Raw genomic sequence first — 57,671 nt, forward strand, 5'->3', positions numbered from 1 at the left:
CCTATAAACTAGACACTTTTTTTATATGTGTCCGGTCTATAGGTACCATTTTATTGGTGAAATAAGGTTACCAACTGCTTTTTTTATTTGTAATTTTTAAATATAAATATGATTTAAAATTCATATCTATATTTAAAAGTTTAACGTTTTTTCAGAAAAATGAACTTAATATAATAATTATTATATTAATATCAAATAATATATTGAAAATTATGGTATAATTGCAATAAAAACTATGAGGATTTTATTATATAAACAATACGTACATTAAGTAGCGTGTAGGTACGGAAAATTTGATGATAATGTAAAATTTATTATATTGTTAATGTTAACAAATTTTAAAAACCTATATATGACATTTAAAGAACTTTCAAAACAGATAAGGAATTAATTCTAGAAAAATGGATTTCTATTATAGAAGGAGGTTTTTGTGTTGAAAAAAAATTACAAGAAAAAGAGGAAAGTATTAAAGATAAACAAAAAAAGGTTAATAATTTCTAGTTTTATAGTAATATTTATTGGTTTTAAATTATTTAATATCATATTTTCAAATGAAGATGTAAATGTACGAATGTTATCACCTAAAGATGAGACAAACTTAATACAAAAGGATAAAAAGGATGATAAAAAAAGGGTTGTTATAGATATAGGTCATGGTGGAAACGATGATGGTGCATCAAATCTTGTAAGTGGTAGTGTAGAAAAAGATGTAACTTTAGAGATTGGGAAAATGGTAATTTATAAATTAAAAAGGGACAAGTCCATAGAGGTTATAGCCACTAGAACAAAGGATGAATTTATATCTTTAGAAAATATAAACAGAATTGAACGGGAAAATAATGCTGACATTCTCGTATCATTGCATTGCAATGCTACGGAACCGGAGTTATCAGATATAAAAGGCATTGAAACTTTTTACTGGAGAGATGATGATGGGAAATCAATGAAGCTTGCAGAGAAAATCCAAGGGGGGATAATGTCAACAGTAGAAGCAGAGGACAGAGGTGTAAAACGTGAAGAGTATAAGATATTGAGAGAGTCTGAATGCCCTTCTGTGTTGATAGAAACTGGATTTCTTACAAATGATGAGGAGGAAAAGAATTTATTAAGTAATAGTTATCAGGATAAATTAGCAGAAGGAATAGTTAAGGGAATACAAGAATATTTTAAACCTTAGATTAAACTAAATAAATAGTTTTTTTATTTAATAATATGATAAAATTAAAAATACATAAATTTAAACCCATAAAATAGAATTTTAAATTTATGTATAAAATTTATAGATTAAATGTGTATATACACATATTAAAAGCATTATTAAGTTGGAGGAATTATATGAAAAATAATTTTGAGAGTTGGCTAAATAGTAAAATATTAAAGGATAGCATAGAAAATCCTAACATAGAAGTCGGTGAATTTACATATTACTCAGGATATTATCACAAAGAGAATTTTGAAGATATTTGTGTAAGATATCTATTAGGAGATGGAAGTACTAAAAGCTATAAAGAGATTTTTGGCCAGGACTTTCAGTGTGATAAATTAAAAATTGGCAAGTTCTGTTCAATAGCTTCAGGAGCTAGATTTATGTTGGCTGGGAATCAGGGCCATAACCATAAATGGATTTCAGCATATCCCTTTAATCCAAGTGTGTTTTCAAATGCGAAAGATGGGTTTCAAAGAAAAGGTTATACAGTTATAGGAAATGACGTTTGGATTGGGACAGAAGCAATGATTATGTCAGGAGTGAAAATTGGTGATGGTGCGGTAATTGGAACAAGGGCAGTGGTAACAAAGGACGTAGCTCCATATACAGTTGTAGTTGGTAACCCAGGAAAACTTGTGAAGAAAAGATTTTCCGAAGAACATATTAATAAGTTGCTAGAAATTAAATGGTGGGATTGGGAAATAGATACGATAAATGAAGCTTTGAGGTATATTTGCAGTGAAGATATAGATGGATTATATAATTTTCACATAAATAACAAATAATAAATAAGCATGATTTTAAAATTCTAGTAGTTAATACTAGAATGCAAAGTGAGAAATAGAAAGATATGCAAAGTGAGAAATAGAAAGACATCAGAAATGATGTCTTTTTGTATTTTAAATTATAAGTAAGTATAAAATAGTGTAGTTCTATGTAACAATAATTTGAGGATTGTAGACAATATGTAATTATTACTGTAAAATTGTAATTAATTAGAAAAATATAGAATACTTAGCACTTTAAATCAGAGGGGTAAAATATGGATGAAATATTTAGGATTTTAATTCAGAATTCAAGTATTCCAGTATGGATAAAAGACTTAGAACTAAATTATATATTTGTAAATAATAAATATAAAGAGATAACGAATAAAGTAAATGTAGACTTCATTGGTCTTAAAAATGAAGATATATTTGATGAGAATACATGCAATACATATAATGAAAGCTGCAGATTGGTAATGGATACATTAAAGGCTAAATCATTTTTTTATACTTAGATAGTGAATACAGAGAATGCAATATAGTACCAATAATAAATGATAATAAGGAGCTAGTTGCTATAGCAGGTATGGTTTATACAATCACATAAGCATACAAGGTAAAAGAAAAAGATATGGAATTGGAGAAACAAAGAAATCTAACGAATCAAATAATGGATATATTACCAGGGGTGATTTTCTATAAAGATGAAGATGGAAGATATATTTATGCAAATAAAGAATGTAGAGATTTCAATAAGTTAAGAGGAATAGATAATATAATTGGAAAAACTGATATTGAAATAAATCCAAACAAAAAGTTAGTAGAGAAGTTTTTACATGATGATGCAATAATATCAGGGACTAAAACAAGTATATTTAATGAAGTTATATTTGAAAATCCAGATGGAACAAAGAACTATAGAGAAGTTGTAAAGATGCCACTTATAGATGGTATAGGAAATATATTAGGAATAGTTGGGCGTTCTATAGATATTACTGAAAAAGTGATAGCTCAAGAAAGACTTAAATATCTCAGTTATACGGATATATTAACGGAAGTAAACAACAAAACTAGCTTTGAAGAGAGAGCCGAAGAGCTGAGTAAGGAGAGTTATTTACCATTAGGACTAATAATGGGAGATACTAATGGTTTTAATAGGATAATAAGAGCATCTAGCGAACTTCAAAATGTAGCACAAGGAGTTTTACACCATCATGAAAGAGGGGATGGAAAGGGATATCCAATGGGATTAAAGGGAGAGGAAATACCAATAATATCAAGGATTGTAAGTGTATCAGACGCCTATGACGTTGTGACAAATGATAGAATTTATAAGAAAGCAGTAAACAGTGAAGAATCTATTGAAGAGATTAAAAGATGTTCAGGTACTCAGTTTGATCCAAGAGTAGTGGAAGCATTTTTAGAATTTTTAAAGAGGTTGTAAGCAACATTGTTTTATCTTTAATCATTTAATACACTCCTTATAAAATATTAATTATATATTAGGTTATGAATAATTAGGAGTAGATAGTAAAAGTTTATTCCATTTCTAACAAAAGAAAAAATGGCTTAAACTATATGTTTAAGCCATTTTAAATGGTTGCGGGAGCAGGACTTGAACCTACGACCTTCGGGTTATGAGCCCGACGAGCTGCCAACTGCTCCATCCCGCGATATTAAGTTCTTAAGAAATCTCCTTAAGCTACTTCGTAAGTATAGTGTTATTATCCAAAGAAGTCAATGATATTAGTGAAAATAAATTTATATTTATTTTTAATTAAAATAAGCAACAATACTTTATTGGTAAATATATAAAATATTTATCAATAAGGTATTGCTGTTTGAATAATCATATTTTACACTTATTATATTATGTGGATATTTTTTCATGAGGAATGTGGATAAATATTGTTGCATATAAAAATAATTTTACCGTTGCAGTTGAAATTTTGAATTATAATTTCCAAATGAAGTGTACAAAATAAATTAACGGAGGTCTAATTTATGAATAAAGTCTTAGTGTTAGGTGGAAGTGGACTTGTAGGTAAGGCAATAATTAATGAATTAAATGGATGTAATGAATTTCAAGTATATGGAACATATTATAAACATCCTAAACTGATAGAGGGAAATATGAGCTTCAAATTAGATTTAGAGGATTTAGATAATGCTTACGATATGATAAGCACTTTAAAACCTGAAATTATAATATCATGCCTGAGAGGGGATTTTGACAAACAGTTAGTTTTCCATGAAAAAATTGCTGAATATCTTAAAGCTATTGATGGAAGACTATATTTTTTCTCGACTACAAATGTTTTTGATAATAATTTAATAAAACCACACTATGAGGATGAGTTTACAAATTCTTGTACTGACTATGGAAAATATAAAATAAAATGTGAAAAAATAATTTTAAAAATACTACAGAATAATGCTTGTATATTAAGGCTTCCACAGGTTTGGGGAAAAGATTGTGTACGAATGAAACAATTGAGAGAATCATTAATTAATAATGAAAAAATAGTTGTTTATCCTAAATTATTTTTAAATGTTGTTACAGATGTAATCATAGCAAAAAAAATAAGTTATATAATGGAAAATAAGATGAATGGTATTTTTCATATAGCAACAGAGGATATTCTTAACCATAAAGATTTTTTTGAAGACTTAGTAAGCGAGTTAGAATTCAACAATTCTAGAATTGAAGAGGATTTTGGTGAGGAAGGATACTTTGCAATCTTATCGAATAGAAGTAATGAATTTCCAAAGGAGTTAAGCATAACAACTAAGTCTGTAATTAAGGAATTAATTAGATAAGCATATGGAGGTGGCAATGTGATTAGAAAATACTATGGATACTATAATTCGCCTATTGGAATGGTAGAAATAATTGCTTCAGATAGAGCAATAATATCGGTTATGTTTGTAGATGAAGCAAAAGAAAATTTAGAAGAGACAGAGATTTTAAAGGAATGTATTAAACAACTTGATGAATATTTTAATGGTACACGAAGAGAGTTTGACATTGAGTGTGAAGTACAAGGAACGGAATTTCAAAAAAATGCTTGGAAGGCTTTGATGAAAATACCCTATGGGGAAACTTGGTCATATAAACAACAAGCGATACAAATAGGCAATGAAAAAGCAACAAGAGCAGTAGGCAATGCTAATAGTAAAAATTTAATAAGTATAATAATCCCCTGTCATAGGGTTATAGGAGCTAATAAGAGTTTAACAGGATATGCTGGTGGACTTAATAGAAAGCAGTGGCTTTTGCAGCATGAAAAAGGGAATACTTATTTTTAAAACTTCAGCACTAAAATTTCTAATATGATTGTAAAAGAGTTATTAACAATAAGGGTTTAATTTTATCATAGGGGGAAATATGAATAACCAAAGTGAAGTAAATAAAAGAGCATGGGAATATAGAGCATATGAATTTTGGGTGAAGAGTGATGGGTTGCCACAGGAACTGGCTAAAAAGATAATTGAGAATCCGATTTCTAGGCTTAAGAAACATGGAAAATATTTTTCTGATGTTAAGGATTTGAAAATTGCGAATCCATGTGGTTCAAATGGGAGGCGAGCTGTGGCATTAGCACTTTTAGGTGCAAATGTAACGGTATTTGATATATCAGAAGATAATAAAAAATATGCTATGGAATTAGCAGCTTGTTCTAATGTGAAGCTGGATTATATTGTTGGGGATTTATATGATATAGATATGAATAAGTATAAAAATTATTTTGATATGTTATATCTAGAAGGTGGAATACTTCATTATTTTCATGATATTGATAAATTTATGCAGATTTTATTCTCAGTGTTGAAACCAGGTGGACAAGTAGTATTAAATGACTTTCATCCATTTAGAAAAGTAATGCCAATTAACTTCTTTGAATCATCAGTTGATGATTATTTTGATACGGATATACACCAGGGAGATGTTGCATATAAAAGTATGTTAAATAAAGAAGAAGGTGAAGAGTTCCCAGATTGCTCAGTTAGATTATATAGTATTAGTGAAATTCTAAATTCAATGATAAGAAATGGATTTATAATTAAAGAATTTAATGAAGAGCCAAGTTGGACAAATAAAAGACTTCCAGGGGAAATTACAATTTATGCTATAAAATAATAAGGGATATGGAGGTGTTGATTTTATGAAATCTAGTGAATTATATAGTCATTTAGAAAAAGATTTTATCACGAAAGGTATGCGAGATGATTGGTCAAGATTCATGGGTCAAGTAGAAGAATATATTTCTATGAATTTCAAAGAAAGAAGTATGGGGATAGTATGCGATTTTTCGGATGAAATTAATAAAGTTTACTCTGCAGTGTTTCCTACTAAAGAAATACTGCAGAGTATTGTTGATGACGGAATAACAGATGCTATGCTATTTCTACACCATCCTTCTATTTGGGATATTAGAAGAAAAAAACCGTTCTATCAGATGGATAGAGCATTATTAGAAAAGTTTAGAGAAAATAGAATATCTATATACAATTTGCATGTGCCATTAGATAATTTTGGTGAATATTCGACAAGTAAAACTTTAGCAGATGCTTTAGATATAGAAATTGAAAAACCATTTAAGGCTTATTGTGGAGCTTTAAGTGGTGTGATTGGGAAAAGTAAGTATAAAACAATGGAGGGATTGCATAATAAGTTTTCAAAGGTATTGGGACATGATACAAGTCTTTACTTATATGGAGATAGTAATATAAAGGATGGAAGAATAGCTATTGTAGCAGGTGGAGGAAATAATAAAGATACTATTTATGAAATGATTGAAAATGATGTAAATATACTAATTACAGGTATTACCACTAATAATGAAAGCTATTCGGAAGTGCATAAACTTGAACAAAAGGAATGTATTAATGTTTTGGGAGGTACACACTATTCTACAGAAAAATTTGCATGTAAGAAGATGTGCGCTTACTTTGAAAAACTTGGACTTGTAGCTACATTTATTGAGGGCGAACCGGTATATGAGGATATGTAATGAGTAGTGAATAAATTTTTATTTTTAAATTATCTAAATAATTTATGTGCCATATTGCAAATAATATATAGTATAACCTAAGTATTTTAGGAAATAAAATAACTATATATTAATATGCAAGGATGGTGAACTAATGAAAAGTAATTGTAATACAGATTGGAAGTTTATAGCCGTAATGATGATTATATTAATAATTTTTATACCAATAGTATCTTTCTTAATGGTAATGTCTAGGGAAAATAATATTGTACAGTCAACTTTTATGGTGGATAGCATGGCTAATAATATTATTCCAAAGCCTTTAAATTATGAAGGTAGTGAAGGGAAATTTATACTTACAAAAGATACTTCAATTTATGTGAAAGGCAATAGTAAGGAGGAAACCAAGGAAATTAGTAAAATTGCAGAATTTATAAGAGGCAAACTGAAGACTTCAACGGGTTTCAAATTGAAAGTTATCGAAGGAGGAAATCCAGCACCAGGTAGTATTTACATGACGACTATAGGGGGGACAGAGGATCAAGGTAATGAAGGTTATAATATTATAACCACACCTGAAAGTGTGAAAATTACTGCATATAAGCCAGAAGGGCTTTCAAGGGGTGTTCAAACATTAAGACAGTTAATGCCACCGGCCGTTGATAAAACAACTGTGAGTAAAGGTGTAGAATGGAGTATCCCAGCTTCAACAATAAAGGATAAACCGGAATATAGCTACAGAGGATTAATGATTGATGTAGCTAGACACTTTTTTTCAGTAGATGAAGTTAAACGTCAAATTGATCTTGCGGCTCAGTATAAGATAAACAAGGTTCACTTACATCTTAGCGATGATCAAGGCTGGCGTTTGGAAATAAAAAAATATCCAGACTTAACTAAAATAGGCGGAAGTACAGAAGTCGGGGGAGGTCCTGGAGGATATTATACCCAAGATCAATTTAAAGATATGGTTGCATATGCTGCGGAGAGATATGTAGAAATAGTTCCTGAATTTGATATGCCAGGTCATACTAATGCTGCATTAGCTTCTTATGGATTTTTAAATCCAGATGGTAAAAAGAAACCTTTATATACTGGTACAAAAGTAGGATTTAGCACTTTTATGACTCATGATGAAAAAACCTATGAATTTATTGATGATGTAATTAAGGAAGTTTCTGCCATATCGCCTTCAAAATATTTTCAAATTGGAGGGGATGAAGCAGATGCTACTAAAAAGGAAGATTATGATTATTTTGTAGGTAGGGTAACTAAAATAGCTGAGAAATATGGAAAAATTCCAATAGGGTGGGACCCAATTGATACATCACCGGAGATAAATTCAAGTGTAATATTACAGAATTGGAAGGATTCTAATAAATCGGCAGTTGAGAAAGGAATGAAAATACTTGTTTCAATTGCATCAAAAACTTATTTAGATATGAAATACAACGAAAATACACCATATGGGCTAAACTGGGCAGGCTATATACCGATAGAAACTGCATATAATTGGGACCCTACTGACTATGCTCCAAAGGATTTAGTTTTAGGTGTAGAAGCACCACTTTGGACAGAAACTATTTCAACTCAAAATCAGATGGACTATATGATATATCCAAGGCTATTAGCTATGCTGAAATAGGTTGGACACCTAAAGTAGATAGAAATTGGGATGAATATAAAATAAGACTGGAAAGTCAAGGAGAAAGAATGAAGAATGAAGGAATAAATTACTATAGAGACGGTGCTTTATGGGAAATGGCTCAATAAATTGGTAACAATAATAATTTCTAAGGGTTTCATCAAGTATGGTGATTATGACTGTAAAATAAAGCGTATTTTCTAAGTGTTAGCAATTCAAAGTAATGGAATATAAGCTAAGAATCTTTTTATCAGCGAAATGGTAAAAAGATTTTTTAATACACTGCAATATTTTAGGAGGGTCATTCGTGTTAGTTATGAAAGGAGGTTGAAAATATGAATTATACATCTAATTTAAGTCCTTCAGATATTGAATATTTTGTAGAAGAGTATTCAAATATGATATTACGTATTGCAATGCATTATGTAAATAATAAGGTAGATGCAGAGGATATTACGCAATATGTATTTTTAAAACTTATAGAAAAAAAACCGAAATTTAAAGATGAAAATCATGAAAAGTCTTGGATAATAAGAGTTACAATTAACTTATGTAAGGACAATTTCAAGACAGCGTGGTATAGAAAAATTATACCTATAAATGATTCAATGATTTTTTCATCAATTGATCAAGAGGATAGCATCCTTGCTTATGTAAAAAAACTTCCAACAAATCAGCGGAATGCTATTTACCTATATTACTATGAAGAACTATCAGTCAGCGAAATTGCTAAAATTTTATCCGTAAAGGAGAACACTATAATGTCATGGCTCCATAGGGGGAGAGGTAAACTTAAAACTTTATTGAAAGGAGAGGTTCAATGGATATGAATATGAATAAATACAAGTCAGAACTAGATAATTTAACAGTGAGTGAAGCATTTAAGAATAGTACAAAGAAAATGCTAGTAGAAAATATGAATGAAATAGTTGCAAAAAGGACTATGAAGTCTAAAATAGTTAGAAGTCTAGCAACGGTAGCTGCAATACTAACTATTCTTATTAGTGGAACCTTTCTAATTAAATACCGTGAGTATACATCCGATATATCAAAACAGCCAACTAAACAAGAAGATTCAAATCCTAATTATATAATAGATAATGAGGTAAATAACGGACAACAGGAAGATAGTTTACCTTCAGAATTTGTACCAAAAGATAATCTTCCGATACTAGCAATGAATTATGGGGTGAAGGATGGAATGGGCTATGAAGCCTTAATGGCCTTTAATATTTCGGAATTGGAAAATGGAAATCCATGGACGAAAGATGCTAACATTGCATCCTTACCTGTTTTCAATAATGTTTCAAAAACAGATAAAAATGGTAAATATTTAGGGGGGATATCAAAGGATGAAATGAGGAAAATTGCTCAGACTAATGCAGAAGCACTAGGTATTTCTATAAATAATATTGAAGAAGATAACAACTATATAATAGCTAAATCTTCAGATGTTGAAATTACAGTAAATAAATCTGGTACTACTAAGATTTATTTTGTAACAGCGCCTAATATTTCAGCGGATGTATCCTTTGATAATGGGAATACAGTGAATGGTATAGATAGTGTAAAGAAAACTACAAGTATTTTACTGAATAAATTTAGCAATCTTACCAAGTTTCAAGCTCCAGTTTTAGCGGTTAGTGGGAGTTATACCTATGGGGAAAATTTTCTATGGGATTATAGTGGCTATGAAGGTAAAGGTGATTTAACCAATCAGATACTAAATTATAATTTTAAGAAAATAAGATTTTGTAGTAATGATTTTGGTAAGTTATTCATTATATGGATTGACAATGTAGATATATCCAGTAGTATTGGGGATTATCCGATAATTTCAAAAGAGGAAGCTAAGCAGTTATTATTAAAAGGTAATTATTCTACTTCAGTGCCAGAGAGGTTTCCAGGTGAAAACTATATTAGAAAGGTTGAGATAACTTACAATAAAGATAATTACAATGACGTATTTATTCCATTTTATAGATTTTATATTGAAATGCCTACCATGGAACAGAGTAATGGTCTTAAAACCTACGGGATCTACTATGTTCCAGCAGTTAAAGCAGAGTATCTAGATGAACTACCAAAGGCAGAAGTCCATTTTAATTAGCTGTAGTAGTTATATATTTTAGTTTGGTTGGATTTTAGTGTTATTTTGAAAAGATGAGACTAAATAATATATTTATCCCATATATATTAAGTATGGGGGGAATAATATGAAAAATAAGCAACCATTATTTATAATTAATTTATTAAGTTTCATATTTTTATTAATGTCATCTTTTATATTTGCTAAAAGTGGCAGTATGTTTAATACAAATGAAGTTATGGCTTTATTTATGCCTGCACCTTATGCATTTAGCATATGGATTTTGATTTACTCTTTACTTGGCACATGGGTAATAAAAGAATTCTTTGCAAATGCAATTGAAGAGGATATGTATGAATCGGTAGGATATTGGTTTGCAGCATGTATGGTTCTTACAGGACTAACTATATTGGTACCAATAAAATTATCGCCTATATTTATCATAGGAGCATTAATTACAGCTTTGATTATTTATAAGATTATAAGTGAAAGTGGTTTAAGTAAATACTTCAATGTTCCATTTTCTTTTTTGACAGCATGGCTATCTGTAGCAACTATTGCTAACATAAGCTTGGTGCTTAAAATCATGGGGGTAACAAAAATATTCGGAATAGGTGAAGTAGGGTGGGCTATCATATTGATTATAGTTGGAAGTGTGATTGCTATTTTATTTTCGATTATAAATCAAGATAACATATTCCCTTTAGTTTTCATTTGGGGATATGTAGCAATAGCAGTTGAGCAAAAAGAAATGAAAGTAATAGGCATAGTAGCCGTTGTAATGAGTACTATTTTGCTTATAACTATTATCTATAACTTATATAGGAAATATAATTTTACTAGGGTAATTAAAAAGAAATAAATTTTGCAGGAAAGTTACAAGGTATCATTTAAAAAACATTTATTTGTATTTTAAGATGATACCTTATTTTTATTAAATTAAGTTCATTATTACATATTAAAAGATATTTAGGAACAATATGTAGTTTTATGTAGCTGTTTAAGTTGAAAAAAATAGGAAAGTAGCTTAAAATTGTGTTTATGTACAGAATTACGTTGAAATATGTTGAAATTTAAAATGTAGAAGAATAAGGCATATAGAGATAATTTTACAATATAGGAGTGGGTAAAATATGAAAAGCTTAAAGGAAAAAATTATATTTCCAGTAATTTTAGTAGCTACTATAGGCTTATTATCTTTAGCATTAATAGCATATTCTTTTTCAGAAAAAATAATTATTAATCACATTGAAACAATAACTGAAGAAAAAGTGTCAAAGTTGGTAGTGAATGTTGAAAATAAATTTGAAAAGTGGCGAGAGCAAATAGAAATAATATCCACACTTAACTCCGCTGAGAAATTAGATTATGATGCAATAGTGAATTACATTGATGAAAATAAAAAGTATTTCACGGAATATGAAGTGCTTTTAATATCGGATTTAGATGGGAATTACAAGGCAAGCAACGGAGTATCAGGTAATATTGAAGATAGAGAGTATTTCCATAAAACTATTGAAGGACAAACTATTATATCAGATCCTATGATATCTAAATCTACAGGAAATCCAATTATTATAATTTCTGCACCTATAAGGGGCAATAAAGGTGAAGTCATTGGATTAGTAGCAGGCACAATAAATTTATCTGTCATCACTGATATTATAAATGAAGAGAAAATCGGGAATTATGGTTATGCATATATGGTTGACTCTAATGGAGGAACAATAGTACATCCGAAGGATAATTATTTATTTAAAAATGCTAGTGAGGATTTAAAAAACATTATTATGAGAATGATGAGAGGTGAAGAAGGGACTGAATATTATTCTTATAATGGCCAAAAAAAATTAGTGTCATTTAAGTCTATTAAATCTAACGGGTGGGCGATAGGCATGTCAGCTAATTATTATGAGGTAACTAAAAGTTTAGAAGTATTAAAGGCATATGTTATAATTACATCCATTGTAATAGTGAGTTTGATTGGTGGAGTATTATATTTTCTAACAAATGCATTTGTTAAACCTATTAACAAATTAAAAGAATGTATGGAAATAGCTACAAAAGGAGATCTCACAGTTCAATCGGATATAAAAAGTGATGATGAAATAGGAATTTTATCAAATAGTTTTAATACTCTTATAAAAGAAAATAAAAGCTTACTAGAAGAAGCTATTAAGTATGACAAGTTAAAAACTGAATTTTTTTCAAATATATCTCATGAACTAAAAACTCCCTTGAATATAATTTTTTCTACAATGCAATTAATGTCTTTGCATAGTAATAATCATGACCTAGACAGTGAAAAATTAAATAAATACATAGATTTAGTAAATCAAAATTCCTATAGATTATTAAAACTAGTAAATAATTTAATTGATATTTCAAAAATTGATTCAGGGTTTAAGGAATTAAACTTACAAAATAAGAATATTGTAGAGATTGTTGAAAATATAACATTGTCAACAGTTGACTATGTAAATAGTAAATCCAGAGAAATTATATTTGATACAGAAGTAGAAGAAAAAATTATGGCATTTGATTCTGAGCAGATGGAAAGAATTATGTTGAATCTTATTTCAAATGCAGTTAAATTTACAAATCCAAATGATAAAATAGAGGTCAAGATATGTGATAAAAAAGAAAGTGTTTTAATATCTGTAAAGGATACTGGGATAGGTATTTCGGAAGATAAACAAGAAATAATATTTGAAAGGTTTAGACAGGTAGATCAATTATATATTAGGAGAAATGAGGGAAGTGGAATAGGGTTATCGTTAGTTAAATCTTTAGTTGAAATGCATAATGGTAATATTTTTGTCAAAAGCAAATGTGGCGAAGGTACAGAATTCATCATAGAAATACCTGTTAAATTGGTTTCGGAAGAAGAGGATCAATCTTTCATAGAAGGATTTATACCACAATGTAATGTAGATAAAATTCATATTGAATTTTCAGACATATATTCATAAGGTATGCTGATGATTAATTACTTACTATGTTTAAAATCTGTGATAATAAGGTTTCAACAATTGTTTTAAAGATAGCTATATTTTATTGTTTTAAAGTTAAATAAAAAGTTTGTAGTTAATTAGTATCATGATATATTATTAAATAGAGTGGGGTGAGTAATATGGCAGAAATTAAATATGCAATAGAAAAAGAATTAGGCACTATATCAGAATCAAATAAAGGGTGGAAGAAAGAATTAAATCTAATTAGTTGGAATGATAAAGAACCCAAGTATGACTTAAGAGAATGGGCACCAAAACATGAGAAGATGGGTAAGGGTGTGACTCTAAGCATTGATGAATTAAAGAAGCTTAAAGAGATTCTCAATGGGATGGATATATTATAAGGCAAACTTTAAGAGTGATACAATCATAAATTGGTTGTATCACTTTTTTATGCAATTACTACTGATATTTATTGTTTTGGTAAGGGGTAACTCTTCTAGTAATTTCACGTTGAAAAAGATACCTAATATTTATGAAAATACTTAGTAGAAGGATTATATTATTTAATGAAAATTCATGAATTGAAAATAGAAAATTATAATATAAAGGCGATAATAATGAAGGTTAAAGAAATCCTAATTGTGTTATAATAATATAAAAGTGGACCATGGAGGGGATAATTGAATGGATTATAAGTCTACAATTAAATCTAGACCTTATTTATATAAAGAGACTAAAAAGGCTGCAAGGCTTATAAATGAAGGCTTTGAATTTAAATATATAAAAGAAAAATCATTATATGAGAATATTTTCCAATTAGAAAGTGAAGCGCGAAAGATAGAGGTTGCATCAATTATAACTGCTAGGTTAAAAGCTGGAGATGATTATTTAATTAATAAAATAGAAAATAGCAATGTGGAAACATCAAAAGTGATAGTCTTATTATTAATTTTAAGGACGGATAGACTTTTCTTTGAATTTATAAATGAAGTATATCGGGAAAAAATTTTACTAAAGGATTTATATATAAGAGATAAAGACTTTGGAATATTTTTTCAAAATAAAAGGGAACAAAGTGAAAAAGTTGCTTCGTGGACGGAGTATACCTTTAAGAAATTACAACAGGTTTATATAAGAATTCTTTTTGAAAGTGGTCTTATTATAAACCAAAAGGGTGATAAAGAAATTAGAGTACCTATAATTGAGGTTGAGTTGAAAGAGTATTTATATAGTACAGGAAATGATAGATACATTAATGCAATACTAGGAATAAGTTAATAAAAAACAATTGGTAGGAGGTGCAGGGAGTGAAGGATATATATCAAAGACTTGATGAGATATTACCAAAGATAGTGAATCCAAATTTTAGAAAAAATAATGGATTAGGAAATGAAATTGGTTTCTATATATTTGATTATAATCCAGAGGATGAATTGTTAGTTAGAGATAGAGTGAAATATATAAAGGAAAAGACGAAGAATGCTTACGGATTAAATATAGTAGAGTTTGATCTATATGAAGTGATTTTAGAAATACTAGAGTCAAAAGGATTCTTGAAAAAAAATTTTATCATGGAAGATAAAAAAGGTAGTGAACAGGTATTTGATGCTACTAAAAAGGCGTTAAGATTAACACTGGAGAATGATTTAGTCGTTAAATATATAGAAGATAGATTGAGTGATAATGATATAGTGTTTTTAACAGGGGTAGGTAAGGCTTGGCCTATTATAAGGTCCCACACTATATTAAACAATTTACATAGAATTGTTGAGGAGCAACCATTAGTTATGTTTTTCCCAGGTAACTATGATGGTGGATCGTTGATGCTATTCAATTATTTAAAGGATGACAATTATTATAGAGCATTTCAGTTGATTGATAAATAACAAAAGAGAGTGGGAGTATAAATGGAAATTAAATTAAAATCAATGTTTTATAAAGAAATTGATAGAGATATTAAAGGTGTAATTAAGGTTGGTCAAGGATCTGATGAGAATATAAAGCAAGAGTTAGATGAGTATGTTTTAACAGGTGAGTTAACTAAGCATATTGATAGATTTTTTGAGGCTTACAAATTGGGAATAATAGGCAATGCGGATAAAAATGCAGTATGGATATCGGGATTTTTTGGTAGTGGTAAATCTCACTTTCTAAAAATACTTTCGTATCTCTTGGAAAATAAAAATATTGAAGGAAAAGATGCTATATCTTACTTTGATGATAAAAATTTAGACAACTTTATATTAGAAAATATGAAGATAGCAGGGGATGTGTCCAGTGATGTGATTCTATTTAATATAGATTCAAAATCAGATTCAAACTCAAAATCTAATAAGGATGCTATTGTTAATGTATTTAATAAGGTATTTAACGAAATGCAAGGTTTCTGTGGATCAATGCCTTGGATAGCAGACTTAGAAAAACAAATGGTGAAAGATGGAGTTTATCAAGAGTTTAAAAATATTTTTGAGGAAGAGTCAGGAAATACATGGATAGAAGGAAGAGAAGACTTTTACTATGAAGAGGATTCTATTATTGAATCATTGTCAAAAGCTACTAAGATGAGCAAGGATGCAGCAAAAAATTGGTATGAAAAGTGTCAGGATAATTATTCTCTTAGTATAGACAAATTTGCGGCTAAGGTAAAAGAATACTGTGATTCTAAAGGAAAGAATCATCATGTAGTATTCCTAGTAGATGAAATCGGCCAATATATAGGAGATAATACTCAACTAATGTTGAATCTTCAAACTGTCGTTGAGGATTTAGGTACTAAGTGTGGTGGGAAATGTTGGGTTATAGTTACGTCACAAGAGGGGTTAGATGAGTTTACTAAAGTAAAGGGAAATGACTTCTCTAAGATTCAAGGAAGATTTAGTACAAGATTATCCTTATCATCTGCAAATGTTGATGAAGTTATAAAGAAACGTATACTTAGAAAAACAGATGGTGCAACAAGCCATTTGAAAGCCGTGTATGAGCAAAAGGAGTCTATTATTAAAAATCTTTTAACTTTCAGCTCTGATACAGCGGAGATGAAATTATATAAGAATAGTGACGATTTTTCAGATGTTTATCCATTTATACCATATCAGTTCAATTTATTACAATCGGCATTTAATGGAGTAAGAGAGCATGGAGCTTCAGGTAAGAGTTTATCTAAGGGGGAAAGAAGTTTACTTGGAGCATACCAACAAGTGGCTATAGATTATATGGATAAGGATACAAATGTTCTTATACCTTTTTCAGCTTTTTATAAGACAATAGAAACTTTCCTAGATTCATCCATTAGATTAGTTATTATAAATGCAGAGAAGAATGACAGGTTAGATGAATTTGATGTGGAGGTATTAAAATTATTATTTTTAGTTAAGTATGTAAAAGAAATTAAATCTAACATTGAAAACTTAGCTACTTTATTAGCAGCTGAAATAGATGCAGATAAGTTAGAAATAAAGAAGTGTGTTCAAGCTTCTTTAAATAAGTTAATAAGAGAAACCCTTGTGCAAAAAAATGGGGATGATTATATATTTCTTACAAATGACGAGCAAGATATAAATAAAGAAATTAAAAATATGGCTGTAGATAATGGGGAAGTAATTCAAAAGGTTGGAGAAATAATATTTGATGATATATATGGGGAATCAAAGTTTAACTACTCTAAGAAATACATGTTTACCTTTAATAAGTTAGTGGATGATAGAGGCAGAGGACCACAAACTAATGAGATTGGAGTTAAGGTCATTACTGCAAACTTTGATTTAGCCTTTGGAACGAGTCAAAGTGAATTGAAACAGATATCTATTAGAGAAAATAATGTGATAGTTAACATTGCAAAGGATGTTAACTATTTAGAAGAGATAGAAAATGTATTAAAAATAGATTCATATCTTAGAGTTAAAGGTGCAGCTAAATCAAGTACTGCTATTGAGGATATAAAAACTAAGAAGAGTAGAGAACGTGAAGATAGATTAAAAAGGGCAAAATTTTTAATAGAAGAAGCGCTAAGAACTGCAGAAATTTACAGCAATGGAAGCCTTTTGGATATTAAAGAGAAAAGTAGTGTAGATAGAATAAATGAAGGGCTAAGAGTGTTAATAGACTCTAAGTATAACAAGTTAAACTATGTAAAAGTCTTTAAGGACAACGCTAAAGATTTATATGACATTATGGATGTTGATTTAAATCAAATGTCTATCATTGATAATGATCCAAATAGACTTGCAGTGGAAGAGATAAAGTCACACATAGAAACTAGTTCTTCTAGAAACCTTCAAGTTACAGTAAAGAGTTTAGTTGCGAAATTTTCAAATCCGCCATTTGGATGGAAGGACATTGATATACAATGTGTAATAGTTCATCTATTTAAGAAACAAGATATTAAGGTAATATTAAGTGGTGAAGTTTTAGCACCAAATAACAGGGAAATAGTTAGCTATGTTATAAAGAAAGACTATGTGGATAGAGCAATTTTAAAAACTCGAGAAAAGGTTCCGACAAAGTATATAGAAACACTGCGTGATTTAAATAAAGATTTATTTGGATTTTCGTCACTTCCAGCTGATGAAGATGGAATGATGAGTATATTTAAAGAGTATTCAAAATCAGAGGTTGAAAAAATAAATATTATGCTTGCAAACTTCACCTTAAAAAACAATTATCCAGGAGAAGAAATTTTAAAAGCCGGTAAAAAAACGTTTGTTAAAGTAATTGAAATTAAGGATACCTTAGAATTCTTTAAGCAGGTTTATGATTTAGAGGATGATTTCCTAGATTATGTAGATAGAATAGACAACATTAAAGGTTTCTTCTTTAAGAAGGAAAGTGGTGTAATTGATATTGGGAGCAAAGGTGAACAAAGAATTATCTTTGATAATGCAATTGATAAGTTAAATAACTATGAAGAAAATAAGGAATTTATAATTAATGATGATATTAAAGTTGTCATAGATGATATAAAATCAATAATAAAGATGGCTGAACCTTTTTCAAAGATACCAACAATTCCTCTTCTAATTGAAAAGTATAACAATAAGATAATTGAACTATTAGAAGAAGAAAGCATACATGTAAAAGAGTTTATTGAAAAATCAAAGACACAAGTCCTTGAAACTATAGAGAGATATAAACTTGAAAAGAAGTTCACAAATAAAATTGAAGAAGAGTTTGCAAATCTTAAAAATAGAGCAGAAGCTGCCAATAGTTTTACTATATTATCATCAATGGATAAGTTGGCAGAAAATGCGAAAATAAAGTGGACTAAAATAATAATAGAAGAAGAAGAAAGATTAAAGAGATTAGAAGAGTATGAGATAAGAAGAGCTAGCTCTGAAAATGATACATCATTAGTAACTGCCAGTGCAAGTGGATATACACCTTCAATAACTAAAGAAATACCAACAGTTACAATAAAGACTAAAACTCTTAGCATGAGAGAATTAGTTAAGGGGCAAAAAATTATTAAGAATCATGAAGATATTGATGTAGTTATTGAAGCTTTAAGAAGAAAATTAGAAGAAGAATTGGAAAAAGATACAATAATAAGTTTAATATAGTTAAATTAAAAATTTAAAATTGAAGATTTAAAGTTCGAAATTCTTAATTTGAAATCATAAATTTAGATTAAGAATTAAAAGAAGGAAAAAACTCTTGGATGGATTTGAAAAATAATATCTTAGGAATTCATTTAGGATTCCTTCTTTTGTATATGATTTAGGGTTAGAGAGAGGTGAAGAAATGAATTTGCAAGAAATAACAAACTTACTTAAGGCACTTTTTCAAAAGCCTTTAGGTGATGGAAGGAATCGTCATATTGTATTTTGGTATGATGAAAGTGAAGACTTTATTGAGGATATAGACAATTTTGAGTTTGAAGGTGTTAAGGTTATTAAATTAAGCCCAAATAATGCGTTTTGGGTAAAGTATCATATAGAAAAAGAAGATATAAATAGCAACATCTTGGTTTATTCTAATATGAAGAAGCCAAATCCACAGGAGGATTGGCTTTATGATATTCTTTCTTATAGTGAGGAATTTTCCACAGATAGAGCCACTGTAATAATGAGAGAGTTAAAGGTTATGGAATCTTCACTTAAAGAGGAATTTGAAATTTACAATACCTTCTTTAAGAATAAAGATAGAATAGCAAATTTTAAGAGCTTAAATATAAAGGAATATACCAAGGAAAAAGTTCATATTGGTGTTCTTGCAGTTTTAACGAAGGTAAGAATTATGGATATGGAAGAGATTGTGAAGAGAATAATTAAAGATTGCTTAGATGGAAATAATAAAGTATATGAGGATATAAAGAAGTTTGGATGTTTAGATGCTTTATGGACTTTACTAGAAAAATATTATGGTTATACCTTTGAGGAAAGAAGCTTAGAGCAATTTATGGCTATGCTCCTTGTGACTAATATGAATGAAACAGTTAAGTTTGAACTGCCAAAGCAATATGTATCATTTTTGTCCCCTAAAGTGACTAATTGTATTGTATTTATAAATCATTTTATGAACAATGTAAAAGATAATGAATACTATCATAAAATGCAGGAGCTTGTAGCAAGTAAGTTAAAAATAGGAGAATTATTAGAAAAAAATGACTCTGAAACATTTATAAATAGTGATGTGTTTGAGGATATGGATAAGTTAATCTTAACTAGGATAACTAATCTACTTAAGGATGGAGTAGAGGAGTATGATAAGTACATTAGTCTATTATCGTCAAGAAGAACTATGCAATATTATAAAAAACATATAAGTGAGTATAAGGCTATAAAGTGGGTAATTAATTTACTTAATAAAAAGAAAGAGTTGGATTCCACAATCAAGACAGAAAATGCTTATGATATGGTTAAATCTTATTCAAAGGAATATTACTATATAGATAAATCCTATAGAAAATTTTATTATCACTTTGATAATTGTGAATCAAAGGAATTGTTGAATGACCTAAGGGATACTGTTGAAAATATATATAACAATTGGTATTTACAAGAGTTATCTATTAAGTGGAATGAGGCTATTACAAGAGGAAACTCTTGGCGAATAGAGGGGTTAAAGCAACAAGATAATTTCTATAAGGAAAACATTAAGTTTAAGATTAAGGAGAGAGTCTTTGTAATTATATCAGATGGACTAAGATATGAGAGTGCAGAGGAACTTAGCGAACTTATTATAAACGGGAGAAAAGGAAAAGTGGAGCTGAGCTATATGCAAGGGGTATTACCATCTTATACAAAACTAGGAATGGCTGCACTTTTACCTAATGATATTATAGAGATTAATGATAAATACGATGTGTTAGTTAATGGTATTAACAGTAATGGAACTGAGAATAGAAACACTATTTTAAAGATGGAAAATGAAAAATCTTTAGCAATTACCTATGATAAGGTTATGGATATGAAGGATGCTGAAATAAGAAAAGTATTTACAGGACTAGACGTGGTATATATTTATCATAATACAATTGATGCTAGAGGAGACCATGCTAGTACGGAAAGAGAAGTTTTTACTGCTACTAAGGATGCGTTTAAAGAGATAAGTTGTTTAATAAATAAACTAGTTAACAGAGTTAGCGCCGCAAGTATTATTATTACAGCAGATCACGGATATCTTTATAAGAGAAGTGCTATAGAAGAGAGTAATAAATTATCAGGTATAAAACTTGATGATAGCGAGGAAAATAGAAGATTTTTATTATCCTCAAATAGTGACCGGATTGAAGGAGCATTAACTTTTAGTATGGATTACTTACTAGGAAAAGAGTCTAATAAATATGTAATTACTCCAAAAGGAACTTCAAGATTTAAAGTTCAAGGATCAGGTGCTAATTATGTACATGGTGGAGCCATGCCACAGGAAGTAGTAGTTCCAGTAATTAAGTTTAAAAATGATAGAAGTGTATCTTCAGTTAATGATATTAGAAATGTAAAGATATCACTAACAAGTATAACAAGAAGGATAACTAATATAATAACTTATTTAGAATTCTTCCAAGATGAGAAGCTTCAAGATAAGGTTATTTCTAGAAGAGTTAAGTGTTATTTTGAAGATGAAGAAGGAAATAGAATATCTAATGAAAATATTATTATTGGAGATTCTAGATCTGAAAATCCAGTAGAAAGAACTTATAGAGAAAAGTTTGTATTAAAGAGTATGATATATGAAAAAGCAAAGCAATATTTCTTAGTAATAGAAGAAGAGGATGCTAGTGGATATTATGATAGAATACCATTTAATATTGATATAGCAATATTAAATGATTTTGGATTTTAAAGGTTTCTAAGGTGAAATTCTTAGAATTGTAATAAGTGTATAGAAAAATGACACAGCTTAAAAGAGGCTGTGTCATTTTTCTGTGAAGTTATAATATTATAGGAAAATAATTAGGTGTAATAAAAAATTATGACCTGTTTTTGGTGTCATTTCCATTATAATACGTATAATGTTTATCTGTATTATTTTTATAGCCAGCATAAAGTGATTTTGCAATTACATTAATAAGTGGATCCGAGATACCGTTTAGAAATGCATAATTAACATTATCTTCCATGTGATGTTTTCCATGATGTGGTTTATTAAGCAAGAATCCTATTTTTCTTAAGAATTTTGATGATTTTGCATTTGATACATGGCAAAGATAATGGGAAAGTTCAGCTATGGATGATAGTATACTAAAATATAATATAATGTATGCAACTATGCCATTAACATTAAACATGCCAATTACTATTGCAGCGATTATCATAAAAATTGAAAGCCAAATTTTAGAACCGGATTCATTGAAATATACCACTAAAATATTTTTTTTAGTATATAGAGGAGTTCTATGATGCAAATGGAAACTTGCTATTAGTGGACCAGCTATGGATTCGTAATTATCATTATTATCCATATACATATGGACGAGTCCATTTATGAAGTCGGTAAGAACATAAGCTACAATAAATGAAAAAATTTGCCATAGGGCCCCTATATGCATAGGAATAACTAAGTAGATGATAATCACTTGAAGAGAAATATTTATAGTGGAGATAAATTTTCCAAAGAGTTGATAAATTTTTTTGTTTTCATATAGGTCCATAGCTAATATAAATTGTTTTTGTTTTGATTCAATATTATTTGTCATTTTTGATTTGTCCCCCTCGATTTTATGTGCACCAATAAATTTGTTATATTGATAATATTGCACGTGTTATCTAATATTACTATTGTTATTTCAAGTAAGATGTATGCTATAGTTGCAGGGAATAATCAAATAATTAATTCATGAAAAGTGTAGCGGGTTATCCTCCTAATAAACATTTGCAAAGTTAATTATGTTTATTATACAGTATAATCCTATTAAAAAACTATATTTTATTCATTGCCTAAATTTTACTTGATAATTGTTATAGTGTGATTTTTTCGTTCAGGAGCAACAGCTTCAGATGCAGCATAGCCAAGAGTTGAAGAACCCCAAACTACATGAGTCTCTGGTATTCCATAGCTAGTTAATATGGATCTGATTTGGGGAGTATCACATGTAACTCCTAGTTGATTAATCCAACAAGAACCAATGCCTAATGAATGTGCAGCTAAGAATATATTTTCAAGGGCTGCAGAGCAATCTAAATGACCATTTTTAGAATCTCTATCATCAGACACGATTATTAGAGATGGAGCCTTATAAAAATTATATTCTTTATCTTCAGGAAGACATAATTCTGCTTTAATAGCGGCTGCAAGTTCCATTAATTTTTCATTGTTTTGGATAGCAGTAAACTTCCAACTTTGTTTATTCATTCCACTTGGAGCATAAGTGCCTGCTTCTAGAATTAAATTTAAATCTTCAGATGGAATTTGAGCTTCTGTATAATTACGTATGCTGCGTCTTGTTTTGATATTTTTTAATACTTCATTCATAGTTAACTCATCCTTTCAAAACATATTATTTATTATAATACCATACTTATAGCCTTTTGGTATATAAAGTTTAAAATAGTTATTGTTGCCATTCTTATGTATATGTTTTGCGATTAATACATATAGATAAAATTATGCAATAGAATACAAAGAAGAGAACTTTCAATGAACAATACTATTTTAAAAACATATGGTTATAGTAATGAAGTTGTCCAATCTACTGTAAATTATATAGATAAGGGTCATTAATCTATGGTGAAGAAGAGGAATAGGAAGAGCACAGGAAATGGAGCTAATGATGTAACGGGCGATTTTTCTCTTTCGGCTAAGGGGTTCTTAATTGAAGCAGGTAAAAAAACTAGAGCAGTAGAGCAGATAACTATTTCAGGCAATTTCTTTGAATTATTTAAAAATATAGAAACAGTAGGAATTGATTTAAAATTTGGGATTTCAATGGGTGGTGGATATTTTGAAAGTCCAAGTGTTGTTGTGCGTGAAATATCAGTTGCGGGAGAATAAGGCTATTAGTATGTGATTTTAATAAGGTGAATATGGAATGTTTATCAAGGATTTTATGAATACATAAGCAATATTAATCTTGATATTAATATTGATATTAATATTATATAAAAAGCTTAAATTGTACCAATTAAAGTGTACGATTTAAGCTTTTTATAGTGTAATGTATATATCAAAGAACTTTTATACGCATTGTAATTTAAAGTTATTTTGTGAAAAAATTCATAAATAGTGTTACAATTCCGGCGTTGAAAAAGTCAATAAACAAACTTCCAACTAAAGGCACTATAAAGAAGGCTTTTGGGGCAGGTCCATATTTATTGGTGATAGCATCCATGTTGGCCATAGCGTTAGCTGTTGAGCCCATTCCAAAGCCACAGGTAGCAGAAGAAATTACTGCTGCTTCATAATCTTTTCCCATGAAGTAGAAAGTAATATAGTAAGCAAAAATAATCATTACTATAGTTTGTGCAATAAGCATTACAATGAGTGGCAACGCAAGATCAGCAAGCTGCCACAGTTTTAAACTCATTAAGGCCATAGATAAGAATAATGATAAGGCAACATTACCGATAATATCAATCTCATCTTCATAAATCTCAAACGCCTTTGTTCCGTCAGATAAATTTCTGATTATAGCGGCAGCGAACATTGCACCAATATACGGAGGAAAAGTCATTCCAGACATTTTAAGAAGTAATGATATAATAGTACCCAACCCCATGGCTAGGAATATTTCAGTAGTAGCATTCATGAAGTTATTAGGAACTAATTCTGTTACAGATGATTCATAGGTTGAAGCTGTTTCATCATAGTCGTTTCCAAAGTTAGAATATAAATTTACAAGATTATTTTTTTCTATTAATCTTTTAGAGATAGGGCCACCTATAATGCTACCCATAATTAATCCAAAGGTAGCTGAAGCTATAGCTACGGTTGTAGCACCTACGGCACCTACACTTTCAAATAAAGGGCCAAAGGCGCCAGAAGTCCCAAGACCTCCAACCAAAGGTACAGAAGCTGTACATATACCTATAAGTGGATTCAAATTAAAAACTTTAGCAAAAAATATTCCAACCATGTTTTGGAGAAATATAAGTACTATGCAAATGCTTAAAAATATAAGCACCTGAAGCCCTCCTTTTTTTAATAGCTTAAAACTTGCAGTAAACCCTACAGTTGTAAAAAATGCAGTCATAAAAAATGATTGTAGGGTGGCATCCATATCTAGGATTAATATACCTGTCTGTTTAAAAATTAACATAAGAATTGCGAAAAGTAGTCCACCAATTACTGGTTCAGGTATGCAGTATTTGTCAAGCAATGGGAGTTTTCTTTTTATAAATTTTCCGAATAATAAAACCACTACAGCCAATGATGCTGTTTGAATCATATCTAATTTAAAAGTCATATTTATACCTCCTGTATACTTTTATAGGTATAGTGTACACGGCATACTACGGGGAAATACAAAAAACTTCAAAAAACTTCATTGGAATATTGTTTTAAATTTACATAATTAGAAAAGTAATGTTTTAAATTTATTGATTGATTGAAATTCTAATAATAATGAGAGTCAAGAAATGAAATATATTTTCATGCTACTCATTAGATAATCGAGTGATAATTCCTTCTATAAATCTTTTAGTAGATATTTTCCCGGTTTCTTCAGTTGAGTTATTAATATGACGCATTTCTTGCCGAACTTGCTTAAAATCAAATAATAAAGTCGCATATTCAATAAACGTAGAATTATAATAATCTTCACAACCAAGTTCAGCTATAGTTTCAAAGGATTTTTGAATAGTTCTTCTAATTCTTTGTTCTAAAGCTTTTCTTTTTATTATTAGGTGTTCTGCAGAATTTTCATCTAATATAATTTTTTCATAAATATTTTGAAGTTGGTAAGGGAGGAATGGATTACGTTTTTTGAAATTCATTATTTCATGAATTATTTTCCTCAAATCATTACTCCCTATAGTACCTAAAATGCCTATATCAGTAAAAACATTGGTTATTGAGTTATCGAGATTAGGCTCTTTTTTTGTTACGCTATTATCTAAATTAAACAATGTACTTTTGATAAGCGATAATGAATTTTCTAAGTCGATAGTATTAGAAACGCCATTAATAACATTAACAACTTCGATATTATTAATAGGTTTATTTATGAAAAATACAATTCCAGATTCATAGGCCTTTGATACTAAAGAAGCATCAGCAACTTGTGAAATCATAATAAATTTCCCACCAAAATTTTGTTTGGTGGCAGAGAGAATTATTTCGATACCATCAGAGGATGGTAGTAATAAATCTATTAGAACAATGTCAGGATTATAAAATAATATTTCATCCACGGCATCTTTTCCGTTATCTAATTGAGAAATAACTCTCCCAAGAGAATTTTTATTTATTATGAGCTCAAGCATTTTTATTGTGTTGATATCGTCATCAACGATAAAAAAAGTTTTTTCCATGTTTACATCACCCAATCAATGAATTTTTAGGGATTTTTAAAGTGAATACTGTATTTAAATTAACTTCAGAGGTTACCTCTATTGTACCCTGTAAATCTTCAAGAATGTTTTTAACATGACAGAGTCCAATTCCGGTAGAAGACTTTCCGGTATATTTATCAAATTTAGTGGTAAAACCAGGATTAAATATGTAAGGTAAAATATCTTTGTCAATTCCAGGACCATTATCACATAATTGAAAGCATATGTGTGATATATCATCAGTTTCGGAGAGTGTAATTATTTCATTGGAATCACAAGCTTCTATGCTATTAATAATAAGATTGTTAAGCAAAGCAAAAAGATTGTAATATGGTTTAACTGTAAAATCATTGGTATAAGAAAAATTAATTTTTATTTTTAAATTGTTTTCTTTAATATAAATATTTGTATTATCTTCTATAATGGTAAAAATGTTAGAAAGACTCATTGGAGCCTCATTTTTCAAATCATTCATTAGAGATTCAAATCCACTTAGAACTCTAAAGTAATCTTTTTTAATTTCATGAACATTTCTAGCAATATCCAAAGTGGAATTTCGTAATTTGGGATCACCTTTATATGTATCATATAAATTATAACTTTTACTCATTACATCTTCTATATCTTTAAGTGATTTTTTTAAGTACACTGTTTCAGCTTGTATATTTGAAATTAATAAGTTTAGTTGAGTATAGCGTTTTTGATGTTCCTTGTTTAAAATAAATAATTTTTCTTTGACATAAGCTAAATACAGTATTGAGCTTATAATGCTTCTTAAAAAGCCCATGAAAACAATAATTTTAAGAATGTTGAAATTAATGTTTTGTCTAAGAATACATTCTAGTATATTACATAAAGAATCCGCACATGTAAGTGATAATAGAAGAACTAGTATGTTTTCTTTTCGATTTTTTATATTCATAAAATAAAAGGTTATTCCATAAAACAAATAAAAGGTTAAAGATGGAAGGTTAAGTAAGAATATTTCTGTAATCGAGTTTATAGAAATGAATAGGGCTACTATTGTTCTAGTAAAGAATACTCCTATTCCTGAAAATATACATAAATGTATTAGTGGGACATCATCAACTGTAAGGATAACCAAATTTAGAATGATGACACTTACACATATTTTAAAATTACTGTCAAAAGGATAGAAATAGAATTCTGCTAAGAAAGCAACCAAGAGTGATAACGTAATAGTTTTTTTAAAAGATTTCATATATTTCTCCAATAAAAATATTAATTGAATTTTATGATATATTACAAAGTTAATTATATTCCATAATTATAATTGGTACAATGGATACATAAATGAATTATTATTATGAAAATAATTGCAATATAATATTTTCACGAACAAAACAAGAAAAATAATCAAAAATGTTTGACATTCTAGTGAAAAGTTGATAAGATAAACACGAATGAAGGATGTCGATGCACATTTAATGTTCGCATATAAAGTATTGAATTTTATGGAGGAGTAAGTAGCATGAAGAAAAAATGGACATATATATTATTTGTGCCCTGTTTAGTTTTAGTTTTATATTTCTTAATAGTTCCACTGATAAACACTATAATTCCAACATTTAATGTTGGAGGGACTTTTGGATTGGGAAATTACATAGATTTTTTTAAAGATGAGTATATGATGAAAATATTTTCAAGAACTTTAAAAATATCATTAATATCGGCACTGATTTGTATGGTGATTGGAGTTCCAACAGCTTACTACATATCAAGAACTTCTAAAAAAATTAGAGGACTACTTATGGCTATGACTATATTCCCAATACTTACAAACTCAGTTGTAAGATCATTTGCTTGGATGAGTATACTAGGTAAGAAGGGTGTAATAAACAATTTTTTATTAAAATTTAGTGTAATTAATGAACCTTTATCGTTACTTTATACTGAAGGGGCAATAATAGTTGGTACAGTGTACATATTCTTACCATTAATGATAACTTCTCTTGTGGGAGTTATGGAAAATATAGACAAGGATTTATTAGAAGCGGCAGAAAGTTTAGGTGCTAATAGGTTTAAAGCATTTTTAAAGGTTGTATTTCCTCTAAGTGTGCCTGGTTTAATAGTTGGAACGGTTCTTGTGTTTACGGGTTCATTAACAGCTTACACTACACCTCAATTATTAGGTGGAAATAAGAATACTGTGCTAGCGACCCTTATATATCAAAAGACTATGACTTTAGGGGATTGGCAAGGTGCTGCGGTGGTAGCTACTATAATGATAGTTACTACATTAATAGTTATAAAAGGCATAAACTATCTAGCTGGAAAGTTAGATAAGAGAGGTGTTTAAGATGAAAAAAAATAAAACTCTTACATTGTTTGTATTCTTAGTATACATATTTTTGTTTGCTCCACTTATAATAATAGCTCTTACAAGTATTGGGACAGAGAGCTATATAGCGTTTCCACCTAAAGGGTTTAGTTTGCAGTGGTTTGCAAATATTTTTAAATCAAAATCCTTTATGGACACTATGGGGACAAGTTTCTTTATATCAATAGTTGCTACATTCACGGCTCTATTAATTGGAATGCCGGCTGCTTATGGATTAAGTCGAATGAATTTTAAGGGAAAGGGAGTTATCAAGAATTTTTTCTTTTCACCACTTATAATACCTGGAATAGTAGTTGGGTTTTCATTGTTTCAATTTTTAATAGTAAAGTTACAACTATCAATATATATAAGTTTATTTATAGGTCATACCCTAGTAATTATTCCTTATATAATTAGAGTTGTTGGATCAAGTTTGGAAGTTTTTGATTACTCAATAGAAGAGGCTTCCATGAGTTTAGGATGTACGAAGTTTAAGACATTCTTTATGGTGGTTATGCCAAATATTACTTCGGGAATAATAGCAGCTTTTATGCTTGCCTTTATAAATTCGTTTAATAATGTTCCTGTATCAATATTTTTAACAGGTCCAGGAGTTAGTACTTTACCAATAACTATGATGAGCTATGTTGAATATAATTATGATCCAACAGTATCGGCATTATCAGTATTATTGATGTTAATAACTGTAGGAATCATGTTCATAGTGGAAAAAACATTGGGGTTAAGCAATTTTTCAGCTTAAATATTTTAGGAATATTGGAGGAACATAAATATGGAATTAATCAATTTAAAAGATATAACAGTATCCTATGATGGTAAAACAAATATATTAGAAAACTTAAATTTAAAAGTAAAAAAGGGTGAATTTGTTTCATTACTAGGACCAAGTGGATGTGGTAAAACTACAACATTGAGAGTTGTAGCTGGATTTATAGAACCAGTTAAAGGTAGCTTTACTTTAGAAAATAAGGATTATACGAATATTCCGGTACATAATAGAAATTTTGGATTAGTATTTCAAAGTTATGCTCTATTTCCACATTTAAATGTAGCTGAAAATGTGGCATTTGGACTTAAAATGAAGAAGATTCCTAAAACTGAGATTAAGGAAAAAGTGGCTAATATATTAGAACTTGTAGATATGTCACACCTTGCAAAAAGATTTCCAAAGGAGCTTTCTGGTGGTCAAAGACAAAGGGTTGCTATAGCAAGAGCTTTAGTTATAGAGCCAAGTTTATTGCTTTTAGATGAACCACTAAGTAATTTAGATGCTAAATTAAGACTTAAAATGAGAGTTGAGATAAGGAAAATTCAGCAGAAACTTGGAATAACAACTTTATTTGTGACGCATGATCAAGAGGAGTGCTTTTCAATATCTGATAGAGTTGCTGTAATGAATAAGGGATTAATTGAACAATTTGATACTCCAGAAAATATATATTCAAATCCAGCTACAGAGTTTGTAGCAAGATTTGTAGGCTTTGAGAATTTTATAGATTTAGAAAAAGTATCTGAGGGAGTTTATAAAACATCAGCAGGACAAGAATTTAAAGTTAATAGTACTAAAGAAGTTAGTAATGTTAAGGCAACTATAAGGCCAGAGGATATTAAAATCGTTCAAGATGGCACTGAAAATACTGTAGAAGGAAAGATTGAAATAAGAACTTTCTTAGGGAAATCGTATCAGTACAATGTAACTACAGAAATAGGTTCATTAATTATAAATAGTGAAAATGATACAGTTTATAACCAAGGTGATAGCATAATACTACAATTGCCTAAAAATAAAATAGTTTTAGTATAGGGTATGTAGATTTTAAATTTAAAATTAAGGCTTTTCAAACACTAAAACATATAAATTAAATATAAGGGCAGTTTAATGCCTAAAATAAACAAAAGTAGGGGGAATTTTTATGTTAAAAAAATCGTTAGCAATAACACTAGCATTAACTTTAGCAATGGTTGGACTTGTAGGATGTGGATCAAAGGGAAGTGGATCAGGTGAAGGTGCATCTAATAAGGATGGAAAGAAAGAACTTGTAATATCAACTTTTGGACTTAATGAAGATAAAATGTGGGAAAATTTATTTACTCCTTTTGAAAAAGAGTATGGAGTGAAAATTGTTTTGGAAACAGGAAATAACTCTGAAAGATTAACTAAACTTGAAAATAATCCAAACTCTAATGTGGATTTAATTGTTTTGGCTCAATCCTTTTCACAAGAGGGGATAGATGCAGACCTATTTGAAAAATTAGATTATAGTAAGATTCCAAATAGTGAGAAGTTAAATGATAAGGCTAAGGTAAGTGTAAAGTCAGGTTTTGGGCCAGCTCAATCACAAAATAGTATAGCACTTATAGTAAATACAACAGCAGGTATTGAAGTAAATACATGGGAAGATTTATGGAAGCCGGAGTTAAAGGGTAAGATAGCGATACCAGATATAGCTACAACTAACGGACCGGCTATGGTTCAAATAGCAGCTAAAAAAGCTGGGGTAGATATTGCTACTGACAAGGGTGAAGCTGCTTTCAAAGAATTAGAAGCATTAAAGCCAAATATAGTTAAAACTTATTCAAAATCATCAGACTTAGCAAATATGTTTGCAAGTGGAGAAATTATAGCTGCAGTAGGTCCTGATTTTGCTTATGGAAACATAGTAAAGGCATGCCCAGAGGCTAAGTATATAGTTCCAGAATCAGGAACTTACTTAAACTTTAATACTATAAACATGAATAAAAATTCTAAAAATAAAGATCTTGCTTATGATTTTTTAAACTTTGCATTAAGTGCAGAAACACAAACAAGAACAGCTAAAGGGTACCAAGAGGCTCCAACTAATGCTGAGGTAAAATTAACTGAAGAAGAAGCTAAGAATTTAACTTATGGACCAATGGTTGATAACGCACATACAATAGATTTTAAAGTTGTTAATCCTTTGATGACAGAATGGATTGATAAGTGGAATAGATTAATGAACTAGCATTTAGAATTATGTAGCAGATGATAAGATATTGTTACCAGTTTTATATGTAAATTAATGAACTAATGTTTAAAGAGTGAGGTATTATATTCATGGTAGTTGATTATATTATAAGAGATGTTCAGGTGTATAATAGTTATTTTAAAAAGTTTATCCAAGGGGATGTAGCTATTAAAGATGGCAAATTTGTATACATAGGTAAGAACTATGAAAATCAATTATTTACAGATGAAATCATTGATGGAAAAGGTAAATTTATGGTTCCAGGTCTTGTAGATATACACATGCATATAGAAAGCTCCATGACTACTCCAAGCGAATTTTCCAAATGGGCAATAAAACATGGGGTCACCACTGTAGTGGCTGATCCCCATGAAATAGCCAATGTATTTGGAGTAGAGGGAATAAAGGAATTTATAAAGTATGATGAAAAATTAGATATTTTTTATGGTATACCTAGCTCGGTACCATCAACATCACAAAACCTTGAAACTACAGGTGGAATTATAAGTGATGAAGAGGTAGATGAGCTTTTATGTTATGAGAAAATATTATGCCTTGGGGAAGTGATGAATTTTAAGGATTTAATTGAGGATGAAACATCCCTGATAAATAGAATAATTAAATCTGTACGAGAAAAAAGAAAAAATATTCCTTTAGAAGGTCATTGCCCAAGGATTGATGGAGTTGATTTAGCTTTATATATTTATAGAGGTGTAGATGGAGATCATACTCAGCAAAGTGTGGAATCTATAAAAGAGAAGATAATGAACGGAATGTTTATGGAAATACAACATAAATCTATGTCTGAAGATAATATGAAATTTTTGATAGATAATAATCTGTATGAACACTTTTGTTTAGTTACTGATGATGTGATGGCAGATAAATTAAAGGAAGGGCATTTGAATCTTTTACTTAAAAAGGCTGTTGAACTTGGTATGAAGTTAGAGGATGCTATTTATGTTAGTACATTTACTCCAGCTAGAAGAATGGGACTTTTAGATCGAGGAGCTATAGCACCAGGAAAGATAGCAGATTTTCTTTTAATAGAAGACCTTGAGGAATTTGAAATAAACGCTGTTTATAAAAGTGGAGATCTTGTTTATGAGAGTAATAAGAGTTGGAGGGAAGAGTATTTTAATAACATTTCAACTTTTCCTAGTAAATTTTTAAATAGTGTTAAATTAGATTATATTACAGAAGAGAAGTTAATGCTAAGATATGAAAAAGTAAAATTTGGCGAAGATAAATTAGTAGGTTGTAAATCAGAAGGTGAAAAATTAGAAGGGCTTAATTGTAAAGGTAATAAATCTAAAGTGAAATGTAGGACTATGGAGGTCACTAGAACCACTACATTTACAAAAGAAGGAGAAATAACACTTAAAGTTGAGGATGGACAGGTTGCATGGCAAAATGAAGATTGTGCTTTGATAGCTGTCTTTGAAAGATACGGTAAAAGTGGGGGAAGTGCCTTTGGAATAGTTACTGGGGATATAATAAAACAGGGAGCAGTTGCAACTACTTGGGCTCATGACCACCACAATCTAATGGTTATGGGACGAAACATTAAAGATATGATTGAAGCTGCAAATAAAGTAATAGAAATGCAAGGTGGATATGCGGTAAGTAGTGAAGGGGAAATCATGGCTTCGGCACCATTGCCGATTGGGGGTATAGTAAGCAGTGTTCCAATAGAAGAATTGGGTGAAGACCTTAAGACGGTAAGAAAGGCCATGAAAGACCTAGGCTATAATCATAATAATGAGATAATGTCATTTAGCACATTGTCACTACCAGTGAGTCCGGAAATTAAGATAACGGATAAAGGATTAATAGATGTTAAAAAGCAAGAGGTAGTTTCTTTATATAAGTAGAGATTTATAAATAAGTAGGATTTTTCATATATATAGTTTCTAAATGAAAGTGGAATTGTAGATATATGAGAATCCTATTTATGTATGTAGAGTTTTTAGGAGTTTGAGTTTAATCATATGGAGGAGATAAGAAATGAGTAATTTAAAGTTAATACATAATGTAACGCTTATTACTATGAATGAAAATAAGGATATTATAGAAAACGCAGCGGTAGTTGTTGAAGACGATAGGATTATTTCTATTGGGTCTGTGGAACTCTATGAAAAGTACAAGGTGAAAAAGGATGTTGAAATTATTGATGGAGAAGATGGTATTTTAATGCCGGGAATGATTAATTGTCATACCCATGGATCAATGATTCCTTTTAGAAGCTTAGCAGATGATTATCCTGATAGATTGAAAAGATATTTATTTCCACTAGAAAAAAAATGTATGAATAAGGAACTTGTCTATATTGGTGCTAGATATGCAATAAGTGAAATGTTATTGGGTGGAGTTACTACTTTTTGTGATATGTATTACTATGAAGATGAGGTAGCAAAGGCTTGCAAGTCTATGGGTATGAGAGGTATTCTATGTGAGACTATCTTAAACTTTCCTTCACCAGATTCAGAGAAGCCTTATGGTGGAATAGATTATGCTGTAGGTTTTATAGAAAAGTGGAAAGATGATTCATTGGTAACCCCGGGGATAGCTCCTCATGCACCATATACTAACAGCACAGAAAAATTAAAGCTTGCATATGAAATATCAAAAAAATACAAAGTGCCATTTACTATGCATGTAGCAGAAATGGACTATGAGGTTGAGGCATATAAAAAAGATTATGGATTAACACCTGTACAGTATTTAGAAAGTATAGGCGTACTAAATGATGGATTTATATCAGCTCATACTGTTTTAGTGGATGATAAAGACATAGAGATACTTAAGGCTCATAATGTAGGTGTATCCCATAATATAGGAGCTAATTCAAAGGGAGCTAAAGGTGTTATGCCTTTAATGAAAATGAAAAGTAAAGGCATAAATATAGGATTAGGTAGTGATGGACCTATGAGTGGAAATACTATTGATATTATGACACAAATGGGTCAGGTAGGGAAAATTCATAAACTAGTAAATAATGATAGGTCGTTATTGCCAGCTGCTGAACTTATGGAAATGGCTACTATAAATGGAGCTAAGGTATTAGGGATAAGTGATAAGGTTGGTTCAATAGAAATTGGAAAGAAGGCAGATTTAGTAATTATTGAAACAAGTTCAGTTAATATGCAACCTATATACGATTACTGTTCAGCTGTGGTTTATTCAGCTAATCCATCGAATGTTAGACATGTAATTATTAATGGAGAAATAGTTGTGGAAAATAGAAAAATTCAATTGGCAGATTTTAATGAAATAAGGACTGCTTTAATTGCTGAAACAGATAGAATTAGAAACATGGCAATGACTTTATAAAAGTTATTGCTATGTTTTTTCACATTTACTGATATGATTCGAATCTATTAGTGGAGATGGTATGAAATTTTGGATGGATTCTAAATTAAATACTAGATTTTCTATAATAGTCATATTAAAATAGTAATAAGATTTAACTTAACAAATTATGTGGGTAATGTGTAAAAATAAACTATTTATAGTATAATATATTAATATTGTATTGGTATATTAATATTGGGGTAGGTTTAAAGTAGGTGTTGTTATTAGATAATATTGTTTAATAATGATTGCTGATTTTAATCAACTTAATAGTAAGGAAGAAATAAAAAACAGGGGGGAAATCATGGAAAGATTAACTAAAGTTGTGAAAGTATTTCTTGAAAATACAAATGAAGAGGATGCTAAGGACATGAAAAGGTACATGAAGGATCAATTTGAGTTTCTTGGAATAAGGAGTACAGAAAGAAAAAGTCTTCAAAAGGATTTTTTAGGGAGTTTAGACAAAAATGAATCTATTAACACTGTATGGGTATTACAGATGTGGAGCTATCCTCACAGAGAATTTCACTATTTAGCTATAGATTATTTAATAAAGAAAAAGAAAGTTTTATTAGAAGAACATATGGATCTTATAGAATTACTTATCATCGCTAAGTCTTGGTGGGATACCGTAGATCTTATAGCCTCAAATTTAGTGGGAGAATTATGTAAATTATATCCTAACCTTGTAGAGAAATATGTACTTAAATGGGCTGTAAGTGACAATATGTGGTTAAGAAGAACATCTATACTTTATCAATTGAAGTATAAGGAATTTACAGATGAAAATACACTAGATTTTATTGTTAGAAGCAATTCAGGAGATAAGGAATTCTTCATTAGGAAAGCGATAGGTTGGTCATTGAGGGAATATTCAAAGACTAACAAGGAGTGGGTAGTGGAGTTCATTAGCAATAATGATTTAAGTCCTCTTAGTGTGAGAGAGGCAAGTAAATATTTACAATAAATATGACAAAATACACGAAAAAAATGGCTTAAATCCAAAAAAATACATTAATATTAAATAAATTTTAATATGATGTTGAAAAAATATGAAGCATTTTGTATAATACCAATGTGGATGAGAAAAAAGTCAAATACAGATTATATTATGTATCCTAATAAATATTATGGTTAGGAGTTAGGAGAGAAAAATGAAAGTATTGATTGGAACTATAAATCCATTTATTGGGATGTGTCAAGGTGAAGTCTATGGGGCAGTAAGTTTGTGGCTGTTAGATAGCGTTAGTAAAACTTACAAAGTGGGGGCAAACAATGAATAAAGACATTAGTATTATGGAAAAAAGTGCTGGATTAATCATAAATAAATGGATTGAGCTAAAGAGTCATGAAAGAATAGTAATTATAACAGATGAGTTGCATGTTGAGGAAGCTATGTATTTAAGAGCGGCTGCTGAAAAAGCGACAAAACATGTGGTTGTAATTACAATGCCAAGTGAGAAACCGCAAGAGGGAGAACCTTGTGATATAGTATCATTTGCAATGCTAAACGCAGAAGTCATTATTGCGGCAACAGAGTATTCAATTATAACAACGGATATAAAAAAACAGGCTATCGAGAATGGTTCAAGATTTTTATCGCTACCTTTAGCAACTACAAATGGAGTATCACTGCTAAAGTGTGAATTTATTACTATGGATGTAGATGAAGCTCATACGATGTATGAGAGAATCAACAAAATTGTGGATAAGGGTGAAAAAATCAGAATAACTACAGTATTAGGAACTGATGTGACCTTCAGTGTAAAGGAAAGGGATGCAAATATTTTCAGCGGTAAATGTAGAGATAATGGAGAAACTGGTTCAGCGAGTTTTGAACTTTATATTCCACCAGTAGAAACATTTACTACAGGAACTGTAATTTTAGATGCATCTATGGGATACTTAGGAAAGGTTGAGAAAGAACCATTTAAGCTAGAATTAGATAATGGTCGAATAAATTATATTGAAGCTAGCGAAGATGGAAAAAGACTTTCAGAGTATATTGAAGGGTTTCAAGATGGAAATATGTATGTTGCAAGTGAATTAGGTATTGGACTTAACAAGAAGGCAAAATGCATCGGTGAGTCTTATATAGAAGATGAAAGTTGCTATGGAACATTCCATATTGGATTTGGTAGAAATATAGCCTTAGGGGGAACTCATATGGCTAGAGGACATTTTGATATAGTTATAGACAAGCCTACAGTATTTGTAGATGATATCATGATTATAAAAAGTGGTGAGATTTGCACTTAAGAAGGTGAATTAAAAGACTAGTGAGTATTATGGCTTATTTTGAGTGAGTACTTAAATAGCTTTTAGTTGATTTTTAAATTAATAATTTTAAAGACTGTTTTAAAGTTGAATATGTTTTAATTTAGACTGTAAGTAACTTTGATATGAAAAATATTTAAGTTACTTATATTGTTTAAATAAAGCATAAATCAATTTTATTAAACAGTCTTTTTGTTTTAAAAAAAATTGAAAATATTGAAAAACTATTGACTATGAATATCAATTGATATATATTATAGATGATAATGATAATTATTATCAATAAGGAGTGAACGATGTTAAGCAAGTTATGTAGTTTTTATAAATTATTAAATCAGTTGGGCGGTAAAGAATACTTTGAAACATTTATATCCTATAACGTTGCTCTAATAAGCGCAAAATTAAAGCCAGCAATAACTCTCAATTTTAAAAAAGAGGATAAAAAGAGAACACACTATTTATGGAATATTTATGGAGAGAATTGCTTGATGGAATTAGGATTAAAGCATGTCAAGTTAAGAGAAACAGATGATTCTCTAATAGTATTAATATATGATACTGACTTATTGCAACGAGTAATAAAAAAATCGGAGAATTTAAATGTTTTAACTAATATAGGATATGAAAAAGATTCTTCGTTAGAAGAAGTAGTAATTAAATTAATACATAGATATGAGCTATATAATTGCCCCCATGAATTAGGAATATTTCTTGGGTACCCAATTGAAGATGTTAAATCTTTTATGAATTGTGAGGAAAATAAATGTTTAGGTTGTGGATATTGGAAGGTTTATAACGAATATAACAAAGCAAAAGTTATATTTTCTATCTACGATAGTGTTAGGGTTGAAACTATTGATAATATATTAATAGGAAATAAGCATGTGGAGTTATCTAGTATATTAAGAACTAAGTTTGAACTAAATCAAGAAATTATATTTTAAAGTTGATTGAGAAATTAATGAAATTAAGGGGAGGTAGTGTTATGCCAATTACTATGATGGGAATAGGTGAAACTATGGCTATAAAAAGGATTAAAGGTACAGATGAAACACGTAAGTTCTTAAAAAATCTAGGGTTTGTAATGGGAGAAAGTGTTACTGTTGTTTCAGATATATCTGGGAACATGATTTTAAATATTAAAAACACTCGTATCGCACTTGATAAGAGTATGGCAAATAGAATTATTGTATAGGGGGTAAAGAGATATGAATACACTTAAAATGGTCAAATGTGGAGATACGGGTACCGTAGTAAAACTTCATGGTGAAGGTGCTGTAAAACGTAGAATTATGGATATGGGAATTACAAGAGGTGTGGAGGTTTTAGTTCGTAAGGTGGCGCCACTTGGAGATCCTATTGAAGTTAATGTCCGTGGATATGAGCTAACTCTTAGAAAAGTAGATGCTGAAATCATTGAAGTTAAATAAATTAGAACTATTGAAGTGAAAAATTTAAAAGGAAACTCGACTCACGTTTGTTCGCTGAGTAAGTTCCAGTGATCAAATATAAAATTTGGACTGTCACTTAAATAATCAGGTTAGTTAGTTAATTAATTGGAGGGGGAATAATAAATGAGTATAAAAATTGCACTTGTTGGAAATCCAAACTGTGGAAAGACAACTATGTTTAATGAACTTACAGGAAGTTCGCAGTATGTTGGAAATTGGCCAGGAGTTACAGTGGAGAAAAAGGGTGGAAAACTTAAAGGAAATAAGGATGTAGAAATTATAGATTTACCGGGTATATATTCTCTTTCACCGTATACATTAGAAGAGGTTGTATCTAGAAACTATCTTTTAAATGATAAGCCTGATGTTATTATTAACATTGTGGATAGCACAAATATTGAGAGAAACTTGTATTTGACTACACAGATTGTGGAACTTGGAATTCCTGTTGTTATTGCTTTAAATATGACGGATATTTTATATAAAAATGGTGACCTTATTGATGTGAACACATTATCTAAAGAACTTGGGTGTGAAGTTGTAGAAACATCAGCACTTAAAGGAATTGGATGCATGGAAGTTGCGAGGAAAGCTACCTCAATAGTAGAGAATAAGGTTAAGACTGTACCTAGACATACTTTTTCAAAAAATGTAGAAAATACTCTTGGAAAAATTGAAGGGATTTTAGTTAAGGATAATATTAGTGATAATATTCGTTTTTATGGAATTAAGGTATTTGAGCGTGATGAGAAGGTTATGGAAGGAATTAAGGTACTAGATAATAGTATTGAGGAAATTATAAAACAATGTGAAGATAAAGAAGATGATGATAGCGAAAGTATTATAACAAGCGAGCGTTACACATACATAAGTAGGATTGTAAAGAGTTGTGTTAAGAAGAAAAACAAATCAAAGACAACTACTTCTGATAGAATTGACCATGTTGTAACTAATAGATTTTTGGCACTTCCGATTTTTGCAGCAATTATGTTTTTAGTTTATTTTGTTTCCGTTTCAACAGTTGGTACATGGGTAACAGACTTTACGAATGATGTTATTTTTGGCGAAATAATTCCACCAGCTATAGAAGGATTTTTAGTGTCAGTGGGTAGCGCAGAGTGGTTAAACTCTCTTATACTTGATGGTATTATAGGCGGAGTTGGTGCAGTAATTGGATTTGTTCCACAGATGCTTGTGTTATTTTTATTCCTTGCAATCCTTGAGGATTGTGGATACATGGCTCGTGTTGCATTTATAATGGACAGAATTTTTAGAAGGTTTGGACTTTCGGGGAAGTCATTTATACCTATGTTAATCGGAACAGGCTGTAGCGTTCCTGGTATTATGGCATCACGTACAATTGAAAATGAACATGATCGTAAAATGACAATAATAACTACGAGTTTTATACCTTGTGGAGCAAAGCTTCCAATAATCGCACTTATTGCAGGGGCTTTATTTGGTGGTGCATGGTGGGTCGGACCATCAGCTTATTTCATTGGAATTGCAGCCGTTATTATTTCAGGGGTTATTTTAAAGAAAACAAAAGGTTTTGCAGGAGACCCAGCTCCATTTGTAATGGAACTTCCTACATACCACATTCCAGGCATGAAAGGTGTTTTAATTCATATGTGGGATAGAGGTAAATCTTTCATAATGAAAGCTGGTACTATTATATTTTTATCATCAGGTGTAATTTGGTTCCTTAGTACTTTTAACTTTAGTATGGAGATGGTAGATACATCTGAATCTATACTAGCAGCTATTGGCAAGGTAATTGCTCCAATTTTTGCTCCATTGGGATTTGGAACATGGGAATCAGCAGTTGCCACAGTTACAGGGCTTATTGCAAAAGAGAATGTAGTAGGTACATTTGGGGTATTATTTGGATTTGCAGAAGTTGCAGAGAATGGGTCAGAAATTTGGCCAGCACTTGCACAGTCATTTACAGTAATATCAGCTTACTCATTCCTTATGTTTAATCTTCTTTGTGCACCTTGTTTTGCAGCAATTGGAGCAATAAAACGTGAAATGGGAAATAATAAATGGACACTTATAGCAGTAGGTTATCAGACTGGATTTGCCTATGTGATATCACTTATTGTATATCAACTAGGTATGCTATTTACGGGAAATGGATTCAGAATAGGTACAATAGTTGCAGTTATACTGTTATCAGGACTTTTATATGTGTTATTTAAACCATATAAGAATCAAAGTAGTAGTGGAAGTGTTTCAAAAAGAAGTGTTGGAGTTTAAAGATAAGAACTAGTGAAAACATTCATATAGTTACACTGGTACACTATACTTAGGACGTTTAAAATACTATACTTACGAAATGTAAAATTTACAGGCTTACTTAAGGAAACTCCTTCTCGTATGCACTTGGAGGAGTAAGTTCACCTTAGCAAATGTAAAATTTGGAGGCTCACTTAAGGAGGGGTATATTTATGGCAACGGCAATTATTGGAACTTTAGTACTTGGGTCATTTGCAGGTACTTTATATTACACATATATACAAAAGAAAAAAGGAGTGTCTTCTTGTAGTGGGTGCAATGGATGCGCAAACAGAGGATTATGTAATAAATGAAGACAATATGATAGCTATGGAATAGGAGATAAACTATATCATGTAAGTATTTACAGTCAAATTGAGAAACATCTAGTTGTGAGCTTCATATAATATTAGTGACAAAATATTTTATGAAGCTAGGAGGAAAATTTATGTATAGTTTTAAAAATATTACACCGACAAACGGATTTGATTTTTATGACTTAAATAATGCAAGGCAAAATAATTATGCATGGTCCATGGCAGAATTAGATGAGTATATTTATGTAGGTACTGGACGTAATATTCCACTATTAGTGATTCAATCTATGGCACTTGGCGTTAATCCACCTTCTTTGTTAGAGCCAATTCCTCAGGATAATTTACCAGAGATTTGGAGGTATAAGAAGGATGGAAGTCTTCCTTGGAATAGAGTTTATAAGGCAGAAGAAAATTCAGGAATTACAGGATTTAGGTTTATGATATCTGATAGACCAGCAGGTGGTAGTCCTTGTATTTTCGTTGCGGCTTTTGGAGCTCAAGTTAAAATATTTAAATCAACTAATGGATGTGATTGGTTTCAGATGCCTTATGAAGCTTTAGTAGGAACGTCTTCAAGGGCTATGATTGTCATCAAGGATAAACTATATGTAGCTACTGTAGATGATGCAAATTTAGGTGATACACCATTGCTTTATAGTAGCAAGGATCCAGAATATTATCCTTGGGAAGATGTAATAGATTCTAGTAATCCAGACTTTAATTTTGACAAGAACCCTAAGGGCGCTATAACAAATATGGCTATATTTAATAATAAACTTTATGTTGCAACAAGTTCTTCTGATGGTGCGCAGGTATGGAGAACTGAAGGTGAAGAGCCAAGAGTAAATCATTGGGTGCTTGTAGTAGATAAAGGATTTGGTGATTCTGCAAATAAATATGTTCTAAGCATAGGTGTGTTTAAAGATTATCTTTATGTAAGTGGAACAAAGCCATTACCACTTTCATGGGCTATTCCTTTTGGATGCGATGTAATTAGGATTAATAAAAATGATGATTGGGAATTAGTTGTTGGCGGAATCCCTTTAATTCCATCTACTCCGTCTAAAGGAACTAGAGGCGAGAGCATATCAGGTCTTAGATCAGGTTTTAATAATCCTTTTAATGTATATGCATGGCAAATACAGGAGTATAAAGGTAAATTATTAATATCAACTTTTGATGATTCAAGTAATATGGAAGTTATACTAGACACTATTCTTGGAAATAGAGTTGCAATTGAGGGTATAATTGGTGTTGTTGCTACTAAAATATTAATTGAAGTTTATGAAGCAGTTGTTAGAATTTTAGCTAGAGTTAACTATCCAATTGGGTTTGATTTATATGCTTCTAAAAATGGTAGAACCTTTGAGCCAATATTAAAAAGGGGATTAAATAACCCTAACAATTATGGCGGAAGAATACTATTTGTAGATTGTGAAAATAAATTATACCTTGGCACAGCTAACCCGTTCCAAGGTTGTGAAGTTTGGGATGTTAAGTATAAGGATGATGATTGTTATTGCAATAGTAGAATGACGGAAGTCGATTCTTATGATTTGGAACTAATTGAAGAAATAGAGGGGCAATTTAAATTTTTAAAAGAAAATTTAGAAGATGTCATTAAAAATTTACCAAGTGACAACTATCATAATTTTATTAAACAATGTAAGGATGAGAATTATTTCTTATAATATACAGAAGTTATTTATTAGTAGAATGAATTAAGAGCATATTTGCGGAGGGTAGGAATTTGTATTTTAGTGAGTATGGATTTCTACCTTATTTTAGTTGTAGGTTTTAATGTGAATGAAAAAGGAAGAAAAATACATCATGACAAAAATCATTTTTTATAAAAAACTAATATGGTATATTCATATCAACAGATAAATTAGAAGTAGGAGTGATTATTATGATTACAAAAGAATTTGAAAAAGAACTAGAAAGTTTAGGTGCATTTGAAATAAGTAATGAGATGTTGAAGTTAGCAAAAAATAACGATAAACATAATACTTTTTTAAATGCAGGAAGAGGAAATCCAAACTGGATTAATACAGAGGCAAGATTAGCATTTACAAGAATCATAGAGTTTGGTGTTATGGAATCAGAAAGAACAATATGTGATGGAAGTTTAGCTGGTTATACTAGCACTTATAAAATAGGAGAAAGGTTTGAAAATTTTTTGGATAACAATAAAGCTTCAGATAAGTTCTTAAAAAAGGTAATAAAATATTGTACAAGCACATTAGCTATGGATAAAGATGAGCTTGTTAAAGAATTTGTCGATGGTGCTATTGGTAATAATTATCCAGTACCTAGCCGTTGCCTAGTAAATACAGAAAAGATTTTAAATATGTTTTTAGAGAAAGAATTATATAATGGAGTTAAACTTTCAAAAGAGACATCAGTATTTCCAACTGAAGGTGGAACAGCAGCTATTTGTTATATATTTAATTCATTGAAAGAAAATAAGTTAATAAAAGCAGGCGATAAGATTGCTATTAATACTCCAATATTTACACCATATTTACAAATTCCGAAATTAGATGACTATGAAATGGTTGAGGTTGATTTACAATCTAAAGAGGAAGATAATTGGAATATTTCTTTGAGTGAATTAGAAAAATTAAATGACGAAAGCATTAAGGCATTATTTCTAGTGAATCCATCAAACCCGGGATCAAAGGCGTTAAATAAAGAAGTGCTTAATAAGATTAAAGAGATAGTAGAAAAGCGTAAGGATTTAATTATTATTACAGATGATGTTTATGGAACTTTTGTTAATGGATTCCAAACAGTTTATAGCGTAGCGCCATATAACACTTTATTAGTTTACTCATTCTCAAAATTATATGGTGCTACAGGTTGGAGAATTGGGCTAATTGCTACAAATGAAGATAATGTTTTCGATGAGTTAATTGGAAAGTTACCAGAAAAGGATTTAAAAGCTCTTGATGAAAAATACAAACTTGTAACGTTGGAGCCACGTAAGTTAAAATTTATTGACCGTTTAGGTGCAGATAGTCGTTCAATAGGTTTATATCATACATCAGGATTGTCAACACCACAACAAATTATCATGGCATTATTTTCATTAACAGCATTAGTTAGTGAAGGCAGTGATGTATATATAGAAACTTCAAAGAAAATAGTAGAATCAAGATATCATGATATAGTGTCAACTCTAGGTATAGACGAAGATAATAGTGCGGAAAATGCTAAATATTATTCTTTAATAGATATTTATGAATTGGCAGAAAAAAAACATGATAGAAAATTTGCAGAATATTTAAGGGATAAATTTGAAGAAATTGATTTCTTGTTGAAATTGGCTGAAGAAGAGGGTGTTGTATTAATGGAGGGTGTGGGATTTGGAACTACACCAGGAACATTGCGTATATCACAGGCAAACTTACCGGATGAGGCCTATAAGAAAATTGCAGAAAGAGTCTTAGAACTATTAAATAAATATTACGAAATCTATAAATCACAAAAATAAATTAATTTAAAAGTTAATTAATTTAAAGATTTATAAAAGGTGGTTTTATTTATGAAAGAAATAGGTGAATTTTTAGTAAAGAACACAACAATATCTATTTTTATATGTTTAGCTTTAGGATATTTAGTAGGTAAGTTGCGTTATAAATCCTTTAGCCTAGGGGCTACAGTTGGGACACTTATAGTTGGGTTAATTATAGGACAGGTTGGGATATTTGATATCTCACCTGTAGTTAAGAGCATATTTTTTAGTCTCTTTGTATTTACAATAGGTTATGAAGTGGGACCTTCATTTTTTAACAGTTTAAAGAAATCTGGAGCTAAAATTATAATACATTCTATCTTTTTTAGTGTTTCTGCATTTGCAGTAGCTATAATATGTTTTAAGATTTTCAAGGTTGGTCCAGGAGAAGGTGCCGGAATTATTGCAGGGGCACTAACTCAATCATCAGTTATAGGTACTTCAACATCAGCAATAAATGGATTAGATTTAACTTCAGTTCAGAAGGCTACTATGGAATCTAATGTTGCTATTGCTTATGCGTTAACATATGTTTTTGGTACAGTTGGAGTTATTATTCTTTTGAAGAATATTGCACCAATATTACTTGGTGTTAATTTGAAGGAAGAAACAAAAAAAATGATAGAAAAAATTAGCTTTAAAGCGGATGAAGATTCTTCAAGCGTTATAAATAGTATAAAAATGCGTTCATTTATAGTGGAGAATAATTCAGTATATATTGGAAAATCAATTAGTAACATTGAAAAACAATTTAATAATAATATAACTTTTGAAAAGTTATTTCGTAATAAATTAGATTTTGACTTTAATCAAGAGAGCAGATTAGAACAGGGTGATTTTATTACACTTATTGGTGATCTTGATGATATGATAAAGATTGCTAGTTCTAATTTGACAGAGATATCTGATAGTAAATATCAATCTATTTCCTTGAAAGAATCAGAAATTGTACTCACTAAAGCTTTTAGTATAAAAAATCTAAAAGAATTATATTCAAATAACATTATGTTAGTATCAGTAAAGAGAAATGGAAAAGTTATTAATGATACAACGGAAATGAAAAATGGGGACTTGTTAACAATAATTGGGCCTAAATGTGCAATTGGAAAAGTTGTTAAAGAATTTGGGTACATTAAGGACGTTGGAATTGATACAGATGTAAGCTATTTATCACTTGGAGTTGCATTAGGGCTATTAGTGGGTGGATTATCACTTAAATTCCACAATATTCCAATAACCCTTGGAAGTGGAGGCGGTGCCTTATTCTTAGGACTTTTCTTTGGTTGGTATCAAAATAAAAATCCCCGATGTGGACAAATACCACCAGCAAGTCGTTGGCTACTTAAAAGTATGGGATTAAATTTATTTATTGCAGTAGTTGGAATTGAAGCAGGACATGCTTTCCTTCCGGCTCTAAAATCAATGGGAGTAAGCGTTTTATTAATAGGAGCAATTGTATCAATAGTACCACATATTCTTTCTATATATTTCGGCAAATATATATTAAAGTTAGATGCTGTAGATATTATTGGATCACTTTGCGGTGCAGGTACAACTACTGCAGCACTAAATTCAATAACTGAAGAGTGTGGAAGTAGTATATTTGCAATTAGCTATACGCCAGCATATGCAGTAGGAAATATTTTAATTACTATGATAGGACCACTTATGGTTTCGCTATTAGCATAATAGATAGTTAGGATAACTTATTGGTTTAGCTATTAGTGTAATAGATAATAGAGAATAAAGGAGAAACTCTTTGGAAGAAAAGTTTCGTTATAAAGTTTCTCGATTAATTTAATAATTAATAAATAAAATAGGGTTTACATAATTTGAGATTACCTTCTTAAATTATGTCAGCCCTATTTTGTTTGAGTAGAATTATAATTGTAGATAATTATAAGAAGAAAATTATTATATTTCACATAAATCTTCTCTACACATAGAGCAGTTAAGTGTATTTTTCATCTCCTGAATATTAGTTATAATTATATGTTTGTCTTCTAATAAGATTAAGTTATCATTTTTTAATGATAACAATAGTCGGCTGACAGTTTCGGGAGCTGTTCCAATATATTCTGCTAAATCTATATTTGAAAGGGTTACATCTAACTTAATACCTTTCTCAGTATGGATTCCATAAGTGTTGCTAAGTCTTATTAAAATAGAAAATAAAGCTTCTTTTTTACCGTTGTATAGTAAATCTCGCATTTGAAGATAGACCTTCTGACATTGCAAATCATTAAATTTTAAAATGTCATATTCAAGAGTAGTAGTAAAGTCTGATATCTTAATACGTGGAATGATACCCATTTTAGAATTTTCCATAGTTTCAGCTCTAAATAAAGAAATAAAATTATTACTGTCAAAGAAAGAGGGTAACAGTATACAGGGGGCTTGAAAATATCCTAAAATAAACTCCTTTGAATTAGGTAATAAATGCGTTAGTTTAAACCTACCTTCTAACAAAATTAAAATATTATCTCTATGGACATCCTGATCAAAAATCAGAGTCTTTTTATTTATATAGATTTCTTTTTCTATAAAAGGACGTAAATCATTTATTAATTTTAGTCTTGTATCATTAAATAACATAAGAGCCTCCTATGAACTAAAATATGCGAATATACAGATTGTAACACTTAACAGTAAAAAATTCTATATCTTTGAAATTAACTATTGACTCTACCCTAAAGAGAGAGTTTATTATATATAAGGTAGCATAAAACAAGATTACTTTTTAAAAGAGTGTTATAAAGACATTCTATAAGTATTTTCGTAGGGACTCTGGTGACGCTAAAATATAACAATATAATAATATATTAAAATATAGGTGAAAATAAAATGAAAAACTAAACTAGTGAAAACAAAATTAGCACAAAATAAAAGTAATATAAAATTTAGAGTGTCACTTAAAACAGCAAAGGAGAATAAAATATGGGAAAAGTAGAAATGAAAAATAAAAGCATGGTAAATGAATTTTTTAAATATGCAGTACCATCAGCGCTTGCGATGTTTATATCATCTTTATATACAGTAATAGATGGTATATTTGTTGGGCAAGGTGTAGGGGATTTAGCATTAGCGGCGGTAAATATTGTACTTCCATTTACAGTTATGTTATTTGGGCTAGCTTCAATGTTTGCAATTGGTGGAGGAGCTTTAGTATCTAAAAATATAGGAGCAAAGAATACGGATAGAGCGGTAAGTATTTTTAGACAAGTATTCAAGTTTCTTTTAATAGTAAGTGGTATTATAAGTATAGTATGTGTTATATTCACGGAGCAAATAGTAACAATGCTAGGAGCAACGGCAAGCTTAAAGGGACTCGCAGTAGATTATTTAAGATTTTATGCAATATTTTGTATTCCTAACTTAATAGGAATAGTGCTAAGTAGTTTTGTTAGAAATGACGGAAGACCAAAACTTGCAATGATATCAACAATTGCAGGGGCAGTAACTAATATTGTATTAGATTATATATTTATATTTGAGTTAGGGCTTGGAATAAAGGGCGCTGCAATAGCTACAGGACTAGGTCAAATCGTTACAGTATCCGTATTACTTCCACACTTTATTATGAAGAGGGGGTACTTAACCTTTGGTAATGTGAAAATAAATAAAAGTGATTTAAAAGAGTTTTGTCTTATAGGATTCCCATCGTTTTTTGCACAAGCAAGCTATTCACTAATAGTATTAATTCATAATATTGTTTTAGTTAAATTTATTGGGGAAGCAGGAATTTCGGCGTATAGTATACTAAACTATATAACTACGAATACCTATATGGTTCTCTATGGGTTAACACTAGGTGTACAACCTCTTATTAGTTATAACTTTGGTAAAAGAGATGGAGATAAGATGCTAGGATTCTTTAAGATAACATGCATCTCATCTTTAGTAATCAGTGGATTATTCGTTGTAATCAGTTTTGCCTTTGGGCCAACCCTTATAGGAATATTTACGGCTGACCCTGAAATTGCTAAGATTTCATATATAGCACTTAGAATTGCAAGTATAAGTTACTTTGTAGTTGGGATAAACTTAAATACATTAGTTTACTTCCAAGCTTTAGAAACACCAAAGTATTCAAATATAAGCTGTCTTTTAAGATCAGTTGTATACTTACCTATCTGCTTAATTGTACTTTATAAAATATTTGGGGCAAACGGAATTTGGGGAGGTACAATATTATCAGAAAGTATTACATTTGTAACTATAAGTATAATGGCTAATGTAAAAACATCTACAAAAACCGTGTTAAATGAAGAAAAGTTAGGAAATCAAGCTGCTTAAGCTTAGAAAATATAGTAATATAGATATAGTGTGAATAGTTGAATATAACTATTTACACTATATTTTTTTATCGAATAATCTTTTTATATTAAGGGAAATATATCATTCCAACAGAATATTAGAAGAACTTATATAGGGAGTGTCAGTGGTTATCTAGCGATGAAGAGTAGTAGCGTGTACAGAGGCTAGACATTAGATAAACATTATGGGTAAAAGGATATAATAATAATGAGGTGATGTTATATGAATACAAGATTTTCAATTGGTGAGGTGGCAAAACTTAATAATGTTTCTATACGAACATTAAGACATTATGATAAAATTGGACTATTAAAGCCTGCATATGTAAATGAAAAAAGTAAATATAGATATTATTCGGTAAAGCATTTTATGATTTTAGATCTTATAAAGCAATGTAAGGCTATGGGGTTATCCTTAGATGAGATAAAGATACTAGTAAATAATTATACTTCTATTAATTCGATTTTAGATATTATAACAAAGCAAAAAGAGATTGTAGAAGAAAAAATGAAGGAATTAGATAACATAAAAAGTAATATATGTTTTTTGGAAAATAGGATTCAAACTCTATTAGAAGAGGGAATGGACAGAGTTTTTGTAAAATATTTTAGTGAGAGAAAGTTTGTAAAATATAATAATGCTCAGAGATATACTGAGGAATTTGAGATAAACTTATCTAAAACATTAGGTGATATAGATAAAAAATATGGGAGCACTAATAAAGAGTTAGTTTTTTCAACGTCATATGAAGATTTTAAAAATCAAGACAAATTAACATATAATAATATGATGATAAGTATAAAAGGAGATATAGAGAGTGATGGTAATAAAATAGTTACATTAAAGTCAGGATATTATATTACAATAAACTTTGATGATGACTATAAGGATACAACAAAATATTATGGGACACTTGATGACTACATTGAAGAAAATAATATAAAGGTCAGTGGAGACTTTTATGAAATATATATAATGACAAGGGGCGGAATTGATAATGAGGAGAAATCCTTAGGTCAAATTCAAATTTTAATTGATAATATATAACGACCTTTATTCAAAGGGGCTATCTCATTTAATTTTTGAGATAGCCCCTTTATTTTACAATTAAGAATACATAAGTCTAATAATATATCTTAATCTAAGTTATATCTCACATCTAAACTTCCAATTCAAATATATAGGGAGCTTCACTAGAAATTTTATCATGGAAAACCGACTACATTTAAAAGAAAAGTGACCCATTTATAGAAACAGTTTTATTATTTTAACTGATTACTATAAAGGGAATAGCTCAAAGTCTATTTTAAATTTAGTATGATATTTATAATATGCATTAATTTACAAGTAGTTCTTATGGATTAATATCAGTAATAAGCTAATTAAAAGATGTCATTTCTAAAATTCCATTTAGTTTCAGTATGATTAGTATTACAAGGATTATCACACTTTAAATCACAGTTATTAGTGCAATCATCACAGTCTATCATGGATTTATGGTCATCACAATTACAAGGAGAAGAATTAGTCTTGCTTACTACAACTAAATTTATTGAAATGACGTTATTAAACCAAATAGAGTGATCTCCGGAAGTATTTACATCACAATAGCAAATGGTAGTAGAGAAATCTAATACATCAATACATGGATCTAATGGTATTAGTTCAAAAAATGGACATGTGAATTTATCACTTACTATTCGACCAGAACAACCACATGCTTCATAACTAATTGTTATTAATTTATGACCTTTAACGCATAATTTAAGACCAGTACAGGTATCTATAATTTTTTTTTCTATAATCAAAAGCTTCATACAAGCATCTAAAACTTCCTTAACTGGTGGCTTACAGTTGGCTACGCATAATTCATTAGTATAATTGAATTCTTTAATAATTCGTTGTGTTTTATCACATTGTACACAATTGATGCCCACACATTTCACCTCAATATTAAAATGTTGTTATAATATAGAATATGTTCTAAGTATAAATTGGTGCAATTACAAATAAAAAATATGTAAAAAAAGTGTAAAAATATAGAAAAAATCACATTCTGAATAGTAGTAAGGATAAAGTAATATTTTTATGAATGGGGTTACAATAAAATTGTAAATGTTAATGATTTAAATTTTTATAAATAATATAGAAATAAGTGGCAACTTGTAAAGAAAATCATATGCTATTAGTGGGGGTGATAAAGTTGAGTATTTATCCAACCTATTACAATGAAGTTCCAAGTAGTAGAGAAACAGTAAGTTTAAATAGTACTAATATATCTGGCGGTATGCCATACTACACACCACCAGTTAATTATATAATGCCACCTCAAGGACAACCTGGCCCTCAAGGTTCTAAAGGAGATCAAGGATATCCGGGTCCAAAGGGTGATCAAGGATGCCAAGGTCCACAGGGATATCCAGGTCAACAAGGTTCAAAGGGGGATCAAGGATGCCAAGGTCCGCAAGGATATCAAGGTTCACAAGGACCAGCAGGTTATCCAGGTTATCCGGGGCCACAAGGACCAGCTGGTTATCCGGGATGTCCAGGTTCACAAGGACCAGCAGGTTACCCAGGATGGCCAGGTCCTCCAGGACCGCAAGGACCAAAAGGTGATCCAGGACCGCCGGGTCAAACAGTCCCAATACAAATGTGTCAACCATTTGGTTTTGGTGGAGGAGGATGCGGAGGTGGATGCGGATGCGGATGCGGATGCAATCATGGATGCAGTCATGGATGCTGTAATTGTTGCACAGGGCCAACAGGACCAACAGGAGCTACAGGTATAGGAATTCAAGGGAATACTGGGGGAACGGGAGCAACAGGAGCAACAGGAGCAACAGGAGCAACAGGACCAGGATGTTTGAAGTGTAATCATGTTTGTGATTGGAGTTTTGAATATTTTCCATTAGGATGTAGTAGTTTTGATACTTGTTATCAACCGGGTAGTTGGACAGCAAGTAGTGGCGTTGTAAGGACAAATGAAATACTAATACCAACAGGTACAACAATTCCAATTGGAAGTTCAACAGGCACAGCAACTGCAAAATCATACTACTCATCTATTAGTCTAGCAAATATTGTAGGGACTGCGCCAGCAGCAATTCCTGTTACAATTCCAATTAATACAGGTAGATTTTTCAATGTAGCCCATAGTGGAGATCAATCTTTAATATTGCAGCCAAACTATAATAATAACCTAGGATTTTTGCCAGCATATTTTATAAAAGTTGTGGATATTAATCCAGACTGCTCTTATGAATTGAAATTTTGGGGCGCTAAATATGATTATAATTATGAATTAAATTATGATTCTACAAAATCCTTAGATGTTAATAGACAAAACTATAATTTAATTGCCGGAGCTTATTTATATTGGGGAGATGTGTTAAATACAGGCGGTTGTTGTAGTATAAGAGATTTTATATTAAATCCTGTAAATTGGCCTGTAGCAGATAATATTTGTAGTTACAGCGGCCAATTGGCTGGTTCAGTAAAGCTTCCAAGAGGTGGAACACAACAGCTTAGTATAAGTAATGTAACTGCAACTGATCTTACAAAGGTTCCGGTTTTAGACAGCTATGACTTTGAGTCATATAGCTTAGTTCCAACATGCAACACAATAATGGGACCATGTTGTAGCAATGTAACAATTCCAGCAGGGAGTTTAAAAGCTACAATAGTATTTGTTGCAGAGCCTAGTAGAGTAGTTAATAATATAAACGAACCAGCAGGTTTTTGGCTAATTGATGATGTAATACTATCATAAAATTTAGGAGGATTCTTATAAATGAATAATATAAATACAACATGTGGTTGTGATAAATCACGTCAGAATATATCATGCGATTGTAATAAAAAGAATGCTAACAATATGCCTTGTAGTGGGGATGGTCATATGACAACACCATGTCAAAAAGAGTTAGTTTCAAGTTGCAAATGCAATGTTACACCTTGTAGTGAAGATAATTGTAACTACTGTGTTAATGAAGATAGTATATTTTTCCCGGACATTGAAAGTAAGGTAGCAAGTTTTCAATTAAAAGATGTATGGACAGAGTTAAGCATAAATGGATCAGTAGCAGTTCCAATGCAGAAACCATCAATTGAGCAAGTTGATTCTGTAAATGCTACAGTTCAAATTCTTAGTAGAAGAGTAGTAGTAGCTCCAGCAGTTTATGATAATTCAGGTATTGTTATAGAGACAGTAACAAATGAAGAAGGAAAAATAACAACTGGTAGAAAGCTTGTAATCGAGGGGTTAATTTGTGTAGCTAACTCTTATGTTTCTTTAAATAAAGATCAAAGTGTTCATAGCTTTCATGGTCAAGTTCCATTTTCAGCATTTATAGTATTACCTAAGGATGCTGACGTAGATGCAAATTATGAAGTTTATTCATTGATTGAAGAAATTTGTGTTAAACAAGTTTGTGATAGAAGTATTAATTTTACATTTGCAATTATATTAACAGCAGAAAAAACATCTAATACTGATTGTTCTAAATCATACTATGACAATTCAGGTATAGATTGTATGGGTTCAATTGGTCCTTGTGGACAATCTGAATGCTTTACAGATCAACCAGTTATAAAAGGACCTTGTACTAGAATTCAAGTTGAAAACCTAATAAAAGATAATACAGAAACTCTTTGGACAGAAATATCAGTACCAGAGTTATTAACAATACCAGCTTGTAAACCTGATGTAATGCAAATTCTTACTGTTACTTCTAGTGTTGAAGTTATGTGCCAAAAGGTTATTATAACTCCGCAAGCGGCTACGAATTATGAAGGGTTAGAGCTATCAGGATTAAAATTATTGGTTCATGCAGTTTTAAGACAAAGAGTGACTTATATTTCTACAACAGATTGTAAATCTGTACACTCAGCTCATTTTGATGTTCCAGTATCAGCGTATATAGTTCTTCCAAATGGGACTTCTCCACTTAGCAAGTATAAAATTAGGACTTGTATTGAAGATTTATATGCATGTGCTCTTAATGAAAGACAAATATTTAAGAATACAACATTATTTATTAAAGCAGAGCCTATAGCTTGCTTGTAGAAGGGGGACTAAACTATGTATTGCAAATGTAATAATGGAAATAATTATCAAGTAGTAGGACTATGTGATGACCCGTCAAGATTTGATACGGAAATACAAGAGTCTTGGACACAAATTACAGTTCCAGAAATTTTACCACTTCCAGATTGCTATCCTGACATTGAAGATTTAGAAAGAATTTATATTAATGTAAAAATAGATTCTGCGAGAGTTATAGATACACCTGCCAAGGTTCTTAATGGCAGATTAATAGAAAATCAAGAAGGAACAACTTTAACAGGTAGAAAACTTTTAGTTGATGGAGTTATATGCCAAACAATAGTATATACAGCAGATACCTGTGTTCAATCTCTTCACTCAGTTAACTTCAAATATCCTTTCTGCACATTTATAGTTATTCCAGATGATGAAACTCCAATAGAATTAACTAAGTATTGTGTAGATGCTTGTGTAGAAGATGTATTTGCTAAAGTTTTAAATGGTAGAGTAATATTTAAGAGCGTATCATTATTTTTAAAAGCTACTAATGCTAAGGTTGAATGCTGTAAGCCTGTAGATGCAACAGGAATAGTAGCAGGAACAATTTCATATAGTGGCGCATCAAGTGCAATTCCAGTAACAGTTAAACTATATAAAAACTCTAATGTATTTGTAGAAAAGACTGTTTTAGCAGTAGCAGACGAAGGAACTATACCATATTCATTTACAAATCTTTGCCCAGGAACCTATACTGTTGTATTTGATGTTGATGTAACTAAATATACAGTTGTAACAGCACCAGCAAATGCAACTGTTACAATTACCTCAGGACAAACAGGAAGTGTAAATGCTAAAATTAGTGATTTAGTATAAAAGTTAATAGATTATAGTTAGTGTAGAAAATAATATGCTATTTTTAAATTAAGATGGCATTGATAATAAATATATTTAATTAATAAATTGAAGGGAGTACTTAATCAATAGGTATTCCCTTTATCTTATATATTTTAAATATCTAAGTGAGGATGTGAGGGTATGAATAAAATTGATATAAGCTTATGTATGATTGTAAAAGATGAAGAATCGGTCATTGAAAGGTGTATAACATCTATAAGGGATGCTGTTGATGAAGTGATAATAGTTGATACAGGCTCAAGCGATAGAACTAAAGAAATTGCAGAGTCCTTGGGTTGTAAGATCTATGATTTTAAGTGGATAGATAATTTTGCAGAAGCAAGAAACTATGGGTTTAGCAAAGCAACTAAGGATTATATAATGTGGCTTGATGCAGATGATGTTATTGGAGAAGAAAGTATTAAAAGATTAATAGATTTAAAAAATAATTTTGATGTAAGTGTAAAATCTGTAACTATGAATTATGTGCTAGGACAAGATACTAAGGGGAATACAATAAGTTCATTAAGAAGAAATAGATTAGTTAAAAGGAGCTGTGGATTTAAATGGATTGGTGCAATACATGAATATTTAGCTGTAGAAGAACCAATAATTAACGCTGACATAGATATAATCCATAAGAAAGAAAAACATTATACAGATAGAAATTTGAGGATATTCAAATCAATTATTTCAAGTGGGGAAATATTATCTGTAAGAGATATGTTTTACTACGGGAATGAATTGTATTATAATGGATTATATGATGAAGCAATAGAACAATATAATAAGTTTTTAGAGTTTGATGAAGCTTGGGTTGAAGATAGAAAAATAGCGTGTAAGAATTTGGCGAATTGCTATGCATTTAAGGATGATAAGGATAGTGCTTTGAAAATTCTTTTTAAGAGCTTTGAGTTTGATGCTCCAAGAGCAGATTTTTGTTGCATCATTGGGGATATACTTTTGGATAGAGATATAGTTGATGGAGCTATATTTTGGTACGAAATAGCAGCAAAATGGATGCCGCCAAAGGATTATTTGGCATTAATGGATACGGCTTACTATACATGGGTACCAAATCTACAATTATGTGTTGCATATTTTAAAAAAGGTGATATAGATAAATCGGTATATCATAATGAGGAGGCGGCCAAGTATATACCAGACAATCCTAAAATAGAGTATAATAGAGAACTGTTTGAAAAGATAAAAAATAATATAAAAAACAATGAGTGTGATTAAAAAATATATGGTATCGTGTATTCATGATACCATTTTTAAATTGAAATACGTTTTAATAGGTGTGGTTGATAAATTTTAGAATATAAGGTATAATGATAAGATACAAATAAAATAAAGAAGGGTTAAAGAGGTTAGAACAGCAAATAATTTTAAAAGATATAATGAATTAATAGGAAAATTAAATAACTTGGAAGTAAGACTTTGGTATAATAACCATGATAAAAATATTATTAATGAAATAGATAAATCATTACCTATAAAAGAGCAAGCCATGCAGGCTCACGAGTTAAGAAACAAATATAGAATGCAAGCTAGGAAATTAATGAAAGATAGAACACTAGCAAGACAGTTAGATGTTAATAATTCTAATTTGCCTTTTGAGTATTATGAAAGTAAATACTTGAGTCAAGGGTACAATGATAATATTCTTTATGGAAAAATAATAGAATCTTCCACAAGAACGAATAAAATTGTAAATAAAGCCTTAGGAATGGCTTAATATATATAGTGAATTATTACAATTATATAGGTTAAGAATCTCTCGGTAGAGGGCTTTTTTTATTTTCAGGAGCTTTAAGTAATAAATATATAGAGAATAAATGTAGAGTATGCAGTTTATGAAACTGGAGAGAAATTATCAAGAAAATTAGCGCTATGGATGATAAGTATATGAAGCTTCAATATGCACATATGAGGGATATTGCAAGTCGAATAATTGAGGAATTAAAATTTGAACAATAGATATACATATTGAAGCATTGGGAAAATTATACAAACAAGAACACGGGTACCGTAGATTACGGTACCCGTTTATGTTAAGATTGTTATAAATGATGTAATATTATGATAATTAAAATAAGGGGATGGGGATATGAGGATATATAAAGCAAAAGATTATAAAGACATGAGTAGAAAGGCAGCAAATATTATTTCGGCTCAAGTGATTATGAAACCAAACTGTGTATTAGGTCTTGCAACAGGGTCAACCCCAATTGGAATATATGAACAACTAATAGAATGGTATAATAAAAATGATGTGGATTTTAG

The 57,671-nt window shown here is 30.2% G+C and carries 50 protein-coding genes, 1 tRNA gene and 1 pseudogene (1 of these 52 running past the window's edge); 44 read left to right on the forward strand and 8 right to left on the reverse strand.

Annotated elements, in window-relative coordinates; all coding sequences use genetic code 11:
* The first annotated feature begins 433 nt into the window (after positions 1–433).
* The 4 genes from RSA29_RS09440 (at position 434) to RSA29_RS09455 (ending at position 3,418) form a co-directional block, all read left to right on the forward strand.
* Positions 434–1,177, forward strand: coding sequence for an N-acetylmuramoyl-L-alanine amidase (locus tag RSA29_RS09440; RefSeq protein WP_346944405.1), 744 nt, complete (start codon positions 434–436; stop codon positions 1,175–1,177).
* 158 nt (positions 1,178–1,335) lie between these two features.
* Entirely contained in the window at positions 1,336–1,992 is a 657-nt protein-coding gene (locus RSA29_RS09445) for a CatB-related O-acetyltransferase (RefSeq protein WP_346944406.1), read from the forward strand.
* Between the two features lie 257 nt (positions 1,993–2,249).
* Positions 2,250–2,489, forward strand: a complete 240-nt coding sequence (locus RSA29_RS09450; RefSeq protein WP_346944407.1) for a hypothetical protein — start codon at positions 2,250–2,252, stop codon at positions 2,487–2,489.
* A 116-nt stretch (positions 2,490–2,605) separates the two neighbouring features.
* The gene (locus tag RSA29_RS09455) at positions 2,606–3,418 is read left to right on the forward strand and encodes an HD domain-containing phosphohydrolase (RefSeq protein WP_346944408.1); all 813 of its coding nucleotides are present in this window, start codon (positions 2,606–2,608) and stop codon (positions 3,416–3,418) included.
* Positions 3,419–3,571: 153 nt separating this feature from the next.
* On the opposite strand, the gene RSA29_RS09460 is transcribed toward RSA29_RS09455, so the two are convergent.
* Positions 3,572–3,647 (reverse strand) — tRNA-Met (locus RSA29_RS09460).
* 331 nt (positions 3,648–3,978) lie between these two features.
* Here RSA29_RS09460 and RSA29_RS09465 point away from each other — a divergent pair.
* The 14 genes and pseudogenes from RSA29_RS09465 to pglZ all read left to right on the forward strand — a co-directional run bounded on the left by RSA29_RS09465 (position 3,979) and on the right by pglZ (position 21,939).
* A complete protein-coding gene (locus tag RSA29_RS09465) occupies positions 3,979–4,794 on the forward strand; it encodes a sugar nucleotide-binding protein (protein ID WP_346943139.1) in 816 nt (271 codons plus the stop codon).
* 60 nt (positions 4,795–4,854) lie between these two features.
* Positions 4,855–5,283: a methylated-DNA--[protein]-cysteine S-methyltransferase gene (locus tag RSA29_RS09470; protein WP_346943144.1), complete on the forward strand. Its 429-nt coding sequence runs from the start codon at positions 4,855–4,857 to the stop codon at positions 5,281–5,283.
* 79 nt (positions 5,284–5,362) lie between these two features.
* Positions 5,363–6,115 carry a class I SAM-dependent methyltransferase gene (locus RSA29_RS09475; RefSeq protein WP_346943138.1) on the forward strand — a complete coding sequence of 251 codons (753 nt, stop codon included), beginning with the start codon at positions 5,363–5,365 and terminating at the stop codon, positions 6,113–6,115.
* Between the two features lie 25 nt (positions 6,116–6,140).
* Positions 6,141–6,989: a Nif3-like dinuclear metal center hexameric protein gene (locus RSA29_RS09480; RefSeq protein ID WP_346943137.1), complete on the forward strand. Its 849-nt coding sequence runs from the start codon at positions 6,141–6,143 to the stop codon at positions 6,987–6,989.
* A gap of 133 nt (positions 6,990–7,122) precedes the next feature.
* Positions 7,123–8,741, forward strand: a pseudogene (locus RSA29_RS09485) (family 20 glycosylhydrolase).
* A 207-nt stretch (positions 8,742–8,948) separates the two neighbouring features.
* Positions 8,949–9,443: a sigma-70 family RNA polymerase sigma factor gene (locus tag RSA29_RS09490; protein ID WP_346943136.1), complete on the forward strand. Its 495-nt coding sequence runs from the start codon at positions 8,949–8,951 to the stop codon at positions 9,441–9,443.
* Complete coding sequence (locus RSA29_RS09495; protein ID WP_346943135.1) at positions 9,434–10,723, forward strand: hypothetical protein; 1,290 nt, start codon at positions 9,434–9,436, stop codon at positions 10,721–10,723. The genes RSA29_RS09490 and RSA29_RS09495 overlap by 10 nt, the downstream gene beginning before the upstream one ends.
* 106 nt (positions 10,724–10,829) lie before the next feature.
* The gene (locus tag RSA29_RS09500) at positions 10,830–11,564 is read left to right on the forward strand and encodes a hypothetical protein (protein WP_346943134.1); all 735 of its coding nucleotides are present in this window, start codon (positions 10,830–10,832) and stop codon (positions 11,562–11,564) included.
* 271 nt (positions 11,565–11,835) lie between these two features.
* Positions 11,836–13,674: a sensor histidine kinase gene (locus RSA29_RS09505; RefSeq protein ID WP_346943133.1), complete on the forward strand. Its 1,839-nt coding sequence runs from the start codon at positions 11,836–11,838 to the stop codon at positions 13,672–13,674.
* A gap of 161 nt (positions 13,675–13,835) precedes the next feature.
* On the forward strand, positions 13,836–14,060 hold the full coding sequence (locus RSA29_RS09510) for a PC4/YdbC family ssDNA-binding protein (RefSeq protein WP_346943132.1): 225 nt from the start codon (positions 13,836–13,838) through the stop codon (positions 14,058–14,060).
* A gap of 283 nt (positions 14,061–14,343) precedes the next feature.
* The gene (locus RSA29_RS09515; protein WP_346943131.1) at positions 14,344–14,937 is read left to right on the forward strand and encodes a DUF1819 family protein; all 594 of its coding nucleotides are present in this window, start codon (positions 14,344–14,346) and stop codon (positions 14,935–14,937) included.
* 29 nt (positions 14,938–14,966) lie between these two features.
* A complete protein-coding gene (locus tag RSA29_RS09520) occupies positions 14,967–15,545 on the forward strand; it encodes a DUF1788 domain-containing protein (protein WP_346943130.1) in 579 nt (192 codons plus the stop codon).
* Between the two features lie 21 nt (positions 15,546–15,566).
* Positions 15,567–19,214, forward strand: coding sequence for a BREX system P-loop protein BrxC (brxC, locus tag RSA29_RS09525; protein ID WP_346943129.1), 3,648 nt, complete (start codon positions 15,567–15,569; stop codon positions 19,212–19,214).
* Between the two features lie 181 nt (positions 19,215–19,395).
* Entirely contained in the window at positions 19,396–21,939 is a 2,544-nt protein-coding gene (gene pglZ, locus RSA29_RS09530; RefSeq protein ID WP_346943128.1) for a BREX-1 system phosphatase PglZ type A, read from the forward strand.
* A gap of 127 nt (positions 21,940–22,066) precedes the next feature.
* On the opposite strand, the gene RSA29_RS09535 is transcribed toward pglZ, so the two are convergent.
* Together RSA29_RS09535 and RSA29_RS09540 are read right to left on the reverse strand one after the other, a co-directional pair.
* On the reverse strand, positions 22,067–22,792 hold the full coding sequence (locus tag RSA29_RS09535; RefSeq protein ID WP_346943127.1) for a fatty acid desaturase CarF family protein: 726 nt from the start codon (positions 22,790–22,792) through the stop codon (positions 22,067–22,069).
* A 248-nt stretch (positions 22,793–23,040) separates the two neighbouring features.
* Positions 23,041–23,568, reverse strand: coding sequence for a nitroreductase family protein (locus RSA29_RS09540; RefSeq protein WP_346943126.1), 528 nt, complete (start codon positions 23,566–23,568; stop codon positions 23,041–23,043).
* Between the two features lie 252 nt (positions 23,569–23,820).
* Between RSA29_RS09540 and RSA29_RS09545 the strand changes: the two genes are divergently transcribed.
* Entirely contained in the window at positions 23,821–24,087 is a 267-nt protein-coding gene (locus RSA29_RS09545) for a metallopeptidase TldD-related protein (RefSeq protein WP_346943125.1), read from the forward strand.
* Between the two features lie 205 nt (positions 24,088–24,292).
* Here RSA29_RS09545 and gltS read toward each other — a convergent pair whose 3' ends face one another.
* From gltS to RSA29_RS09560, 3 genes are all read right to left on the reverse strand, one after another.
* A complete protein-coding gene (gene gltS / locus RSA29_RS09550) occupies positions 24,293–25,498 on the reverse strand; it encodes a sodium/glutamate symporter (RefSeq protein WP_346943124.1) in 1,206 nt (401 codons plus the stop codon).
* A gap of 190 nt (positions 25,499–25,688) precedes the next feature.
* Positions 25,689–26,564 carry a response regulator gene (locus tag RSA29_RS09555; RefSeq protein ID WP_346943123.1) on the reverse strand — a complete coding sequence of 292 codons (876 nt, stop codon included), beginning with the start codon at positions 26,562–26,564 and terminating at the stop codon, positions 25,689–25,691.
* Between the two features lie 7 nt (positions 26,565–26,571).
* A complete protein-coding gene (locus RSA29_RS09560) occupies positions 26,572–27,807 on the reverse strand; it encodes an ATP-binding protein (protein WP_346943122.1) in 1,236 nt (411 codons plus the stop codon).
* Between the two features lie 270 nt (positions 27,808–28,077).
* Here RSA29_RS09560 and RSA29_RS09565 point away from each other — a divergent pair, with 270 nt between their 5' ends.
* The 17 genes from RSA29_RS09565 (at position 28,078) to aspT (ending at position 46,816) form a co-directional block, all read left to right on the forward strand.
* Positions 28,078–28,905: an ABC transporter permease gene (locus tag RSA29_RS09565; RefSeq protein ID WP_346934053.1), complete on the forward strand. Its 828-nt coding sequence runs from the start codon at positions 28,078–28,080 to the stop codon at positions 28,903–28,905.
* A 1-nt stretch (position 28,906) separates the two neighbouring features.
* Positions 28,907–29,689, forward strand: a complete 783-nt coding sequence (locus tag RSA29_RS09570; protein ID WP_346934052.1) for an ABC transporter permease — start codon at positions 28,907–28,909, stop codon at positions 29,687–29,689.
* 30 nt (positions 29,690–29,719) lie between these two features.
* On the forward strand, positions 29,720–30,751 hold the full coding sequence (locus tag RSA29_RS09575; RefSeq protein ID WP_346943121.1) for an ABC transporter ATP-binding protein: 1,032 nt from the start codon (positions 29,720–29,722) through the stop codon (positions 30,749–30,751).
* Between the two features lie 109 nt (positions 30,752–30,860).
* Entirely contained in the window at positions 30,861–31,931 is a 1,071-nt protein-coding gene (locus RSA29_RS09580; protein ID WP_346943120.1) for an ABC transporter substrate-binding protein, read from the forward strand.
* A gap of 92 nt (positions 31,932–32,023) precedes the next feature.
* Complete coding sequence (locus tag RSA29_RS09585; RefSeq protein WP_346943119.1) at positions 32,024–33,808, forward strand: adenine deaminase C-terminal domain-containing protein; 1,785 nt, start codon at positions 32,024–32,026, stop codon at positions 33,806–33,808.
* Between the two features lie 133 nt (positions 33,809–33,941).
* Entirely contained in the window at positions 33,942–35,267 is a 1,326-nt protein-coding gene (locus RSA29_RS09590; protein WP_346943118.1) for an amidohydrolase, read from the forward strand.
* A 325-nt stretch (positions 35,268–35,592) separates the two neighbouring features.
* Positions 35,593–36,255 carry a DNA alkylation repair protein gene (locus RSA29_RS09595; RefSeq protein ID WP_346943117.1) on the forward strand — a complete coding sequence of 221 codons (663 nt, stop codon included), beginning with the start codon at positions 35,593–35,595 and terminating at the stop codon, positions 36,253–36,255.
* Between the two features lie 187 nt (positions 36,256–36,442).
* Entirely contained in the window at positions 36,443–36,571 is a 129-nt protein-coding gene (locus RSA29_RS09600) for a hypothetical protein (RefSeq protein WP_346934046.1), read from the forward strand.
* Positions 36,564–37,547, forward strand: coding sequence for a peptidase (locus tag RSA29_RS09605; protein WP_346934045.1), 984 nt, complete (start codon positions 36,564–36,566; stop codon positions 37,545–37,547). Before RSA29_RS09600 ends, RSA29_RS09605 begins: the two co-directional genes overlap by 8 nt.
* Before the next feature lie 314 nt (positions 37,548–37,861).
* Complete coding sequence (locus RSA29_RS09610) at positions 37,862–38,509, forward strand: DUF3793 family protein (protein ID WP_346943116.1); 648 nt, start codon at positions 37,862–37,864, stop codon at positions 38,507–38,509.
* Between the two features lie 41 nt (positions 38,510–38,550).
* Entirely contained in the window at positions 38,551–38,760 is a 210-nt protein-coding gene (locus RSA29_RS09615; protein ID WP_346934043.1) for a FeoA family protein, read from the forward strand.
* A 13-nt stretch (positions 38,761–38,773) separates the two neighbouring features.
* The gene (locus tag RSA29_RS09620) at positions 38,774–38,995 is read left to right on the forward strand and encodes a ferrous iron transport protein A (RefSeq protein ID WP_346943115.1); all 222 of its coding nucleotides are present in this window, start codon (positions 38,774–38,776) and stop codon (positions 38,993–38,995) included.
* Between the two features lie 144 nt (positions 38,996–39,139).
* On the forward strand, positions 39,140–41,275 hold the full coding sequence (gene feoB, locus RSA29_RS09625) for a ferrous iron transport protein B (RefSeq protein ID WP_346943114.1): 2,136 nt from the start codon (positions 39,140–39,142) through the stop codon (positions 41,273–41,275).
* Between the two features lie 191 nt (positions 41,276–41,466).
* Positions 41,467–41,607, forward strand: a complete 141-nt coding sequence (locus RSA29_RS09630) for a FeoB-associated Cys-rich membrane protein (RefSeq protein ID WP_346934040.1) — start codon at positions 41,467–41,469, stop codon at positions 41,605–41,607.
* Between the two features lie 134 nt (positions 41,608–41,741).
* Entirely contained in the window at positions 41,742–43,301 is a 1,560-nt protein-coding gene (locus tag RSA29_RS09635; protein WP_346934039.1) for a hypothetical protein, read from the forward strand.
* A 218-nt stretch (positions 43,302–43,519) separates the two neighbouring features.
* Complete coding sequence (locus RSA29_RS09640) at positions 43,520–45,106, forward strand: bifunctional aspartate transaminase/aspartate 4-decarboxylase (protein ID WP_346943113.1); 1,587 nt, start codon at positions 43,520–43,522, stop codon at positions 45,104–45,106.
* Positions 45,107–45,157: 51 nt separating this feature from the next.
* Positions 45,158–46,816 (forward strand): aspartate-alanine antiporter, encoded by a 1,659-nt coding sequence (gene aspT, locus RSA29_RS09645; protein ID WP_346943112.1) that lies wholly within the window; start codon positions 45,158–45,160, stop codon positions 46,814–46,816.
* Between the two features lie 225 nt (positions 46,817–47,041).
* Here aspT and RSA29_RS09650 read toward each other — a convergent pair whose 3' ends face one another.
* Positions 47,042–47,722: a Crp/Fnr family transcriptional regulator gene (locus RSA29_RS09650; RefSeq protein ID WP_346943111.1), complete on the reverse strand. Its 681-nt coding sequence runs from the start codon at positions 47,720–47,722 to the stop codon at positions 47,042–47,044.
* Between the two features lie 342 nt (positions 47,723–48,064).
* Here RSA29_RS09650 and RSA29_RS09655 point away from each other — a divergent pair, with 342 nt between their 5' ends.
* Together RSA29_RS09655 and RSA29_RS09660 are read left to right on the forward strand one after the other, a co-directional pair.
* On the forward strand, positions 48,065–49,423 hold the full coding sequence (locus tag RSA29_RS09655) for an MATE family efflux transporter (RefSeq protein WP_346943110.1): 1,359 nt from the start codon (positions 48,065–48,067) through the stop codon (positions 49,421–49,423).
* A gap of 243 nt (positions 49,424–49,666) precedes the next feature.
* Entirely contained in the window at positions 49,667–50,491 is an 825-nt protein-coding gene (locus RSA29_RS09660; RefSeq protein ID WP_346943109.1) for a MerR family transcriptional regulator, read from the forward strand.
* A gap of 335 nt (positions 50,492–50,826) precedes the next feature.
* Here RSA29_RS09660 and RSA29_RS09665 read toward each other — a convergent pair whose 3' ends face one another.
* Positions 50,827–51,381, reverse strand: coding sequence for a hypothetical protein (locus tag RSA29_RS09665; RefSeq protein WP_346934033.1), 555 nt, complete (start codon positions 51,379–51,381; stop codon positions 50,827–50,829).
* A 266-nt stretch (positions 51,382–51,647) separates the two neighbouring features.
* Here RSA29_RS09665 and RSA29_RS09670 point away from each other — a divergent pair, with 266 nt between their 5' ends.
* The 6 genes from RSA29_RS09670 to nagB form a co-directional block, all read left to right on the forward strand.
* On the forward strand, positions 51,648–53,213 hold the full coding sequence (locus RSA29_RS09670; protein WP_346943108.1) for a collagen-like protein: 1,566 nt from the start codon (positions 51,648–51,650) through the stop codon (positions 53,211–53,213).
* A 21-nt stretch (positions 53,214–53,234) separates the two neighbouring features.
* Positions 53,235–54,509 (forward strand): DUF3794 domain-containing protein, encoded by a 1,275-nt coding sequence (locus tag RSA29_RS09675; RefSeq protein ID WP_346943107.1) that lies wholly within the window; start codon positions 53,235–53,237, stop codon positions 54,507–54,509.
* Positions 54,510–54,524: 15 nt separating this feature from the next.
* A complete protein-coding gene (locus RSA29_RS09680) occupies positions 54,525–55,361 on the forward strand; it encodes an SPOCS domain-containing protein (protein WP_346943106.1) in 837 nt (278 codons plus the stop codon).
* 162 nt (positions 55,362–55,523) lie between these two features.
* Positions 55,524–56,624, forward strand: a complete 1,101-nt coding sequence (locus RSA29_RS09685; protein WP_346943105.1) for a glycosyltransferase family 2 protein — start codon at positions 55,524–55,526, stop codon at positions 56,622–56,624.
* 187 nt (positions 56,625–56,811) lie between these two features.
* Positions 56,812–57,123: a hypothetical protein gene (locus RSA29_RS09690; RefSeq protein ID WP_346934028.1), complete on the forward strand. Its 312-nt coding sequence runs from the start codon at positions 56,812–56,814 to the stop codon at positions 57,121–57,123.
* A 372-nt stretch (positions 57,124–57,495) separates the two neighbouring features.
* Positions 57,496–57,671, forward strand: the start of a protein-coding gene (gene nagB, locus RSA29_RS09695; protein WP_346943104.1) for a glucosamine-6-phosphate deaminase. Its footprint extends 550 nt past the window's final position; the window shows 176 of its 726 coding nt (coding positions 1–176); it begins with the start codon at positions 57,496–57,498; its stop codon lies off the right edge, out of view.

This window comes from Clostridium sp. (assembly GCF_036660475.1).
In the GTDB taxonomy this organism is placed as follows: Bacteria; Bacillota; Clostridia; order Clostridiales; family Clostridiaceae; genus Clostridium_J.

Coding starts and splice junctions, on each gene's coding strand:
- RSA29_RS09445 (WP_346944406.1), top strand. CDS start 1,336: ATGAAAAATAATTTTGAGAGTTGGCTAAATAGTAAAATATTAAAGGAT.
- RSA29_RS09450 (WP_346944407.1), top strand. CDS start 2,250: ATGGATGAAATATTTAGGATTTTAATTCAGAATTCAAGTATTCCAGTA.
- RSA29_RS09455 (WP_346944408.1), top strand. CDS start 2,606: ATGGAATTGGAGAAACAAAGAAATCTAACGAATCAAATAATGGATATA.
- RSA29_RS09465 (WP_346943139.1), top strand. CDS start 3,979: ATGAATAAAGTCTTAGTGTTAGGTGGAAGTGGACTTGTAGGTAAGGCA.
- RSA29_RS09470 (WP_346943144.1), top strand. CDS start 4,855: ATGGTAGAAATAATTGCTTCAGATAGAGCAATAATATCGGTTATGTTT.
- RSA29_RS09475 (WP_346943138.1), top strand. CDS start 5,363: ATGAATAACCAAAGTGAAGTAAATAAAAGAGCATGGGAATATAGAGCA.
- RSA29_RS09480 (WP_346943137.1), top strand. CDS start 6,141: ATGAAATCTAGTGAATTATATAGTCATTTAGAAAAAGATTTTATCACG.
- RSA29_RS09490 (WP_346943136.1), top strand. CDS start 8,949: ATGAATTATACATCTAATTTAAGTCCTTCAGATATTGAATATTTTGTA.
- RSA29_RS09495 (WP_346943135.1), top strand. CDS start 9,434: ATGGATATGAATATGAATAAATACAAGTCAGAACTAGATAATTTAACA.
- RSA29_RS09500 (WP_346943134.1), top strand. CDS start 10,830: ATGAAAAATAAGCAACCATTATTTATAATTAATTTATTAAGTTTCATA.
- RSA29_RS09505 (WP_346943133.1), top strand. CDS start 11,836: ATGAAAAGCTTAAAGGAAAAAATTATATTTCCAGTAATTTTAGTAGCT.
- RSA29_RS09510 (WP_346943132.1), top strand. CDS start 13,836: ATGGCAGAAATTAAATATGCAATAGAAAAAGAATTAGGCACTATATCA.
- RSA29_RS09515 (WP_346943131.1), top strand. CDS start 14,344: ATGGATTATAAGTCTACAATTAAATCTAGACCTTATTTATATAAAGAG.
- brxC (WP_346943129.1), top strand. CDS start 15,567: ATGGAAATTAAATTAAAATCAATGTTTTATAAAGAAATTGATAGAGAT.
- pglZ (WP_346943128.1), top strand. CDS start 19,396: ATGAATTTGCAAGAAATAACAAACTTACTTAAGGCACTTTTTCAAAAG.
- RSA29_RS09535 (WP_346943127.1), bottom strand. CDS start 22,792: ATGACAAATAATATTGAATCAAAACAAAAACAATTTATATTAGCTATG.
- RSA29_RS09540 (WP_346943126.1), bottom strand. CDS start 23,568: ATGAATGAAGTATTAAAAAATATCAAAACAAGACGCAGCATACGTAAT.
- RSA29_RS09545 (WP_346943125.1), top strand. CDS start 23,821: ATGGTGAAGAAGAGGAATAGGAAGAGCACAGGAAATGGAGCTAATGAT.
- gltS (WP_346943124.1), bottom strand. CDS start 25,498: ATGACTTTTAAATTAGATATGATTCAAACAGCATCATTGGCTGTAGTG.
- RSA29_RS09555 (WP_346943123.1), bottom strand. CDS start 26,564: ATGGAAAAAACTTTTTTTATCGTTGATGACGATATCAACACAATAAAA.
- RSA29_RS09560 (WP_346943122.1), bottom strand. CDS start 27,807: ATGAAATCTTTTAAAAAAACTATTACGTTATCACTCTTGGTTGCTTTC.
- RSA29_RS09565 (WP_346934053.1), top strand. CDS start 28,078: ATGAAGAAAAAATGGACATATATATTATTTGTGCCCTGTTTAGTTTTA.
- RSA29_RS09570 (WP_346934052.1), top strand. CDS start 28,907: ATGAAAAAAAATAAAACTCTTACATTGTTTGTATTCTTAGTATACATA.
- RSA29_RS09575 (WP_346943121.1), top strand. CDS start 29,720: ATGGAATTAATCAATTTAAAAGATATAACAGTATCCTATGATGGTAAA.
- RSA29_RS09580 (WP_346943120.1), top strand. CDS start 30,861: ATGTTAAAAAAATCGTTAGCAATAACACTAGCATTAACTTTAGCAATG.
- RSA29_RS09585 (WP_346943119.1), top strand. CDS start 32,024: ATGGTAGTTGATTATATTATAAGAGATGTTCAGGTGTATAATAGTTAT.
- RSA29_RS09590 (WP_346943118.1), top strand. CDS start 33,942: ATGAGTAATTTAAAGTTAATACATAATGTAACGCTTATTACTATGAAT.
- RSA29_RS09595 (WP_346943117.1), top strand. CDS start 35,593: ATGGAAAGATTAACTAAAGTTGTGAAAGTATTTCTTGAAAATACAAAT.
- RSA29_RS09600 (WP_346934046.1), top strand. CDS start 36,443: ATGAAAGTATTGATTGGAACTATAAATCCATTTATTGGGATGTGTCAA.
- RSA29_RS09605 (WP_346934045.1), top strand. CDS start 36,564: ATGAATAAAGACATTAGTATTATGGAAAAAAGTGCTGGATTAATCATA.
- RSA29_RS09610 (WP_346943116.1), top strand. CDS start 37,862: ATGTTAAGCAAGTTATGTAGTTTTTATAAATTATTAAATCAGTTGGGC.
- RSA29_RS09615 (WP_346934043.1), top strand. CDS start 38,551: ATGCCAATTACTATGATGGGAATAGGTGAAACTATGGCTATAAAAAGG.
- RSA29_RS09620 (WP_346943115.1), top strand. CDS start 38,774: ATGAATACACTTAAAATGGTCAAATGTGGAGATACGGGTACCGTAGTA.
- feoB (WP_346943114.1), top strand. CDS start 39,140: ATGAGTATAAAAATTGCACTTGTTGGAAATCCAAACTGTGGAAAGACA.
- RSA29_RS09630 (WP_346934040.1), top strand. CDS start 41,467: ATGGCAACGGCAATTATTGGAACTTTAGTACTTGGGTCATTTGCAGGT.
- RSA29_RS09635 (WP_346934039.1), top strand. CDS start 41,742: ATGTATAGTTTTAAAAATATTACACCGACAAACGGATTTGATTTTTAT.
- RSA29_RS09640 (WP_346943113.1), top strand. CDS start 43,520: ATGATTACAAAAGAATTTGAAAAAGAACTAGAAAGTTTAGGTGCATTT.
- aspT (WP_346943112.1), top strand. CDS start 45,158: ATGAAAGAAATAGGTGAATTTTTAGTAAAGAACACAACAATATCTATT.
- RSA29_RS09650 (WP_346943111.1), bottom strand. CDS start 47,722: ATGTTATTTAATGATACAAGACTAAAATTAATAAATGATTTACGTCCT.
- RSA29_RS09655 (WP_346943110.1), top strand. CDS start 48,065: ATGGGAAAAGTAGAAATGAAAAATAAAAGCATGGTAAATGAATTTTTT.
- RSA29_RS09660 (WP_346943109.1), top strand. CDS start 49,667: ATGAATACAAGATTTTCAATTGGTGAGGTGGCAAAACTTAATAATGTT.
- RSA29_RS09675 (WP_346943107.1), top strand. CDS start 53,235: ATGAATAATATAAATACAACATGTGGTTGTGATAAATCACGTCAGAAT.
- RSA29_RS09680 (WP_346943106.1), top strand. CDS start 54,525: ATGTATTGCAAATGTAATAATGGAAATAATTATCAAGTAGTAGGACTA.
- RSA29_RS09685 (WP_346943105.1), top strand. CDS start 55,524: ATGAATAAAATTGATATAAGCTTATGTATGATTGTAAAAGATGAAGAA.